Origin of the sequence: Streptomyces sp. NPDC096105 (assembly GCF_044763335.1) — a bacterium.
Lineage (GTDB): Bacteria > Actinomycetota > Actinomycetes > Streptomycetales > Streptomycetaceae > Streptomyces.
The window spans coordinates 169469-223627 of record NZ_JBIWGC010000011.1; the positions used below are offsets into that span (position 1 = coordinate 169469).

The following is a 54159-nucleotide window of genomic DNA, read 5'->3' on the forward strand; positions in this document are numbered from 1 at the left end:
TGTTCGAGAACTACCCGGTCGGCGACGCCACCGCCGGCGCGCACGGCGTGCGCGTGCACGGCCTCGACGCCCGCGAGGCGACCAACTACCCGCTCACGGTGGTGATCTCGCCCGGGGACGAGCTGACCGTGGAACTCGGCTACGACCCGCGGTACTTCGACGAGGCCACCGCCGACGCCCTGGCCGCCCGGCTCATGCACACCCTGACCGCGCTGGCCGCCTCAGGCGACGAGGCGCCGCTGGGGGCGGTGGACGTGCTGCCGCCGGCCGAACGCCGCCGGCTGCTGCACGGACCCACCCGCCCGCACCAGGCGCCACCGCCCCCGGCGACGCTGCCCGCGCTGATCGAGGCGGCCGTCGACCACTGGCCCGACCGACTCGCCCTCGAGAGTGCAGAGTCGAGGTTCACCTTCGCCGAGGCGGAGGTCCGCGCCAACCGGCTGGCGCACCGACTCATCGCCCGCGGGGCGGGGCCCGGCCACATCGTCGCGCTGGTCCTGCCGCGCTCGGCGGACATGATCCTCGCCCAGCTCGCCGTGGCCAAGGCGGGCGCCGCGTTCCTCCCGGTGGACCCGGGCTACCCGGCCGAGCGGGTGGAGTCGATGCTGCGCGACGCGCGGCCCGCCGTCACCCTGACCGCCGGGGAGGTCGCCGACCTGCTCACCGCACCGCCCGACGGCACGCCGGACCACCGGCCCGCCGACACCGACCGCGTCCGCCCGCTGCACCTCGACGACCCGGCGTACGTCATCTACACCTCCGGCTCCACCGGCACCCCCAAGGGCGTCGTCGTCACGCACCGGGGTCTGGCCGCGTTCGCCGCCGCCGAGGCCGCGCACTACCAGGTCGGTGCCGGGGACCGCGTGCTGGCCTTCGCCACGCCCAGCTTCGACGCCTCCGTGCTGGAGCTGTGCATGTCCCTGCCGCACGGCGCGGCCCTCGTCGTACCGCAACAGGGCCCGCTGCTCGGCGACGAACTCGCCGGCGTCCTGCGCGACGCGCGCATCACGCACACCCTGCTGCCGCCCGCCGCGCTCGCCACCCTCCCGCCGGACACCCCCGGCACCCTGCCCGACCTGCACACCCTGATCGTCGGCGCGGACGCCTGCCGGGCCGAACTGGTCGCCCGCTGGGCACCCCACCACCGCATGGTCAACTCCTACGGGCCCACCGAGGCCACCGTCGTCGCCACCTGGTCCGACCCGCTGGAACCGGACGGCGCCGCGCCGCCCATCGGCCGCGCCCTGCCCGTCACCGCCGCCTACGTCCTCGACGCCCGCCTGCGTCCCGTCCCCGACGGCGTGCCCGGCGAACTGTGGCTCGCCGGACCGGTCCTGGCCCGCGGTTATCTGGGCCGCCCCGGTCTGACGGCGACCCGCTTCACCGCCGACCCGTTCGGCCCGCCCGGCGCCCGCATGTACCGCACCGGCGACCTGGTCCGCCGCGACGCCCGCGGCGAACTGCACTACCTGGGCCGCACCGACCACCAGCTCAAGCTGCGCGGTCACCGCATCGAGGCCGGCGAGGTGGAGGCGACCCTGGTGCGCCACCCGGCGGTCCTGGACGCGGTGGTGAGCGTGCGGGAGGACGAGCCGGGGCTGCCGCGCCTGGTGGCCCACGTGCTCGTCGCCCCCGGTGCCGAGCCGCCCGCCGGCGCCGAGCTGCGGGCCCTCGCCGCCCGCACCCTGCCCGGCCCGATGGTGCCCTCGGCGTTCGTGGTCATGGACCGCTTCCCGCTGACGGAGAACGGCAAGACCGACCGGGCCGCGCTGCCCGCCCCCGCCCCGGAGACGCGGCAGCCCGACGCCGCGCACGTACCGCCCCGCACACCCACCGAGGAGGCCGTCGCCGCCCTGTGGGAGGAGGCCCTGGGGACCACCGTGGGCGCGGAGGACGACTTCTTCGCCCTGGGCGGCGACTCCCTGCGCGCCCTGCTCATCGCCTCCCGCGCCAACGACACCTTCGGCGTGCACCTCACGCCCCGCGACGTCCTGGTGGGCCGCACCGTCGCCGCCCTGGCGGACCTGGTGGAGGAACAGGTGCTGAGCGAACTCGAAGACGCCGCACGCGGCGACAGCGACCACGAAGAACGGTGAGGACCGGACGACCATGACGTCTTCGAAGCGAAACCGTGCCGAGGCCCTGCCGCAGGACCTCCAGGAAGCACTCCGCCGCCGGCTGGCCGGACGGGCCGCCCCGGGCGCCCCCGGCACCGCCCGGCAGGCCATCCCGCGCGCCGACCGCACCCGCCCGCTGCCGCTGTCCTTCGCCCAGCAGCGCCTGTGGTTCCTGGACCGGCTGCGCCCCGGCGACCCCCGCTACAACAGCGCCGTCGCGCTGCGCCTGACCGGCCCCCTCGACCACACCGCCCTGGCCGCCGCGCTGGAGCACGTGGTGGCGCGGCACGACGCGCTGCGCACCACGTTCCAGGAGCACGACGGCACCCCCGCGCAGACCGTGCACCCCGCCGGGCCGCTCCCGCTGCCCGTCCATGACCTCACGGGAGCGGCCGGCGCCGGCCTGGAGGCGGCCCTGCTGGCCGAGTACGAGCGGCCCTTCGACCTGGAGGCCGGGCCCCTGCTGCGCGCCCTGCTGCTGCGGGAGGCACCCGACACGCACGTCCTGCTGCTGACGGCCCACCACATCGTCACCGACGGCTGGTCGATGGGCGTCCTGCTCGACGAGCTGTGCACCGCCTACGACGCTCTCGCCCAGGGCGCGAGACCGGCCCTGGCGCCGGTGGCCACGCAGTACCCGGACTTCGCCGTCTGGCAGCGCGAGCAGCTGTCCGGCGCGCGGCTGGAACGCCACCTGGCGTACTGGAAGGAGCGACTGTCCGGGGCGGTCGCCCCCGAACTGCCGCTGGACCGGCCCCGCCGCGGCGAGGAGTCCGGCGCGGGCGCGGTGCACACCTTCACCGTCCCCGCCGCCACCACCGCCCGGCTGAAGCAGCTCGCGGCCGACCGGCACACCACCCTGTTCACCGCCCTGGTCGCCGCCTGCCAGGCCCTGCTGGCCCGCTGGTGCGGGCAGGACGACATCACCGTCGGCTCGCTCACCCCGGGGCGCGGCCGCACCGACCTGGAACGGGCCGTCGGCTTCTTCGTGAACACCGTCGCGCTGCGCACTCGCGTCGAGACCGGCGCCTCCTTCCGGGACCTGCTCACCGCCGCCGCGGACACCGTCAACGACGCCTTCGCGCACGGCGACACGCCGTTCGAGCGGCTGGTCGAGGCCGTCGGCGTGACCCGCGAGGCCGGCCGCAACCCCCTGTTCGACGTGATGGTCCTGCTGCATCCGGCGCCGCCCACCGCGCCCGACCCGCACGGCCTGGCCGCCTCCCCGGTCGCCGTGCCCCGGCGGGCCGCCACCTTCGACCTGAGCGTGGAGTTCGTACCCGACGGCGACGAGCTGACGGGCCTGCTGGAGTACCGCACCGATCTGTTCGACGCGGCCACCGCCGCACGCATGGCGGACCAGCTGCTGCGCACGCTGGACGGCGCCGCCGCCGACCCCGACCGGCCCCTCGGCGCCCTCCCCCTCCTCTCGCCCGAGCAGGAACGGCAGGTGACCCGGGACTGGAACGCCACCGCGCGCCCGGTCCCCGAGGAGACCCTGCCCGAGCTGTTCGCCCGGCAGGCGGCCCGCACCCCGGACGCCACCGCCCTCGTCGCCGGGGACGTCCGCCTCGACTACGCGACGCTCCACGCGCGCGCCGACCGCCTGGCCCGTCACCTCGTGTCGCGGGGAGCAGGCCCCGAGCGCCTGGTCGCCCTCCGACTCCCGCGCACCGCCGACATGATCGTGGCGATCCTCGCCGTCTGGAAGGCCGGCGCAGGCTACCTGCCCCTGGACCCGGCGCTGCCCGAGGACCGGGTGCGGTTCCTGCTGGACGACGCCCGGCCCGCCCTCGTCCTCGACGAGACCGCGCTGCGGGAGGCGGACGACGCTCAAGACGGCGCCGCCGACGCTCCGTCGGCGCCCCCCCACCCCGACACCACCGCCTACGTCATCTACACCTCCGGCTCCACCGGCCGCCCCAAGGGCGTGACCGTGACACACCGGTCCGCGGCGAACCTCCTCGCGGGCCACCGCGAGGGCTTCGTCGCCGAGACGGGCGGCGGGCCGCTGCGGGTGGCGCTCACGGCGTCGTTCTCCTTCGACACCTCCCTGGAGGGCTTGCTGCTGATGGCCGACGGCCACCCGCTGCACCTGGTCGACGAGACGACCCGGCTGGACGCCGCCGCCCTGGTCGAGTACGTCGTCGAGCACCGCATCGACTTCCTCGACCTCACCCCCACTTACCTGCGCCAGCTGCTGCCCGCCGGGCTGCTCACCGACCCCCGTCACCACCCGCGCGTCCTCATGCTCGGCGGCGAGGCCGTCGGACCCGCGCTGTGGCGGGAGCTGGCGGCGCGGCGGGACGTCGCCGCGTACAACTTCTACGGGCCCACCGAGTGCACCGTCGACGCGCTGGCCTGCCGGATAGCCGGCGACGGCCGGCCGACCGTGGGCCGGCCGCTGCCCAATGTGCGCGCCTACGTCCTCGACGACCGGCTCCGTCCCGTTCCGCCCGGCGTCGGCGGCGAGCTGTACCTGGCCGGAGTGCAACTGGCCCGCGGTTACAGCGGGCGGCCGGGACTGACGGCCGCCCGGTTCCTGCCCGACCCGTTCGGCCCGCCCGGCGCCCGCATGTACCGCACCGGCGACCTGGCTCGCTGGAGCGCCGACGGACGTCTGGACTACCTGGGGCGCGCCGACGACCAGGTCAAGGTGCGCGGCCACCGCATCGAGCCCGGCGAGGTCGAGGCGGCCCTGACCGACCTGCCCGGGGTCGCCGCCGCCGCGGTCGTCGCCGTTACCGACCCGCACGGCCACGCCCGGCTCGCCGCCCACCTCGTCCCCGCCGACCCCGCCGCCCCGCCCGCCCCGGGCGAGGTACGGGCCGCCCTGCGGCGGACGCTGCCCGACCACATGGTGCCGTCCTCCTTCACCGTGCTCGACGCCCTGCCGATGACCGTCAGCGGCAAGGTCGACCGGCGCGCCCTGCCCGCGCCCGACCTCGAAGGCGTCGGGGAGCGGGAGTTCGTCGCCCCGCGCACCCCCGAGGAGGAGACCCTCGCCCGCATCTGGGCCGAGGTGCTGGGCGCGCGCCGGGTCGGCGTCACGGACAATTTCTTCGAACTGGGCGGCGACTCCATCCTCAGCATCCAGGCCGTCTCCCGCGCCCGCGCGGCCGGGCTGCACCTGACCTCGCGGGACGTCTTCCGCCACCAGACCGTCGCCGACCTCGCCGCCGCCGCGTCCGTGCGCACCGCGCAGGTGCCCGCGCCCCGGCGTCCCGCCGAGGAGGGTCCGGCGCCGCTGACCCCCGTACAGGAGTGGTTCTTCGCCACCCACGGACCGCTGCGGCACTTCAGCATGTCGATGCTGCTGAACCTGCCGCACGACCTCGACAAGCCTGCGCTGGAGCGCGCCCTGGAGGCGCTGGCCGCCCACCACCCGGCGCTGCGCACCCGGTTCGCCCGCTCGGACGACACCTGGCGGCAGCACCCCGGCGAGGGCCCGGCCACCGGCCTGCTCACCCACCACGACCTCACCGGCGCCGCCGACCCGGCGGCGCAGCGCGAACGGGCCGCCACGGCCGCCCGCGCCGCCCTTGACCCCGAGACCGGCGCCCTGCTGCGCGCCGCCCTGTTCACGCGCGCCGGTGATCGTCCCCAACTCTTCGTAGCCGCTCATCACTTGGCGGTGGACAGCGTCTCCTGGCGGATCCTGCTCGCCGACCTCGCCGAGGCCTACCGGCAGACCGCCGGGGGAGAGGCGGTCCGGCTGGAGCCCGTCGCCACGCCGTTCACCGACTGGGCCGCGCACCTCGCGCGCCGGGTCCGCGACGGCGACCTCGACGCCGACCTGCCGCACTGGACGGCCGAGGCCGCCGAGCCCCGCACCCCGCTGCCCGTGGACCGCCCCGGCACCCCGCCGGCCGGCTCGGTCCGCACCCTCGACGCCCGCGTGGACCGCGCCACCACCGAGGCGCTGCTGCGCCGGGTGCCCGCCGTCTACCGCACCCAGGTCAACGACGTGCTGCTCGGCGCGCTGAGCCGGGTCCTCGCCGACTGGACGGGCGCGGAGCGGGTGACCGTCCTGCTGGAGGGCCACGGCCGCGAGGACGACACTCTGGACCTGTCCCGCACGGTGGGCTGGTTCACCGCCCAGTACCCCGTCACCCTCGCGCCCGCCGGGCCGCCCGGGGCACCCGACTGGGGCGCGACCCTCAAGGCGGTGAAGGAGCGGCTGCGGTCCGTGCCCCGGCACGGCCTGAGCTACGAGGCCCTCGCCCGCCTCGGCTCGCCCGACCCGGCCGCCCGCGCACTGAAGGACGTGCCGCTGCCGCAGATCAGCTTCAACTACCACGGCCAGTGGGAGGCCGCCGACGGTGGCGACTTCGCCCCGGCGGGCGAGACGCCCGGCCGCGACATCGCCCCGGACACCCCGCTCGACCACCTGCTGGACGTCTCCGCCGTGGTCACCGACGGCGAACTCCACCTCACCTGGCACTACAGCGACCAGGTCCACGACGAGGCCACCGTCCGAGCCCTCGCCGACGGCATGACCGGCGCGCTCGCCGCGATCACGGAGCACTGCGCCCTGCCCGGCGCGGGCGGCCGCACCCCGTCCGACTTCCCGCTGGCCCGCCTCGACCAGGACCGCCTGGACCGCCTCGTCGGCGACGGCCGCGACGTGGAGGACGTGCTGCCGCTCACCCCGCTCCAGGAGGGCATGCTCTTCCACCGGCTGGTCGGCGGCCCCGACGACGTCTACGTCGACCAGGCCGCCCTGCTCCTCGACGGCGTCGCCGACCCGCACGCCTTCGCCGTCGCCTGGCAGCGCGTCACCGACCGCACCCCGGCCCTGCGCACCTGCGTCGTCTGGGAGGACGTGCCCGTACCCCTCCAGGTCGTGCGCCGCGACGTCCGGGTGCCGGTCACCCACCTCGACTGGCGCGAGCTGGACGAGGTGGAACGCGCCGAGCGCCTGGCCCGGCTGCGCGCCGACGACCTGGCCCGGGGCATCGACCTCGCCGCGGCGCCGCTGATGCGGCTCACCCTGGTCCGGCTGCCCGACGCCCGGCTGCACCTGCTGTGGACGTCCCACCACATCGTCCTGGACGGCTGGAGCCTCGCCCAGGTGCTGACCGAGGTGTGCGAGGAGTACGCCGCGCTCACCGCGGGCACCGAGACCCGGCCGCCGCTGCGGCGCCCCTTCGGCGACTACGTGCGCTGGCTCGCCGAACAGGACCCCGGCGCCGCCCGCGCCCACTGGCAGAACGTCCTCGCCGGGTTCGCCGAACCCACCCCGCTGCCCGCCGACCGCCCCCTGCGCGAGGCCCACCGGGCCCGCTCCGCCGCACTGCACACGGCCGGCCTGGACGCGGAGGCGTCGGCCCGCCTCGCGCGCACCGCCCGCGAGGCCGGACTCACCCTCAACACGGTCGTCCAGGGCGCCTGGGCCCTGCTGCTGTCCCGCTACGCCGCCCAGGACGACGTGCTGTTCGGCACCACCGTCTCCGGGCGCCCCGACGACCTGCCCGGTGTCGAGTCGATGGTCGGCATGTTCATCAACACCGTGCCCACCCGCGTCCGCGTCGACCCCGCCCGCCCCGCCGGGGCCTGGCTGCGCGAACTCCAGGACGCCCAGGCCGAGTCGAGACGGTTCGCCGCCGCCTCGCTCGCCGAGCTGACCCAGCTGAGCGACGTGCCGTCCGGCAGCCCGCTCTTCCACAGCATGGTCGCCTTCGAGAACTATCCCTTCGACGAGGCCCGCACCGCCGGGTCCGGGATCCGCCTGGCCGACGTGTCCTCCCGCGACGCCACCAACTACCCCCTCGTCCTGCGCGCCTACCACGGGGAACGCCTCGGCTTCGACCTCGCCTACGACCCGGACCTGTTCGACGCGGCCACCGTCCGCGCTCTCGCCGACCGGCTCTGCCTGCTCCTGACCGGGCTCGCCGACGGCACCGGCCGGCCGCTGCGCGCCCTGGCCTGGACGACGGCCGGGGAACGGCACCGGATCCTCACCGACTGGAACGGCACCGCGTCCGGCCGCCCCGCCGAGACGCTGGTGGACCTGTTCGAGGCGCAGGCCGCCCGCACCCCCGGCGCCGTCGCCGTCACCTGCGGCACCGAGCACCTGGACTACGCGACCCTCGACGCCCGCGCCGGCCGCCTCGCCCACCGGCTCGCCGAACTGGGCGCCGGACCCGAGCGGTTCGTCGCCCTCGCGCTGCCCCGCTCCCTCGACCAGGTCGTCGCGGTCCTGGCCGTACTGAAGACCGGCGCCGCCTACCTGCCGATCGACCCCAACTCGCCCGCCGAACGCATCACCCACCTCCTCACCGACGCCACGCCCGTCACCCTGGTGACCACCACCGGCACCGCGGCCCGCCTCGACGGCACCGGTGTGCCCGTCGTCCTCCTCGACGCCCCGGACGAGGAGGCCGGCCTCACCCGGCGCCCGACCACCGGCCCCGCCCCGGCCCGCCGCCCCCTGCCGGAGAGCCCCGCCTACGCCATCTACACCTCCGGCTCCACCGGCCGCCCCAAGGGCGTGGTGATCCCGCACGCCAACGTGGTGCGGCTGTTCACCCGGACCCGCCCGTGGTTCGACTTCGGCCCGGACGACGTGTGGACGCTGTTCCACTCCTACGCGTTCGACTTCTCCGTGTGGGAGCTGTGGGGCCCGCTGCTGCACGGCGGCCGGCTCGTCGTCGTGCCCGACGAGACCGCCCGCTCCCCGGAGGACTTCCTGCGGCTCCTGGCCGACGAAGGGGTCACCGTCCTCAACCAGACGCCGTCCGCTTTCTACCCGCTGGTGCGCGCCGACGCCGAACACCCCGGCACCGGCGCCCGTCTCGCCCTGCGCACGGTGATCTTCGGCGGTGAGGCCCTCGACGTCGGCCGGCTCACCGACTGGTGGGCCCGCCACCCGGCCGACACCCCGCGCCTGGTCAACATGTACGGCATCACCGAGACCACCGTGCACGTCACCCACGCCCCGCTCGGCCCCGCCACCGCCGCGCACGGCCCCGCGAGCCCCATCGGCGTCGCGATACCCGACCTCAGGGTGTACGTGCTCGACGCGGGCCTGTCCCCTCTGCCGCCGGGCGCGACCGGCGAGCTGTACGTGGCTGGGGAGGGCCTGGCCCGCGGTTACCTGGGCCGCCCCGGCCTGACCGCCACCCGGTTCCTCGCCGACCCGTTCGGCCCGGCCGGCAGCCGTATGTACCGCACCGGCGACCGGGCGAAGTGGCGGCCGGACGGCACCCTGGAGTACCTGGGCCGCGCGGACGCCCAGGTGAAGATCCGCGGGTACCGCATCGAGCCCGGCGAGATCGAGGCCGCCCTGCACACCCACCCCGGGGTCGCCGACGCCGCCGTCGGCGTGTTCGAGGACGCCTCCGGCACCCGCCGCCTCGTGGCGCACGTCGTCGGCACCGGCGACGCGACCCCCGTGGCGGCCGAGCTGCGCGCCCATCTGGAACGGCTGCTGCCCGCCCACATGGTGCCCGCCGCCTACGTCCCGATGGACACCCTCCCGCTCACCGTCAACGGCAAGCTCGACCGGCGTGCCCTGCCCGCCCCGACGGCGGACGGCTATGCCGCCGACACCGACCGGACCGCACCGCGCACCCCCGCCGAACGGGCCGTCGCCGCCGCCTGGGCGGACGTCCTCGGCATCGAGGAGGTGCACGCCGGGGACGACTTCTTCGCGCTCGGCGGCGACTCCATCCTCGCCGTCCGCGTCACCGCCCGGCTGCGCGCCGCGTTCGGCCCCGACGTGTCCCCGCGCGTGCTGTTCACCCACAGCACCGTGTCCGCGCTCGCCGCCGAACTCGGCGACCCGGTGGGCGACACCTCCGCCGCCCCCGTCGACGCGATCACGGCGACCGCCCCCGAGACCCCGGCGCCGCTGTCGTACGCCCAGCAACGCCTCTGGTTCCTCGACCGGTTCGAGCCCGGCAGCACCGAGTACACGACGCTGTCCGTGCTGCGCCTGCGCGGCCCGCTCGACGAGCCGGCCCTGCGCACCGCCCTGGACGGCCTCGTCGCCCGCCACGAATCCCTGCGCACCACCTTCACCGAACAGGACGGACAGCCCCGGCAGGTGGTGCACCCGCCGCATCCGGCCGCCCTGGCCGTGGACGACCTCACCGCCGCCCCCGACTCGCGGGCCGCGCTGGAGGAACTGCTGGACCGCGAGGCCGCCACGCCGTTCGACCTGGCGACCGGGCCGCTGCTGCGCGCCCGCCTCGCCCGCACCGCGGCCGACGAGCACGTGCTGGCCCTCGCCGTCCACCACATCGTCACCGACGGCTGGTCGCTCGGCGTCCTCGGCCGGGACCTCGGCGAGCTCTACGCGGCTGCCCACGAGGGCCGCCGGCCCGAACTCCCGGACCTGCCCGTGCGCTACGCCGACCACGCCGCCTGGCAGCGCGCCCGCACCGACCAGGCCGAGCGGCAACTCGCCCACTGGCGCGAACAGCTGGCCGGCGTACCGCCGCTGGAGCTGCCGACCGACCGACCGCGTCCCGCCGTCCGTTCCCGCGACGGCGCGCTCGTGACCTTCACGCTGCCCGCCGAGCTGACCGACCGGCTGCGCGAACGGGGGCGTGAGGCCGACGCCACCCTCTACATGACCCTGCTCGCCGGCTGCACGGTCCTGCTGTCCCGCTGGGCGGACCAGGACGACTTCGCCGTCGGCACCGTCACCGCCGGCCGCGAGCGCCCCGAACTGCACGACGTCGTCGGCATGTTCGTCAACACCCTGGTGCTGCGCAACGGGGTCCGGCCCGGAACGTCGTTCCGCGCTCTGCTCGAACAGGTGCGCGGAACCGTCCTGGACGCCTTCGCCCACCAGGACGTGCCCTTCGAACGGCTGGTGGACGCCCTCCAGCCCGAACGCGACACCAGCCGCACCCCCCTGTTCCAGGTCATGGTCGCCCTGCACAACCTGGGCGCCGAGGCACCCGAGCTGCCCGGCCTGGACACCGAGCCGCTCCTGCCGCCGGTCCGGCACGCCACCTTCGACCTGGCCTTCGACTTCGTCGAGGGCGACGGCGGCGTCACCGGCCACCTGGAGTACGACACCGGCCTGTTCGACGAGGACACCGTCCGCGGCCTGGCCGCCCGCCTGCGCCTGCTGCTGGAGGCGGCGGTGCGGGAACCGGACCGTGAGGTACGGGCGCTGGAGCTGATGACCGCCGACGAACGGCGGCGGGTGCTGCACGACGGCCAGGGAGCCCACCTGACCGTCCCGGACACCACCTTCCCCGCCCTGTTCGAGGCCCAGGCCGCCCGCACCCCGCACGCCACCGCGCTGGTCGCCCGCGACGCCACCCTCGACTTCGCCGTCCTGAACGACCGCGCGAACCGGCTCGCCCACCACCTGCTGGCCCTGGGCGCCGGACCCGAACGGGTGGTGGCCGTCCGGCTGCCGCGCACCTCCGAGCTGGTGGTCGCGGTGCTCGCCGTCGCCAAGTCCGGCGCCACCCTGCTCCACCTCGACCCCGACCTGCCCGCCGAACGCGCCGCCGGGCTCCTTGAGGACGCCGCCCCGCACACGGTGCTCACCGCCGACACGCTGCGCGCCACCCCGTGGGACCGGCTGCCCGCCCACGACCCCACCGACCGCGAGCGCCCGGCCCCGCTGCTCCCGCAGCACGCCGCGTACATGATCTACACCTCCGGCTCCACCGGCCGCCCCAAGGGCGTCGTCGTGGAACACCGGCACCTGGTCAACCTCTGCCACGACCACCGCGAAGGGCTCGTCGCCCCGCACACCGCGGACGGGCGGCGGCTGCGCGCCGCGCTCAGCGCCTCGTTCTCCTTCGACACCTCCTGGGAGGGCCCGCTGCTGCTCGCCCTCGGCCAGGAGGTCCACCTCATCGACGAGGACGTGCGCCTGGACCCCGAGGCGTTCTGCGCGCAGATCGCCGAACGGAACCTGGACCTGGTCAACGTCACCCCGTCCTTCCTGCGCGAACTCCTCGCCGCGGGCCTGCTCGCCCCCGGCCGCCACCACCCCCGCGTCCTGCTCGTCGGCGGCGAGGCGACCGGCCCCGGCACCTGGCGCGACCTGTGCGCCGCCGCCGAACTCGGCGTCACCGCCTACAACATGTACGGCCCCACCGAGTGCACGGTCGACGCCACCTACGGCCGCGTCACCGACCGCCCCGACCGGCCGGTCATCGGACGGCCCGGCGCCAACCTGCGCGCCTACGTCCTCGACGGCGCCCTGCGCCCGGTGCCGCCCGGCACGCCCGGCGAGCTGTACCTCGCCGGCGCCCAGGTCGCCCGCGGCTACCTGAACCGCCCCGGCCTGACCGCCGCGCGGTTCCTCGCCGACCCGTTCGGCGCGCCGGGGGAGCGGATGTACCGCACCGGCGACCGCGCCCGCCGCGACGCACGGGGAGTGCTGGAGTTCCTGGGCCGCGCCGACGAACAGATCAAGATCCGCGGCTTCCGCATCGAACCCGGCGAGATCGAAGCCGCGCTGCTCGCCCGCCCGGACGTCGCCGACGCCGTCGTCACGGCACGCGACCACGCCGGCCGCCAGATGCTCGTGGCCTACCTGGTGCCCGCCGGGGACACCGCCCCGGCCGCCGACGAACTGCGCCTCGCGCTGCGCCGCACCCTGCCGGACCACATGGTGCCCGCGGCGTTCGTGCCGCTGACCCGGATTCCGCGCACCACCAGCGGCAAGACCGACCGCCGCGCCCTGCCTGCTCCGCCCGCCCAACCCGACACCACGGAAACCTACGTGGCGCCCCGCCCCGGCACCGAGCAGACCCTCGCGACGATCTGGGCGGACGTCCTGCGCGTCGAACGGATCGGCGCGCGCGACAACTTCTTCGCGCTCGGCGGCGACTCGATCCTCAGCATCCAGATCGTCTCCCGGGCCCGCCAGGCCGGTCTCGCGCTGACCACCAAGGACGTCTTCCGCCACCAGACCGTCGCCGAACTCGCCCTGCACGTCACCGAGTCGACGCCGGTCACCACCGACACGACCGCGCCCGCCGAGGCGCCGCTCACCCCCATCCAGCGCTGGTACCTCGACGGCCGCAGCCCTGGCGACCCGCTGCGCTTCACCATGTCGCAGCGCCTCGAACTCGCCCCCGGCACCGACCTGTCCGCCCTGCGCACCGCCGCCGATGCCCTCGTACGGCACCACCCCGCCCTGCGCACCCGCTTCCGCCGCACCGAGGACGGCTGGCGTCAGGAGGTCCTGCCCGGCGTCCCGGACGGCACCGTCACCCTGCACGACGTGACCGGCCTCGACGGCCCCGCTCTGGAATCCGAGGCGGCCCGCCTCGCGGACGAGGCACGCGCCGCACTCGACCCCACCGAGGGCCGGACGGCGCGCGTCCTCGTCCTCGACCGCGGCCCGGACGCGCCCTGCCAACTGCTGTTCGTCGTACACCACTTGGTTGTCGACGGCGTCTCCTGGCGGATCCTGCTGGCCGACCTGGAGACCGCCCACCGGCAGGCCGCCGCCGGACACCCCGTCGAACTGCCCCCGGCCACCACCGCCTACGGCCACTGGGCGGCGCGGCTGGAGGCCCACACCCGCTCCGGCGCCCTGGACGGCGACCTCGACCACTGGCGGCGTACCGCCGAGGCCCCCGCCGAGCTGCCCGCGGGCCGCCCCGGTCCCAACACCCACGGCACCGCCGCCACGGTCACCGTGGAACTGGAACCGGAGACCACCGAGGCCCTGCTCCGCCAGGTCCCGGAGGTCTACCGCACCCAGGTCAACGACGTCCTGCTCAGTGCCCTCGGCCGCACCCTGGCCCGCTGGTGCGGGCGTGACAGCGTGCTGGTCGGCGTGGAGGGCCACGGCCGCGAGGACCTCTTCGACGACCTGGACCTGTCCCGGACGGTCGGCTGGTTCACCGCCGAGTTCCCGCTCGCGCTGACCGTCGCCCCCGACGCCGGCTGGCACGACACCCTCCGCTCGGTCAAGGAGCAGCTGCGCGCGGTGCCCCTGCACGGCCTGAGCCACGGCGCGCTGCGCCACCTGCTGCCCGACAGCCCGCTGGCCGGCGCCCCGGCACCGCGGGTCGGCTTCAACTACCACGGCCAGTGGGACGCCGACGCGGGCGGCAGCGGCCTGTACGGCGCCGCCCTGCCCCCGGCCGGGTCCGACACCGACCCCGACGCCCCCCGGCCCTACCTGCTGGACATCACCGGCGTGGTGCAGGACGGCCGGCTCGAACTCGGCTGGACCTACCCGCCGGCCGTCTACGACGGGTCCACCGTCCGGGCGCTCGCCGAGGAGATGTGCGCGGCGCTGCGCGAGATCGCGGCCCACTGCGCCTCCCCGGACGCGGGCGGCCGCACCCCGTCCGACTTCCCGCTGGCCGGGCTCGGCCAGCGGGAGCTGGACCGCCTGGTGGGCGACGGCCGGCACGTCGCCGACGTCCTGCCGCTGACACCGCTGCAGGCCGGCATGCTCTTCCACGGCCTGGTGGACACGTCGGGCGCCTACTCGGACCGCGTGGCCGTCCGCCTGGCCGGGGTGAGCGACGCGCGGCGCTTCGCCGCGGCCTGGCAGCAGGTCGCCGACCGCACCGAGGCCCTGCGCACCAGCGTCCACTGGCAGGGCCTGCCGCACCCCGTGCAGGTCGTGCACCGGCGCGTGGAGCTGCCCGTCACCCACCTGGACTGGCGACACCTCACGCCCGAGGAGCGCGCGGCGGCCACCGGGGACCTGCTGGCCGCCGACCGCGCGGCGGGCATGGACCTGACCACCGCACCGCTCACCCGCATCACCCTGGCCGCACTGCCCGGCGACGAGGTACTGCTGCTGTGGTCCTCCCACCACCTCATCCTGGACGGCTGGAGCACCGGGCAGCTCCTCACCGAGGTGTGCGAGCGCTACGCCGCCCTCACCGGCGGCCGATCGGCCCCCGCACCGGTCCGGCGTCCGTTCGCCGACTTCCTGCGCTGGCTGCACGACCAGGACGAGGCCGCCGCCGAGGCGCACTGGGCCGAGACCCTCGCCGGGTTCCCCGTCCGCACCCCGCTGCCCTACGACCGCACGCCCACCGAGGAGCACCGCGCCCGCGCCGCCGCCCTCACCAGCCGGCGACTGGACGAGCACCTCTCCGCGCGGCTCCGGCAGGGCGCCGCCCGCGCCGGGCTCACGGTGAACACCGTCATCGAGGGCGCCTGGGCGCTGCTCCTGGCCCGCCACAGCGGCCGCGACGACGTCGTGTTCGGCACCACCGTCTCCGGGCGCCCGGCCGAACTGCCCGGCGTGGAGTCGATGATCGGCATGTTCATCAACACCGTGCCCACCCGCGTCCGGGTCGAGGGCGGGGGAGCGGCGTCCTGGCTGCGCGCGGTGCAGGAGCACCAGAGCGACACCCGGCGCTTCGACTTCCTCGCCCTGCCCCGCATCCAGGCGCTGAGCGAGGTCCCGGCCGGTGAGGCGCTGTTCGACAGCATGGTGGTGTTCGAGAACTATCCCGTCGACGAATCCGCCACCGCTCGCACGGGCGTACAGGTCGAGGAGGTGCGCGCCGAGGACGCGCCCACCTTCCCGCTGTGCCTGCGCGCCCACCTCGGCGACCGCCTCGGCCTCGACCTCGCCTACGACGACGGCCTGTTCGACACGGACACGGCCGAACGCCTCGCGGACCGCCTCACCGCCGTCCTGCGCGCCCTCGCCGACGCGCTGGAGACCGACGCGGACGTGACCGGCCTGGACGCGCTGACCGAGGACGACCGCGCCCTGCTCGGGCGGTGGAACACCACCGCCCGCCGGACCGAACCGAGCAGCCCCGTCGCCCTGTTCGCCGAGCAGGTCCGCCGCACGCCTGAAGCGCCCGCGCTGCGCGACGGCGACACCGAGCTGACGTACCGCCAGGTGGACGACTGGTCCGACGCCGTGGCCTCCCGGCTCCTCGCCGGCGGACTGCGGGCCGAGGACCGGGTGGCCCTGTTGACGGACCGCGGTGCCGAACTCGTCGTCGCCCAGCTCGCCGTCCTCAAGGCGGGCGGCGCCTATGTGCCCGTGGACGCCCGCGCCCCCGAGGACCGGCGCCGCACGCTGATCGAGCGCGCGGGAGCGACGGTCCTGTCCGCCGAGGACGTCACCGGCGCGCGGACTCCCCTGCCGGACGCGCCCGTCGCCGCACCGGCCGACCCCGACCGGCTCGCCTACGTGATGTTCACCTCCGGGTCGACCGGCGAACCGAAGGCCGTCGCCGTACGCCACCGCGACGTGGCCGCCCTCGCCACCGACAGCCGCTTCACCGGCGGTGTGTGCGACCGGGTGCTGCTGCACTCCCCGGTGGCCTTCGACGCCGCCACCTTCGAGGTGTGGGCGCCGCTGCTCACCGGCGGCTGCGTCGTCGTGGCCCCCTCACGGCCGCTGGACGCCGCGCTGTTGCGGCAGTTGGTGCGCGACACGGGTCTGAGCGCGTTGTGGCTGACCGCGGGCCTGTTCCGGCTGCTGGCGCAGGACGCGCCGGACTGCTTCGCCGGACTGCGCCAGGTGTGGACCGGCGGCGACGTCGTGCCGGCCGCTGCCGTACGCCGCGTCCTGGCCGCCTGCCCGGGCCTGACCGTCGTGGACGGCTACGGCCCCACCGAGACGACGACGTTCGCCACGTCGTCCGCCCTCACCGACGCGGCCACCGTCCCGGACACCGTGCCCATCGGCCACCCGCTCGACGACATGCGCGTGCACGTCCTCGACGGCCGGTTGCGGCCCGTGCCGCCCGGCTGCCCGGGCGAGCTGTACCTCGCCGGCGAGGGCGTGGCCCGCGGCTACCTGGGCCGCCCCGGTGACACCGCGGCCCGCTTCCTGGCCGACCCGGCCGGCCCGTCCGGCAGCCGCATGTACCGCACCGGCGACCTGGTCCGCCGCCGCCCCGACGGCACCGTCGAGTTCCTCGGCCGCGCCGACGACCAGGTGAAGATCCGTGGCTTCCGCGTCGAGCCGGGTGAGGTCGAGGCCGTCCTCGCGGGACACCCCGGCGTCACCGACGTGACCGTGCTCGCCCGCGAGGACCGGCCCGGCAGCCGCCGCCTGGTCGCCTACGTGGTCGGCACCGAAGATGTCACCCCCCTGCGGGAGTTCGCTCGGCGCTCCCTGCCGGACTACCTCGTGCCGTCGGCGTTCGTCGTCCTGCCCGCCCTGCCGCTCAGCCGCAACGGCAAGGTGGACAGGGCGGCCCTGCCCGCTCCGGAACCCGCGAGCGGGGTACAGGACACGTCGGCCGAGCCGCGCACCGACGCCGAGCGCCGCACGGTGGAGGTCTTCGCCGACGTCCTGTCCGTGCCGCGCCCCGGCGTGCGGGACGACTTCTTCCAGCTCGGCGGCGACTCCATCCTCAGCATCCGCCTCGCCGTCCGCCTCTCCGAGGCGTTCGGCACCGAACTGTCCCCGCGTGCGGTGTTCACCCACCCGACCCCCGAGGCCCTCGCCGCCCTGCTCACCGAGGAACACCCCGTCGGCACCGCCCCTGCCGCGATCGTCCCGGTCACCCGGGACACGCCCGCCCCGATGTCGTACGCCCAGCAACGCCTCTGGTTCCTGGAGGAGTTCGCGCCGGGCAGCGGCGAGTACGTCACCGCGCTGGCCCTGCGGCTGCGCGGCCGGCTCGAGGTGCCCGCCCTCACCGCGGCCCTGCGCGCCCTGGTCGAGCGGCACGAGGCGCTGCGCACCACCTTCGACGCGGTCGACGGCCACGGCGTGCAGATCGTCCACCCGGCCGGGGACGTGCCGCTGACCCTGCACGACGTGTCGCAGCTCACCGGAGGCGAACGCGACGCCCGGCTCGCGGACCTGCTGGACGCCGAACGCGCCCGCACGTTCGACCTGCGGCGCGGCCCGCTCCTGCACACGGGTCTGATCAGGCTCGCGGACGACGAGCACGTCCTGACGCTGACCCTGCACCACATCGTCACCGACGGCTGGTCCACCGGCGTGCTCACCGGCGACCTCGCCCACTTCTACCGCGCCGAACTCGGCGTGGAGACGGACGCGTTGCCACCGCTGCCGGTGCAGTACGCCGACTACGCGCACTGGCAGCGCGGGCGCGGCACGGACGACCACCTCGGGTACTGGAAGGAGCACCTGACAGGGCTGGAGACGCTGGGCCTGCCCACCGACCGGCCCCGTCCGGCGGTGCGCACCCACCACGGCGCCTCCGTACGGCTCTCCCTGCCCCGCGAGACGACCCGCCGCCTCGCCCGGGTGGGCCGCGACCGGCAGGCCACCCTGTTCACCACGCTGGTCGCCGCCGCCCAGGCCTACCTGGCCCGGCTGACCGGCGGTGAGGACATCACCGTCGGCACGGTCACCTCCGGCCGGGACCGCGCCGAGGTCCAGCACCTCGTCGGGTTCTTCGTCAACACGCTCGTGCTGCGCTCCCGCGTCACGCCCGGCCGGCCGTTCCCCGAGTTCCTCGACGAGGTCCGCGGCACCGTCCTGGACGCCTTCGCCCACCAGGAGGCGCCGTTCGAGCAGGTCGTGGACGAGGTCCAGCCGGTCCGCGACACCAGCCGCACCCCGCTGTTCCAGGTCATGGTCGTCCTCCAGAACGCCCCGGCCGCCGCCCTCGACCTGCCCGGCCTGGAGGTCACCGACGTCGACAGCGAGCTGCGGCACGCCGCGTTCGACCTCACCCTGGAGTTCGCCGAGACCGGCACCGGTGAACTGCACGGCGTCCTCACCTACAACACCGACCTGTTCGACACGGCTACCGCCGAACGCATGGCCGACCAGCTCGGCACCCTGCTGACCGCCGTCGCCGACGACCCCGACCGGCCCGTGGGCGCCCTGCCCCTCGCCACGGACGAGACGCTCAAGGCCGTGCTCGACCAGGGCCGCGCCACCGCCCGCCCGGTCCCGCCGGCCACCCTGCCCGAGCTGTTCGAACGCCAGGCCGCGCACACCCCCGACGCCCTCGCCCTGGCCGACGCCGACGGCCGGGAGCTGACGTACGCGCACGTCGAACGCGCCGCCAACCGGCTGGCGCACCGCCTCATCGCCCGGGGCGTGGGACCCGAGCGGATCGTGGCCCTGGCCCTGCCCCGCAGCACGGAGACGGTGGTGGCGCAGCTCGCCGTCACCAAGGCCGGCGGCGCCTTCCTGCCCGTCGACCCGGACTATCCGCAGCAGCGCCGGGAGTTCATGCTCCGCGACGCCGGCGCCTGGCTCGTCCTGGACGACCCGGCCGCCGTGTGGGACGCCGACGGACCGGACACCGCGCCCACGGACGTCGACCGCACCTCCCCGCTGACCGTCGACCACCCGGCGTACGTGATCTACACCTCCGGCTCCACCGGCACCCCGAAGGGCGTCACGGTGACGCACCGCGGCCTCGCCGCCTTCGCCGCGTCAGCCGCCGACCGCTACGACGCGGGTCCTGGCGACCGGGTCCTGCAGTTCGCCTCACCCAGCTTCGACGCCTCGGTGCTGGAGCTGTGCGTGTCGCTGCTCAGCGGCGCCACCCTGTTCACCGGGGAGGAGGGCCCCCTCGTCGGCGAGCGCCTCGCCGAGGTCCTCGCCGGGCGGCGCGTCAGCCACACCCTGATCCCGCCCGCCGCCCTCGCGACGGTCGACCCGGGCACCGCCGACGCCCTGCCGCACCTGCGCACCCTCATCGTCGGCGCCGAGGCCTGCCCCGCCCACCTCGTCGAACGGTGGGCCCCCGGCCGACGGATGATCAACTCGTACGGCCCCACCGAGGCCACCGTCGTCGCCACCTGGACCGGCCCGCTCACCCCGGCCGCCGGCGCCCCGCCCATCGGACGCCCGGCCGGCGCCACCCGCGTCCACGTCCTCGACGCCGCCCTGCGCCCCGTCCCGCCCGGCGTCACCGGCGACCTCTACGTCTCCGGACCCGGACTGGCCCGCGGCTACCTCCACCGGCCCGGCCTGACCGCCTCCCGCTTCGTCGCCGACCCGTTCGGCGCCCCCGGGGAGCGCATGTACCGCACCGGCGACCGCGCCCGCTGGGACGCGAGCGGCGACCTGCGCTTCGCCGGACGCGCCGACGCCCAGCTCAAACTGCGCGGCTTCCGCATCGAACCCGGCGAGATCGAGAGCGCGCTGCGCGGCAGCCCGCTGGTGCGCGACGCGGTGGTCACCGTCCGCGCCGGCGGCAGCGATCCGGACGGCCGATCCGACGCACGCCTGGTCGCCCACGTCGTACCCGCCGAGGGCACCTCCGAGGACCTGCCCGTATCCGAACTGCGCGACCACCTCGCCGGACTGCTCCCGGCGCACATGATCCCCTCGGCGTTCGTGCCGCTGGACCGGCTGCCGCTCACCCCGAACGGCAAGACCGACCGCAACGCGCTGCCCGAACCCGGGCCCGCGCACACCGCCACCGGGCCGCACACGCCGCCGCGCACCGACACCGAACGCCGTATCGCCCGCATCTGGGGCGACGTCCTCGGCGTCGCCGACGTCGGGGCGCACGACAATTTCTTCCACCTCGGCGGCGACTCCGTCCTCAGCATGCAGGTCGTCTCCCGGCTGCGACGCGACGGACTGCACGTGACCACCCGCGACCTGTTCACCCACCAGACCGTCGCCGAACTGGCCGGCGTCGTCACCACCGCCCCCCGGCACACCGGGGAGGAGGCGGTGAGCGGGGACGTGCCGCTCACCCCGATCCAGGAATGGTTCCTGACCGGACAGCGCGCCAGCCACGCCCACTTCAACCAGTCCCTGCTGGTGGAACTCGCCCCCGGCGTCGACGCCACCGCCCTGGAAACCGCCCTCAACGCCCTGCTCGACCACCACGACGCCCTGCGCATGCGCTTCACCGCCGGCCAGGACGGCTGGCGCCAGTACAACCCGCCCGCGGACGACACCGACCGCGACGGGCTCCTGACCCGCCACGACCTCGGCGGCCTCACCGCCACCGACGCCGACACGGCGATGGAGAAGGCCGCCGACGACCTGCACACCGGCTTCGACCTCGCACGCGGCCCGCTGCTGCGGGCGGCCCTGTTCACCGGTGCCGCCGACCGGCCCGACTTCCTCCTCCTGGTCGGCCACCACCTGGTCGTGGACGCCGTCTCCTGGCGCATCCTGCGCGACGACCTGGAGGCCGCCTACCGGCAGGCCGCCCAGGGCGGACCTGTCGCGCTGGGGGAGCGCACCACCTCCTTCCGCGACTGGGCCCGCGGCCTCGCCGCACACGTCGCCTCCGGCGCCTTCGACCACGAACTGCCCTACTGGGAACACGCCGTGGACACCGAGCCGCTCCCGTCCGAGACGCCGGACGGCCCCGACACCGGCGCCGTCGACACGCTCACCGTGGAACTGGACGAGGCGGACACCGAGGCGCTGCTGCGCGCCGCACCAACCGCGTACCGCACCCGCGTCAACGACGTCCTGCTCGCCGCCCTCGCCCTCGCCCTGGCCCGCTGGACCGGCCACGAGGACGTCCGCCTGGACCTGGAGGGACACGGCCGCGAGGACGTCCTCGACGACGTCGACCTGACCCGCACGGTCGGCTGGTTCACCACCGTCCACCCCGTCGCCCTCCAGGTCCCCGAACCCGTCGACCTGGGCCCCGACCGCGACTGGCGCACCCTGGTGAAGTCCGTACGCCGCCAGCTGCGCGCCGTGCCCGGCAACGGCCTCGGCTTCGGCGCGCTGCGCACCTTCGGCCCGCCCGAGGTGCGCGAACGCCTGGGACGCGCCGCCCACGGACAGGTCGTCTTCAACTACCTCGGACAGTGGGACGCCCGCCCGGAGAACCCCGGTCACGGCCTGATACGCGCCGAACACGGCTCGTTCGGCCGCCACCACGACCCGCGCGACAGCGGCTCCCACCCGCTGGAGATCGTCGGCGCCGTCCAGCGCGGGCGGCTGTCCTTCATCTGGCACCACCGGCCCGCCCTGCACGCCACCGCCACCGTGCGCGCTGTCGCCGAGGACTTCGCCCGGGCCTTGCGCCACATCGCCCACCACGCCCGCGGCCGCCGGTGACGCCCCGCCTCGCGGCCCGCGCCCCACCGCCGCAGACGGAATCCCGTCCCAGCCCCCTTTCACCAACCGATCACCACCCGATCACCGACCGAGAGAGCGAGACAGCCGGACATGGACGAGAACACCCGCTACCAGGTGCTGCGCAACGACGAGGAGCAGTACTCGCTGTGGCCCGTCGACATCGAGGTGCCCGCCGGCTGGCAGCCCGTCGGCAAGGAGGGCACGGAGGCGGAGTGCTCCGCCTACGTCGACGAGGTCTGGACCGACATGCGTCCCCGCAGCCTGCGGGAGCGCATGGAGAACGCCGAAGCCTGACGCACTCGCGCGGAGGCACGAAGGACCGGGCCGGGGTGCGTCCCACTGCCGCCTGCCCCGGCCCGGTTCCGCCGTCCTCCCCGCATGTCCCGAGGAGCCCTGATGACCACACCGGTCCTGCACACCGAACGACTCACGTTCCGCCCCTACCGCCCCGAGGACGAGAACGCCTTCGTGGAGCTGCTGCGCGACGAGGAGGTCTGCCGCTGGATGGGCCAGGAACGCGTGCCCGAGGCGGACATCCGCACGCTGTTCCGCACCATCCTCACCGACGTCTACCCGCAACGCCTGTTCGACGTATGGGGGGTGTGGCAGGGGGAGACCTTCGTCGGACACGCGGAGGTGAAGAAGACAGGCAATGTCGACGGACATGAGCTGATCGCTGCCCTCGCGCCCCCGTACTGGGGCCGGGGCCTGGGCACCGAAGTGGTCCGCGGCCTGCTGCGCCACGCCGCCGACGACCTGGGCCTGAAGGAGGCCTACGGCATGGTCGGCGCGGACAACACCCCCAGCCTGGCCATGTGCCGCCGCCTGGGCTTCCGGCACGTACGGGACGTGACCGGCGACGACGGCACCGTCACGAAGCTGCTGGTGATCTCGACGACGGACGCGTACGCCCAAGACGGTCAGACGTCCGGAAGACACCTCGAGGTGCCGTCGCACGGTTCAGATCAGCACCCGGAATGACAACCTGCCGCCGCGCTGACGGTCCGGGCCGCTTCGCTTCGGTGGAAACGGCCCGGGCCCTGCGAGTGATGCGACTCTTCCACGGACCCCCTTCCATCGGAGGTGATACGTGGCGACTACCCCTGCCCGTGGGACTCACACATCCCGGAGGAGATCCGAGCGGTGGACGGGCGGTTCAGGACCATCGGCCACCCGCGTGGGGCGCGGGTCAGCCGCCCGAGGGTCCGGTCCAGCCCTCCCGCACATGGCCGAGCCGCACTCGCTGCGGGTGGTCGCCGACCGGGACGGACGCGGTCTTCTCACCGGTCGCGAAGTCGATCGCCGTGACCCGGTCGGCGCCGCTCTCGGAGACCACGCAGGACTCCCCGTCGCCGCTGACGGTCGCCCAGTACGGCTTGGAGACGGTGACCAGCGGGCCGTGCTCGAAGGTGTCGCGGTCGACCACGGTCGCGTAGTCGTCCATGGTGCCCGCCACGCACAGCTTGGCGCCGTCGGGCTTCATGGTGATGCCGTGGTGACGGGAGTCGTTGACCCAGGTGGTGCGGTCCTCGCTGGTGTCCGGGTTCTTCGGCAGGGTCTTGACACGGGTGATCCGGTCGGCGGCGACGTCGTACTCGAAGAAGCCGTGGAAGAACGACACCTGGAAGTACAGCTTCGACTCGTCGGGGGAGAAGGCGGCGGGGCGGACCGCGTCCGAGTACTCCTTGAAACCCGCCGCGTCCAGCCGCTCCCGCATGTCGATGACCCGGACCTGCTCGAACGTCCGGGCGTCGGCGACCGTGATCTTGCGGTCGCCCTTCGTCCAGTCCAGCCAGGGCGCGTCCAGGTCGGTGTTCACCTCGCCGATGGACATGTTCCAGATGTAGCGGCCGTCCCGGCTGAAGACGTTCTCGTGCGGCTTGTCGCCGGTCTTGAACTTTCCCACCTCCTCGCCGGTCTCGATGTCCAGCACGTGCACCGTGTTGGACGTCGAGGCGGAGACGGCGACGCGCGTGCCGTCGGGCGACACGGCCATGTGGTCGGAGCGGTAACCGGACACCGGGAAGCGCCAGTTGACGCGTCCGGTGGCCAGGTCGAGGGAGACGACGTCCGCGAAGCTGGGCCGGGAGACGACCACCGAGGTGCCGTCCGGGGTGGAGTACATGTCGTCGACGAACTGGTCGTGGCCCTCGCCGACGGTGTTGCGGATCGCCATGAAGTAGATCCAGCGGATCGGGTTGGCGTTGATCTCCGCCATCCGCTGGTTCTTGTCGGGGATCACGTTGATCCGGCCGATCCGGCCGAGGTCACCGCCGGACTCGATGACGTCGGCGGTGCCGTCCCAGTTGTTGCCCACGAACAGCACCTCCCGCAGCCCGTCGGAGGGCGCGGCCGGGCCGGCGGCGCTCGCGACGGCTCCGGGGGCGGTGAGGGTCAGGGCGACGGCGGCGGCGAGGGTGCACAGATGCCTGCTGCGGATCGGCACGGCGGGTCTCCTCTGCGGGTGGGGGGTCATGATCTGGACATGTCAAACGGAGGGGGGGGAATCTGAACAGGCGCGCTTTCAGATTGAACTTACTGAAAAGTAGGGACGGTCAGGGGTTCTCCACAAGACCGCGGACACGACAACATTGCCGGGCGCGGGGAGAGGAGACCGGGTGGCGGACAGACTGAGCGCACCGAGCGGCCGGTACGCCGGGAAGTCCGCCGAGGAGCGGAGGGCCGAGCGGCGCCGCCGCTTCCTCGACGCGGCCCTCGAACTCTTCGGCGGCGGGCCCGGCTACCGGAACACCACCGTCGCCGCCCTCAGCGAGGCCGCCGGACTGTCCACCCGCCAGTTCTACGAGGAGTTCCGCACCCTGGAGGACGTCCTCGCCGCACTGCACCTCCAGGTCAACGACTGGGCCGAGGCGGCCGTCCTCGCCGCGGCGGCCGGGACGGCGGACGCCCCGCTCGCCGAGCGCGCCGCCGCCATTTTCCGCGCCTACGCGGCCGACGCCACCCGCGACCCGCGCCGCATCCGCATCGCCTTCGCCGAGATCATCGGGGTGAGCCCGCGCCTGGAGGAACAGCGGCTGGCCCGCCGCGCCCGCTGGGTCGACCTGATCTGTGCCGAAGCGGCCGCCGCCGTCGCCCGCGGCGAGGCCGCACCCCGCGACCACCGCCTCGCCGCGACCGGCTTCATCGGCAGCGTCAACGGACTGCTGCACGACTGGAACGCGGGATGGGTCGAGGCCACCCTCGACGAGGTCGTCGACGAACTGGTCCGCCAGCTCCTGGCGATTCTCCGTCCGCCGGAGATGCCGGAGATGCCGGAGATGCCGGAGACGCCGGAGACACCGGGGACGCCGGAGACACCGGGGAGGCCGGAGACACCGGGGAGGCCGGAGACACCGGAGGCGGAAACGCCGCGGACGCCGACTGCGGTGGGCGCGCCGAACCCGCCGAACCCCCCGGGCGCACCGGCGCGGACAGGTCGGCGAAGCGTCGACCCGTCGGCGTGAGGTCCCCCGCGAAGACGATCATCTGGTCGATCAGCCCCCGCCGCAGGTGGACGACGTCGGTCCCGGCGAGCCGGGGGCCATCGGGTCGAGCCCCTGCGGAAGCAGGGTGACGAACCCGGTCTTGAGCAGCACGTACGGGGCGTGTCCGCCGTCGGCGACGATGCCGGTGATCACCTTGCCGGGGCAGAGAACCTGGTCACCGCGGACGCAGTGGTCGCAGTGACCGCACGAGTCGTACAGGAACTGCCCGCCCACGGCCGTCCCGGCCTCCGCGAAGGTGACGCCGGGGCCGGTGGCCGCGACCACGCCGGTGATCTCGTGGCCCGGCACGACCGGGAAGCGGGCGAACGGACAGTGGCCGCGCAGCAGGTTCAGGCCGGTGAAGCAGACCCCGCACGCGGTGACCTTCACGAGCACCTCACCCGGGCCCGGCTCGGGGACCTCCGGTCCTGGAGGGCGAGCGGGGCGTCGGCCCCGACGGCGACGGCGGCGCGCATCATGACGAACACTCCGGAAGAGGGGGAGAGGCGGGCGGAGGATCGACGCCGCCCGCGGTACGTAACCAGCGTGACCTGGGGTTTCCCGGAGGTCCAATGCTTCCTTCGGCGCCTACGATGACGTCAGTGCGTCGGTGCAGGCAGCAGGGAAGAGGGCGGCATGGACGGCGGGCGGACGGATCCGGACCTGCGCCGGCTGCGCTCCTTCGTCGCCGTCGCCGAGCGCCTGCACTTCGGGCAGGCCGCGGCCGCCCTGCACGTCACCCGGCCCGCCCTGTCCCGGCAGATCCAGCAGCTGGAGCACGACCTCGGCGTGACCCTGTTCCGCCGCGACAGCCGCGAGGCCGCCCTCACGCCCGCGGGCGAGCAGTTCCTCCAGGACTCCCGGAACCTGCTGGCCGCCGCCCGCGCCGCGCGGACCCGGGTCCGGCGGATCGCGGCGGGGGAGGGCGTGCTCAAGGTCGGCTTCATGCTGAGCTCCGGCATCACCGCGCCGCTGCACGCCTTCTCCGCGCGGGAGCCGCAGGTGCGCGTCGAACTGGTCCGGCTGCGCTGATGGAGCCGGTCCGCCGCCCTGCTCGACGGCACCGCCGACGTCGGCTTCGTCCGCCTGCCGGTCGACGCGGAGCGGCTGCGCGTGCTGCCGCTGTACCGGGAGGGGATCTGCGCGGTGCTGCCCGTCCGGCACCCCCTGGCCGGCGAGGACGCGGTCGGGCTGCGCGCCCTCGCCGACGAACCTCTGCTGCGGTACGCGGGCGCCTCCCCGGCGTGGTCCGCCGTGCGGAACGCCGACCCCGCCCCGACGGCGCCCCCTGGCGGCACGGCCCGGACGTCCACGACTGGAGGAGATCCTGGCGTACGTCCGGGCCGGCAGCGGGACGGTGCTGGTGCCCGAGTCGGCCGCGGCGGTGTTCCCGCGCCCCGACATCGCTTACCTGCCGGTCACCGACGTGGCGCCCGGCACGGTCGCGCTCGCCTGGGACGGCAACCGCCCGTCCCCGCTCGTCGACACCTTCGTGGACGCGACGCGGGCGACGGCCTCCGGTGTCACTCGTCCCACGCCTGGATCAACACCTGCCCCGTGATCTTGCCGTCGCGCAACGTCAGCATCGACTCCGAGAGCACCCGCACACCGTCCGGGTAACGGCAGCTCTCGCAGTAGGCGGCGTGATCGCCCTGCACGACGCACGCTTCCAGCGCGTGCGTCATGTCGCGGCTGTAGACGTCGTCCAGCATCGCGGCGATCTCGTCCTTGCCGTGCAGCACCTTCGGGCGGCTCGGCCCGCTGACGTGGTCCACGACGCGCAGCTCGGCGTCGTCCGCGTACAGCGACTTCAGCATGTCCGGCGTGTCCGCCTCGATGCCCCGGCGCAGGGTGTCGGCACCGAACACGGGCTGTGCCCGGGTCGTCATGATGACCCACCTCCTCGGGAGGCCCCGGCCCGGATCAGGCCCCGTGGGCCTCACCTACGAGCGTCCTCCCCGAGACGGGCCGGGGCAAGCGCGACGCTTGGCCGGCGGGGGCGTGACGGGCTCGTTGTCAGTACCGGGCGGAATGCTCTGCCGCCATGAACAGACAGCAGTTCCGGCAGCTCGTCGAGGCGGCCCGCGACCAGGCTCCCGACCCGGACGACGCCGGGGACGTCGCCCGCCGGGCGAGCGCGCGGCCGGCGACACGACCGGCCGCGGAGACCGTCGCTGCCCAGCAGGTGCTGTGGGACCTGATGGCGGACTCCTGCACGAACCCCCTGTGGGCCGCCGCCTGCGTGATCGACGGTGGATGCTCCGACGACGGCTTCGACTGCTTCCGTGGCTGGTTGATCGCCCAGGGGCGGGAGGTCTTCGGGCGCGCGGTCGTCCGCCCCGACGCCCTGGCGGACCTGCCCGTCGTGCGCGCCTCGGCGGCCGACGGGCACTGCCTCGAGTGCGAGGAGGTGCTGAGCATCGTCTGGAACGCCCGCATCCGGGCGACCGGCCGGCGACTCGCCGGCGATGCGTTCACCATTCGCTATCCGGAGCTGGATCCCACCTGGGACTTCGACTTCGACGACCACGCCGAGACGACACGCCGACTGCCGCGCCCGGCAGCCCTCCACCTGGAGTGAGCGGAGACGCGCGCTCGCTGAGCGACGGGGCGGAGGTTCCCGGCGAGGAGGCGCCGACCGGCGGCCGCGCACGGACCCCGGGCCCGGGGGCGCCTGCCCGCGGAGGGCGTCCTCGGGGCAGGCGGGGGACCAGCCCCGCGTCCCCGGCCCGTTTCACCCCGCCGTGGCCAAGAACTGCGTAGCGGCCAGCTCCCCGTACAACGGGTCCGAGGCGACCAGCTCCCGGTGGGTGCCGACCGCCCGCACGCGTCCCGCGTCCATCACCACGATGCGGTCGGCCGCCGTCACCGTGGACAGGCGGTGGGCGACCACCAGGACCGTCGTCGTACGCGCGACGTCCGCCACGGTGTCCCGCAGCGCCGCCTCGTTGACCGCGTCGAGCTGGGAGGTCGCCTCGTCGAGCAGCAGCAGGCGGGGGCGGCGGAGCAGGGCGCGGGCGATGGCGACCCGCTGCCGCTCGCCGCCGGACAGCTTGGTGCCGCGGTGGCCGACGAGGGTGCCGAGCCCGTCCGGCAGCCGGGCGACCAACCCGTCCAGCCGGGTCGTGGCGAGCACACGGGTCAGCGTCTCCTCGTCCGCGCCGGGGTTGCCCAGCAGCAGGTTGTCCCGCAGGGAACCCGACAGCACCGGCGCGTCCTGCTCGACGTACCCGATCGCCGCCCGCAGCTCCGGCAGGTCCCAGTCGGTGAGGTCCCGGCCGTCGACGGTGATCACGCCGGACTCGGGGTCGTAGAACCGCTCGATGAGGGAGAACACCGTCGTCTTGCCCGCGCCCGACGGGCCGACGAACGCGGTCAGGCCCCGCGCGGGCACGGTGAACGTCACCCCGTGGTGGACGTACGGCAGGTCGTCGGCGTAGCGGAACCGCACCTCCTCGAAGGCGACGGCCGCCGGGGCGGCGCCGGGCGACGGCAACGCGGCGGGCGGCGCGGCCGGTTCGGCGGGCAGCCGCAGCGCCTCCTGGATCCGGGCGAGCGCCGCGCTGCCCGCCTGGTACTGCGTGACCGCGCCGACGACCTGCGAGATCGGCGCCATGAGGTAGAACACGAACAGCAGGAACGCCACCAGCGTCCCGATGTCGATGGCGCCGGTCGCCACCCGCGCGCCGCCCACCGCCAGCACCGTGATGAACGCGAGCTGCATCGCGAGTCCCGCCGTGTTGCCCGCCGCGGCCGACCACTTGGCGGCCCGCACGCTCATCCGCCACGACGCGCGCGCCGCGTCGTGCAGCGTCCGCTCCTCCCGGGGCTCGGCGCCGGACGCCTTCACCGTGCGCAGCGCGCCCAGCACCCGCTCCAGCGAGGCCCCCATCACGCCCACCGCGTCCTGCGCCTGCCGGGACGCCCGCCGGATCCGCGGCACGATCACCCCGAGCATCGCCCCCGCCAGCGCGATCACCCCCAGCGTGACCGCCAGCAGCACCGGCTCCACGTAGCCCATCAGCACCACGGTGGCGATCAGGGTGAGGCCGCCCGTGCCCAGCCCGATCAGCGAGTCGGTGGTCACCTCCCGCAGCAGCGTGGTGTCGGAGGTGACGCGGGCCATCAGATCACCCGGCTCGGCCCGGTCCACGGCGGCGATCCGCAGCCGCAGCAGGTACGACGACAGCGTGCGCCGCGCCCCGAGCACCACCGACTCCGCCGTGCGCCGCAGCACGTACGACCCCACCGCGCCCAGCACCGCGTTGGCGGTCACCAGCGCCGACATCAGCAGCAGCGCCCCGGTGACGGCCCGGTCCGCCGCGAGGTCGTCGATCAGTTCCCGGGCCACCAGCGGCAGCGCCAGCCCCGTCGCGCCGGTCACCAGCGACAGCACGGCGCCGCCCAGCAGCGCCCACCGGTGCGGCCGTACGTACGACAGCAGCAGCCGCCAGGCCGGCGGTCCTGACCGGTCCCCGGCAATGCTCACGAGCCCCCCTCGGCGTCGGACGGATGTTCAGGCTACGTCGCCCGGGCAGGCGCACCGCACGGTGGGCGGCACAGCCGATCATTCCCGCGTAGGGTCGGGGGAGACGGACCCGGCCGATGAAGGAGTCAGCACCATGGCCCAGGAAGTACGCGGCGTGATCGCACCCGGCAAGGACGAGCCGGTACGGATCGAGACGGTCGTCGTACCCGACCCGGGACCCGGCGAGGCGGTCGTGCGCGTCCAGGCATGCGGGGTGTGCCACACGGACCTGCACTACAAACAGGGCGGCATCAACGACGACTTCCCCTTCCTCCTCGGCCACGAGGCCGCGGGTGTCGTCGAGTCGGTGGGCGACGACGTCACCGACGTGCGGCCCGGCGACTTCGTGATCCTCAACTGGCGGGCCGTGTGCGGAAGTTGCCGTGCCTGCCTGCGCGGACGCCCCTGGTACTGCTTCGACACGCACAACGCGCGGCAGAAGATGACGCTGACCGACGGCACCGAGCTCACCCCGGCGCTGGGCATCGGCGCCTTCGCCGAGAAGACCCTGGTCGCCGCCGGACAGTGCACCAAGGTCGACCCGGCCGTCGCGCCGCAGGTCGCCGGGCTGCTCGGCTGCGGCGTGATGGCCGGCATCGGCGCCGCGATCAACACCGGCGACGTGGGCCGCGGCGACTCGGTCGCCGTCATCGGCTGCGGCGGCGTCGGCGACGCGGCCATCGCCGGCTCCCGGCTGGCCGGCGCGGCGAAGATCATCGCCGTCGACATCGACGACCGCAAGCTGGACAAGGCGCGCTCCATGGGCGCCACCCACACGGTCAACTCGCGGCAGAAGGACCCCGTCGAGGCGATCCGCGAGCTCACCGGCGGTTTCGGCGCCGACGTCGTCATCGAGGCCGTCGGCCGCCCCGAGACCTACCGGCAGGCCTTCTACGCCCGCGACCTGGCGGGCACGGTCGTCCTGGTCGGCGTGCCCACCCCGGAGATGAAGATCGAACTGCCCCTGGCGGACGTCTTCGGCCGTGGCGGCTCCCTCAAGTCCTCCTGGTACGGCGACTGTCTGCCGTCCCGGGACTTCCCGATGCTGATCGACCTGCACCTCCAGGGCCGCCTGGACCTGGGCGCGTTCGTCACCGAGACCATCGCCCTGGACGAGGTGGAAAAGGCGTTCGAGCGGATGCACCACGGCGACGTGCTGCGCTCGGTGGTGGTGCTGTGATGGCCGCCCGCATCGAACGACTCGTCACCTCCGGCCAGTTCCGCCTCGACGGCGGCACCTGGGACGTCGACAACAACGTGTGGATCGTGGGCGACGACCACGAGGCCGTCGTCATCGACGCGGCCCACGACGCCGACGCCATCGCCGAGGCGGTGGGCGACCGGCGCCTGACCGCCATCGTGTGCACCCACGCCCACAACGACCACATCGACGCCGCGCCCGCCCTCGCCGAGCGCACCGGAGCCACGATCTGGCTGCACCCCGACGACCTGCAGCTGTGGAAGCAGACCCACCCGGACCGCGACCCCGACGCCTGGCTGGCCGACGGACAGGTCATCGAGGCCGGCGGCGCCGACCTCACCGTGCTGCACACCCCGGGCCACGCGCCGGGCGCGGTCTGCCTCCACGACCCGGGGCTGGCGACCGTGTTCACGGGCGACACCCTCTTCCAGGGCGGCCCCGGCGCCACCGGCCGTTCCTTCTCGCACTTCCCGACGATCATCGACTCCATCCGGGACCGGCTGCTCACCCTGCCGCCGGAGACCAAGGTCCTCACCGGGCACGGCGATCCGACCACCATCGGCGCCGAGGCCCCGCACCTGGACGAGTGGATCGCCCGGGGCCACTGAGCGGGACGGCACGCGCCCGGACGCCGCCGCGTCCGGGCGCGTGCGGGTGAACCCGCCGAAGACGCGGGTGACCCCGCGGAAAAACCGACAGAGGATGTCCGGCTTACCCGTCACGCTTCTCGTCGACAGACGGACACGAGTGCAGGAGGCTGTACATGACGGAGCGGTTGAGGGACAAGGTCGCGCTGGTGGCCGGGGCGACCCGGGGAGCCGGACGGGGCATCGCCGTGGAACTCGGCGCGGCGGGCGCCACGGTGTACGTCACGGGCCGCACCACCCGCGCCCGCCGCTCCGAGTACGACCGGCCCGAGACGATCGAGGACACCGCCGACCTGGTCACCGAGGCGGGCGGCCGGGGCATCGCCGTCCCCACCGACCACCTCGAACCGGCACAGGTGAAGGCGCTCGTCGACCGGATCGCCGCCGAACAGGGCCGTCTCGACGTCCTCGTCAACGACATCTGGGGCGGCGAGACGCTCTTCGACTGGGACGCCCCCGTCTGGGAGCACGACCTCGACAAGGGACTGCGGCTGCTGCGCCTCGCGGTGGAGACCCACGCGATCACCAGTCACCACGCCCTGCCGCTGCTGCTGCGCCGCCCCGGCGGCCTGGTCGTCGAGGTCACCGACGGCACCGCCGCGTACAACCGCGACCACTACCGGGTCTCCTTCTTCTACGACCTCGCCAAGTCCTCGGTGCTGCGCATGGCGTTCGCCCTGGGCCACGAACTCGGCCCGCGCGGTGCCACCGCCGTCGCCCTCACCCCCGGCTGGCTGCGCTCCGAGATCATGCTCGACCACTTCGGGGTGCGGGAGGACGACTGGCGCGACGCGCTCGACAAGGTGCCGCACTTCGCCATCTCCGAGACACCGCGCTACGTGGGCCGCGCCGTCGCCGCGCTCGCCGCCGACCCCGACGTCTCCCGCTTCAACGGCGCCTCCCTGTCCAGCGGCGGTCTCGCCCAGGAGTACGGCTTCACCGACCTCGACGGCAGCCGCCCCGACGCCTGGCGCTACCTGGTCGAGGTGCAGGACGCGGGCAGGCCGGCCGACGTGACCGGCTACCGCTGACCCTCCCGGCGCCGGCAGGTCGGAAAAGGACTTGCGGCGGTGATCGTCCGAGCGGCTACCGTCCCTCCATGACGACGGACACAGGGCGCTTCGCGGGGTACGGGGTTCTCATCACCGGGGCGGCACGCGGCATCGGCGCCGCCACCGCGACACGGTTCGCCGAGGAGGGCGCGCGCGTCCTGATCGCGGACGCCGACCCGGAGGCGGGGGAGCGCACGGCGGCGGAGCTGCGCGACCGCGGACTCACGGTCCGGGCCGTCGCCTGCGACGTGACCGGCCAGGCGTCGGTCGAGGCGGCGGTGGCCCACGCCGTACGCGCCTTCGGCTCGCTCGACGTACTGGTGAACAACGCCGCGCACTGCACCCCGGACGCGCACCGCTTCGAGGACGAGCCGGAGGAGGAGTGGGCCGCGGACCTGGACGTCACCCTCACCGGCGCCTACCGCTGCTGCCGCGCCGCCCTGGAGCACCTGGAGGCCTCCGGCCGGGGCGCGATCGTCACCATCGGCTCGGTCAACGGGCTCCAGGACTTCGGCAACCACGCCTACAGCGCCGCCAAGGCGGGTCTGATCTCCCTCACCCGGACCCTCGCCGGCCACGCGGGACCCCGCGGCGTCCGGGTCAACCTCGTGGCGCCCGGCACGGTCCGCACCCGCGCCTGGGCCGGCCGGTCCGACGACCTGGCGGCGATCTCGGAGCTCTACCCCCTGGGCCGCGTCGGCGAGCCGGAGGACATCGCGGCGGCCGTCGCCTTCCTCGCCTCCCGCGACGCCTCCTGGATCACCGGCACCACCCTGGTCGTCGACGGCGGCATCACGGCCGTCAACCACGGCTTCCACCGGGCGGCGGACCACACCGGAAGACGACGGACCCCGCACCCCGGGGACCCCGCGTGACCCGGTTCACGCCGAGGCACCCGGCGTGACGGACACAACGGTCCGGTCGCGGGTACAACCGAATGCCCCCCTCCGCCGTCTACCTGGCAGAGTGCGCGAGCCGGCGCACGTTTCCTCGGGAAAGGCAGAACAGCTCATGGGGGAGATGCGCAGACGGGGTGTCGTCGCCCTGGGGGTCACCGCTCTGGTGGCTCCGCTCACCCTCGCGCTCGGTGCGACGCCGGCCCAGGCCGCCAGTTGCACCAAGTCGGCGGGGCCGTACCAGAAGAAGGTGGAGAAGTTCCTCGGCCGCCCGGTCGACGGCAAGCAGTCCGCCGCCGACTGCAAGGCCGTCCGGGCTTTCCAGAACAAGCACGGCATCAGGCCCAACATCGGGTACGCCGGCCCCGTGACCTGGGGCGTGATGAACCTGATGAACAAGCAGAAGGCCGTCGGGAAGAACCCGAACAAGGCAGGCGCGTGCCCCACCAACAAGGGGCGCATCGCCTGCGTCAACCTCACCCTCCAGCTGAGCTGGATCCAGGACGGCAAGAAGCTCGTGTACGGCCCGGTCCCGGTCCGCACCGGGCGTGACGGCCACGAGACCCGTACCGGTCTGAAGAAGGTCTACTGGCGGAACAAGAACCACGTCTCGACCATCTACGACGTGCCCATGCCCTACAGCCAGTTCTTCGACGGCGGGCAGGCCTTCCACTCCGCCGGCGTCAGCATGTGGAACCCGCCCGGTTCCCACGGGTGCGTCAACATGACCACGACCACGGCCAAGAAGTACTGGTCGCTGCTGAAGAAGGGCGACGACGTCTACGTGTACGGCCGCAAGCCGGGCACCTGACGCCCCTCGGCGCCCGGCCCGCGGGCCGGGCGCTCCCGCGTCCTGCCGGTGTGAACTCGCCCACCTTGCACGGGAGATGGACGTGATCAGCGACACTGTCCGAATTGTCCGATAAGTGTGCGATCACTCACGGCGTCTTCACCTCGGGGGACGTATGCTTCACGGTATGTCCACCACTGTTGAACCTACCTCCGAGCGATCGGCTGCCGAGGTCAACGAGGAGATCCGGGCCCTGTGGCTCCGGTCGGGCGGGACACTCAGCGTCGAACAGCGCGAGGAGTACCAGCGCCTGGTCCAGGAGTGGGCCTCGGCCCTTCCTCCGGCGGCCAAGGCCGCCTGACCGGCCTCGGCATCACGATCGGGCACCCGTGGGCGCACGGGTGCCCTTCACGCTCACCCCCAGGTCGCCGAGTACTGCCGCCGGTACGCCTTGCGGTCCTGCTCGGCCCTGATCCACCGCGACGCCACCAGCGCCACCAGGCTTCCGCCCGTCACCAGCAGCCCCGGGCCCACGTTCCGCGGGTCGGCCAGCCGCGACACCAGCGTCGACGGGTCCGGCAGGATGCCCCGCACCGGCGCCGACGACCCCGGTCCGGCCGCGTCCGGCGCCGCCACGCCCTGCGACGGCGCCGGGCCCTCGCCGTCCGCCCCGGGCACCACGATCAGCTTCAGGTCCAGGTCCGCCAGCGCCTTCGTCACCGGCTGGAAGTACGTCGTGCCGCCCGAGCGGCAGTCGCCGCTGCCTCCGGAGGTGACGCCGAGCGCGATCCCCTCGGAGAACATCGGCCCGCCGCTGTCCCCGGGTTCCGCGCACACGTCCGACTCGATCAGCCCGCCGACCGTCCCCTCCGGGTAGTTCACCGTCACGTCGAGCGCGGTCACCTCCCCGTCGCGCAGCCCGCTGGTGCTGCCGCTGCGGAAGATCCGCTGCCCCACCGCAGGGTCGGCCACCCCGGTGATCCGCACGCCCTTGCCGCCGCCCACCGCGACCACCCCGGCGTTCCCACCCGCCCGGCCGCCCTCGTACGCGATCAGCGAGTAGTCGTCGCCCGGGAAGCTGCCGCCGACGGTGGTGCCGACCTTCTGCCGGTCCCCGTCGCCGGAGAACCACACCGACCCCTGTGGCCCGCAGTGCCCGGCCGTGAGGATGAACTCCCGCTCCCCGTCGGTGACGTTGAACCCGGCCGAGCAGCGGCCGGCCGTCGACAGCACGGGCAGCCCTCCGTTGAGGCGGGTGGTGAAGGCGCCCCCGACCCGCTCCGTGCGGACGAAGTCGCCGATGCCGTCGGCCACGTCGGTCAGCGCCGACCAGTCGTCCGCGGACACCGTGCTGTCCCCGCGCACCACCACCTGGTTCGACCGGTAGTCCTTCAGCCACGCCGTGCCGGGCACCCGCGGCGCCGAACCCAGCGTCTTGGTCGCGGAGTCGAAGTCGTCCATGCTGTGCCGCACCAGCTTCGGCTCGGCGCCCGCCGCCCGCACCTCGGCCGCCGCCTCCGCGTCGGTCACCGCGACCACCGTCCGGCCGTCGGAACCCACCCAGGTGCCCGCCGTGCGGGACGTGCCGAGACGCCGGACCAGGGCGGCGCCCGGCCCCGCCGGGGCCTTGTCCGCGGGGGAGGCGGTGGAGAACGGGACGGCACCGGGCGTGCCGGGCTCACTCGCCACGGCGTGCGTGACCATCGTGCCGCCCAGCAGGAGTCCGCCGACGGCCGCCAGCCGTGTCACTCGCCGGACCACCCGTCGTCGTGCGTGCCTCATGTGCATGGCTCCAGAACCTCGACAGCGCGGTGCGCGCACCGCGGGGGCCTCCCTCGAGCCGGGCGCCCCTTGTCCATACGGCCCCGGAGCCCGCCGTGTTCAGCGCGGGCGCGACCGTGTTCGCCTCAGCCGCCCGTCCGCGCCGCGGAGCCGGGCACGGGCAGGCCCAGTGCGGCCGCGGTGCGGGCGTCGCCCCAGACGGACGCCGGGTCGGCGTAGGGACGCAGCAGCGCGGTGAGCCCCGGGTCGCCGTCCCCGCGCAGCGCGTCACCGGCCGCCTTGCGGGCGATCCCGGCGAGGAAGTCCGCCAGTTGCACCCGCGGGTCGTCCCGCGCGACGACCAGCCGCACCTCCGCCAGGGCGACGCCGGACCGCCGGGCGGTCTCCTCGATCCACGCGAGGCGCCCGGGCGTCAGCAGGTTCTGCCGGTCGTGCACCAGCCGCACCGGCCGGCGCCCGCGCCCGCACCAGTACGCGGCCGTGGCGACGATCGCCGGGAGCAGCGGGTTGAGCACCGGGATGCGCACCGCCGGGCCGTCGAGCAGCCCCGCCCGGTACGCCTCGGCCCGCCGGCGCCCCGCCACCAGCCGTTCCAGCACCGGGCCCGCGTCCGTACCGGCGTACATCCGGCACAGCTCGTCCAGGGTCTCGAAGAACAGCGGCACCGAGGACCCCGGCTCCGCCCCGTTGCGGGTGCGCAGCAGCCGGTTCGCCACGGACAGGAACCGCTGCCAGTCCTCCGCCCCCAGCGCCTCCCGGCCCGTGCGGTACAGCTCCGCCGCCGCTCCCGGGTCGCCGAGGAGCACGGAGGCCAATCGGTCCACCACGAAGAACGACTTCTCGGTGAGGTGCACGCGCGCCGCGCCGTGCAGCGGCCCGCCCGGCGCGAGGAACCACTCCAGCACCGCCCGGTGCTTCTCCCGCAGCAGATGGGTCGCCTTGTACTCGGAGGCCGGGGAGCGGATCCGGTCGCGGATCTCCCGCAGGGCGCCGGCCGCGGCCGGCACGGGGACGCGCACCCCGGCGTGCGCGAACACGTCGGTGTTCCCGCCGGTCAGGTTCTCGCCGTCCGACCCCGACTCGTCGCAGGCGATCTCCAGGACCGTCCCGTCACCGTCGCCGGGCGGCGCCGCGACATCCTGATGTGGGTCCACACCACGCCCCCTATCGTGTGTTGCATGACCAGGATCCCGCACGGCACGTCCGGTGAACCGAATCCCCTCGAGGCCCTTTCCCTGGATCAGCTGCGCCGCCGCACCAGCATGAAGTGGCGGACCCACCCCGACGACGTCCTCCCCGTGTGGGTGGCCGAGATGGACGTGGCGCTCGCGGAACCGGTCGTGCGCGCGGTCACCGACGCGATGGCGACCGGTGACACCGGGTACCCGGCCGGGACCGCGTACGCCGAGGCGCTGGCCGCCTTCGCCGGCAAGCGGTGGAACTGGCCCGGGCTCGCCGTGGAGCGCACCGCGATCGTGCCGGACGTGATGCTGGGCGTGGTCGAGATGCTCCGGCTGGTCACCGGGCCCGGCGACCCGGTCGTGGTGAACCCGCCGGTCTACCCGCCCTTCTACGACTTCGTGCGGCACGCGGACCGCCGGGTCGTCGAGGCGCCGCTCGGCGCGGACGCGCGGCTCGACCCGGACGTCCTGGAGCGTGCCTTCCGGGAGGCGACGGCCGGCGGCGGGCGGGCCGCGTACCTGCTGTGCAGCCCGCACAACCCCACCGGCACCGTGCACACCGCCGACGAGCTGACGGCGGTGGCGGCGCTCGCCGAGCGGTACGGCGTGCGGGTCGTCGCCGACGAGATCCACGCGCCGCTGGTGCTCGGCGGCGCACGGTTCGTGCCGTACCTGAGCGTGCCCGGCGGCGAGCGCGGCCTGTCGCTGATGTCGGCGTCCAAGGCGTGGAACCTGGCCGGGCTGAAGGCGGCCCTCGCCGTCGCCGGGCCCGGGGCGGGCGACGACCTGGCCCGGATGCCGGAGGTGGTCGGCCACGGTCCGAGCCACGTCGGCATCCTCGCCCACACGGCCGCCCTGCGCGACGCCACCAGCTGGCTGGATGCCCTGCTCGAGGGCCTGGACGCCAACCGCCGGCTGCTCACCGAGCTGCTCGCCGAGCACCTGCCGGCCGTCCGGTACCGTCCGGGCGACGCCACCTACCTCGCCTGGCTCGACTGCCGCGGCCTCGGCCTGGGCGACGACCCCGCCGAGGCGTTCCTCGACCACGGCCGGGTGGCGCTGACCGGCGGGCTGCCGTTCGGCGCGGGCGGCGCGGGCCACGCCCGGCTGAACCTCGCGACCTCGCCCGAGGTGCTCACCGAGGCGGTGCGCCGGATGGCGGCCGCCGTGCGCGCGGCGGGCGGCACCCGTGTCTGACGCCTCCTTCGCCCACCCGCGGCTCGCCGCCCTCTACGACCCGCTCGACCCCGACCGCGGCGACCTCGACGCCTATCTGCGCATGGCGCGGGAGTTCGGCGCCCGTACGGTGCTGGACATCGGCTGCGGCACGGGCGTGTTCGCGCTGCTCCTCGCGGACGAGGGCATCGACGTCGTGGGCGTCGACCCCGCCGGCGCCTCCCTCGACGTCGCCCGCGCCAAGCCGGGCGCCGATCGGGTCCGCTGGATCGAGGGGGACGCCACGGAACTGCCCCCGCTCGCGGCCGACCTGGCCACGATGACGGCGAACGCCGCCCAGGAGATCACGGACCCCGGCGCCTGGCACGCCACCCTGCGCGGCGCCCGCGCGGCCCTGCGTCCCGGCGGACGCCTGGTTTTCGAGACCCGCGACCCGGCCCGGCGCGCGTGGGAGACCTGGACCCGCGAGCAGTCGTACGTCAGCGCCGACGTGCCGGGCGTCGGCCGGGTGGAGAGCTGGCACGAAGTGACCCGTGTGGACGGCCCGTCGGTGACGTTCCGTACGACGTACGTGTTCACGTCGGACGGGGAGACGCTGGTCTCGGACTCGACCCTGCGGTTCCGGGAGCGGAAGGAGGTCGAGGCGGACCTCGCGGACCACGGCTACGTGCTGGAGGAGGCGCGGGACGCACCCGACCGCCCCGGCCGGGAGCTCGTGTTCGTCGCCCGCCGCCCGTAGCAGGGCCGGACGGCTCCCGGCGGGACATGCCGGAGCCGGCCTAGACTCGGGGCATGGACGACGCGTTGCGGGACCGGCTCGGAGCAGGGAAGTACCTGCTGCTCACCAGCTACCGGAGGAACGGCACGCCCGTCGCCACCCCGGTGTGGGTGGTGCGCGACGGCGACGCGCTGGGCGTGTGGACCGCGGCCGGCTCGTGGAAGGTCAAGCGGATCCGCGCCCGGAAGGACGTCCTCGTGGGACCGTGCGACCTGCGCGGCAACCCGACCGGCGACCAGGTCCCGGCCACCGCGGAGATCTGCGACGCGGCCACGACCGCCCGCTACCGGCAGTTGATCGCCCGCAAGTACGGGCTGACGGGCCGCCTCACCCTGCTGGGCAGCCGGCTGCGCCGGGGCCTGGACGGCACGGTGGGCATCCGCGTCACCCTGTGAACCCACGTCCCGCGTACGGCCGTCGGCGCCGGAGCTGTCAGGTCCAGGCTCGCAGCGGCTCGTCCACCAGTTGGAACACCGGCTCACCGCGCACCGGGTCCTCGGCCGTCGACAGCCGCACCCGGTCACCGCTGTGGATGCCGATGGGCGGGCCCATGACCCGGCCCCGCACCACGAACCCCTCGGCCATCTCTATCAGCGACACGTTGCGCGCGGCGGGGGTGTTGCGGTGCAGCACCGTCGAGTGGCGCACCGTGCCGAAACCCGCGCTGCGCTCCGTCCGCAGGTCGCTGCCCTGACAGACCGGGCACAGCAGCCGGTGGTACATCGCCGTGCGGCACCAGGTGCAGCGCTGGAAGAGCATGGCCTCCTGGTCGCCGCCCCGCGACTCGGGGCCCTGCGGTTCGAGCAGGCGCGTCGTGGAGCCGGCTGCCCGCTGAGCGACGCTTCCTGAGAAGTGGTACACGCTGGTCAACTCCCTGCACTCGGCCGGACTTCCACGTGCACGGTCCCGCCCGGGCACGCGCCTGCCCGGTGGCCGTGCCACCGCGCACGGCCACAGGTTATGGCACTGAGTGTCACGAGTAAAGGCACTCAGTACCCTCTTTCTTCGGGGCGAGGGCCGCTTCCGGGGAGCCCCGGCGCCTGACGGGAACGTGACGGGTCTGAGTCCACGAGAGCCGGGCATACGGGCAACACCTCTACGGAAGGAGCTCGTTCATGCTCGGCATAGTCGCGGCGGTGCTGTTCTTCATCGCCTTCCTGATCAACGCGGCGGAGATCGGGACCAATGAGGTGTTCTCCTCGGTGAACGTGATGCTGCTGGGGCTGACCGCCCTGGCCCTGCACGTCGCCGGCATCGGGGCGGGCCGGCCCGGCAGACGCTGACCCCTCCCCGGCCGGGGGCCCGGCGCACACGCGTCGCCGGGCCCCCGTTCGTCAGCCGCAGGCGCGGGGGCTGGTCCACAGCTGACGGAACTGCTCGACGTACCGGTCGGTGACCCAGCCGCCGACGACACGGAGCATCGCGTCGCCGGCGCGGGTCGCGGAGTTCTCGGTCGGGTCGTACGAGCCGACGAACACGGCCTTGCGCCACTGGCCGGCGTACTTCGCGTCGCACACGATCAGCTTGTTGTGGCTGTGGCCGTCGCAGTGGACGTCGGACGAGGCGATGCCCCGGCCGCCGAGGCGCTGGCGGTCGCGTCGATCCCGCCCCTGATCCTGGAGACGAGTTGCGCGGGTACGCCAGTCGGAGACCACCGGCTGATGACAGGAGGGGTGCCGCTCCGCGGTGTGGTGTCTTCGGCAGGTCCGCGGACCGCGGGGATGCCGTGCCGGTGACCGCGCGGCTGTGCGTCGGTTCCGGAACCGTCCCTAAGATCGACGCACGCCGCCCCGAGGAGTCCCCATGCGCGCCACCCGCCCCCGCGTCCTGTACGTCACCGACCTGGCCTACCCGGCCCGGGGGCGGCGGTACTGCGACGAGGACATCTTTCTCACCTCCCGGCTGCGCGAGGAGTTCGATCTCGCCCTGTGCCATCCGCGGGACGCCGTCGCCCTGATGGGCGGGTTCGACGGGGTCGTGGTGCGGAACAGCGGGCCGGTGCTGGGGTATCCCGACGCCTACCGGGAGTTCCGCACGCGGGCCCTCGCGACCGGCACGCCGGTGTACAACCCGCTCACCGGGCGCGGGGACATGGCCGGCAAGCAGTACCTGCTGGACCTGACCGACGCCGGGCTGCCGGTGATCCCCACCGTCGGCCGGACCGAGGACCTGCACCGGCTGCCCCGCGCGGAGCGGTACGTCGTCAAGCCGCGGCTCGGCGCCGACTCGCACGGGCTGCGGATCGTCCCGGCCGCCGAGGCGTCCGCCCCCGCCGACGGCGACGTCCTCGTGCAGCCGTACATCGACTTCGCCTACGAGGTGTCGTTCTACTTCGTCGACCAGGACTTCCAGTACGCCCTTCACGCCCCGGACCCCGCCGCGCGCTGGCGGCTGGAGCCCTACCGGCCCACCCCCGGCGACCTCGGCTTCGCCCGGCGGTTCATCGAGTGGAACACCCTCGGCCACGGCATCCAGCGGGTCGACGCCTGCCGGGCGCCGGACGGCGAACTCCTGCTCGTCGAGCTGGAGGACCTCAACCCCTACCTGTCGCTCGACGCCCTCGACGACGCGACCCGGAACGCGTTCGTCGCCGCGATGACGGCGTCCCTGCACCGCTTCCTGCGCGAGGCCGAGGGCGCCCGGGGCTGAACCGGCCGGCCCCGGTCACGTGTCTCGCCCGCCGCGGGCGGCTCGCCTCCCCCGTGCGGTCACTCCCGCGGCACGCGAATGTCCAGCACGCACACGTCGTCCCGCCGCTCGTCCTCCAGCATCACGTCCAGGAGGGTGCCCAGGGAACCCGGGGTGTCCTCGGGGTGGGCGGCCGCGGCGTCGGCGAGGCGGGTGAGGCCGGTGTCGATGTTCTCCGGGGGGCGCTCGACCAGGCCGTCGGTGTACAGGAGCAGGCGGTCGCCCGGTTCGAGGCGGTGCTCGGTCTCCTCGAAGTACGGGGCGGAGGTGGCGCCCAGCAGCATGCCTCTGGGCCGGTGCAGATACGTCGCCTCGCCGCCGCGCAGCAGCAGCGGCGGCGGGTGACCGGCCTGCGCCCACACCAGCCGGCGGCCCGCCGCGTGGTAGCGGGCGATGACCATCGTCGCGGTGCCGTGGGCGTCCCGGGAGTGCAGCAGCAGCGAGTTGAGCCGGGACAGCGCGCCCTTCAGCGACGAGCCCGTGCTCACCATGCCCTTCGCCGTGAAGCGGAGCTGCGCCATCGTGGCGACCGCGTCCACGCCGTGGCCGGCCACGTCCCCGACGACGAACAGGGCGTCCCCGTCGGGAAGTTCCACGGCGCTGAACCAGTCGCCTCCGACGTGTATGCCGGCCTGCGCGGGCAGATAGGCGACCTCGACGCGCAGCCCGGACAGGTCCACGACCTTGTCGGGCAGCGGCAGCAGCGCGTTCTGCAGCCGGGCGACCAGGACCCGCTCCGACTGGAGCACGTCGTGCTGGGTGAGGTTCACCCGCTCGCTCTCCACCAGCGCCAGTTCCGCCCGCCGCCGCGCGGTCAGGTCCTGCACGACCCCGTGCACCTCGACCGGGGTGCCGTGCGTGTCCGCCACCACCTCGGCGACCAGCCGCAGATGCCGTACGCCGTGTCCGCCGCGGACCCGGAACAGCGCGTCGAACGGCTGCCCCTCGCGCAGCAGGGCCTCGACGGCGGCCCCCAGCGCCGGCCGGTCCTCGGGCAGCGCCAGACCGGGGACGTCGGCGAGCCGGGCCGGTCCGTCCGCCGGGTCCCGGTCGAGGATCGTGAAGACCTGCGCCGACCAGGACGCCTCCTCCCGCGCCAGGTTCCAGTTGGCCCAGCCGATGTTGCCGAGCCGCTGCAGCTCCGCCAGCCGCTGCTCCTGCCGGTCCGAGGAGGCGTGCCGCAGCCAGGTGACGACCAGCGCGTCCTCCAGCCGCGTCACCCGCACCGAGTAGGTGGCCAGCTCGGTGACCCCGTCCACGGTCTCCTGGTGCGCGAACGGCTCGCTCTCGTACGGCCCGCCGCCCTCCAGGGTGTCCAGGCAGCCCTGCCACATCGGGACATCCGTGAGGTCGGGCCGCACCTCGCGCAGCCGCCGGCCGGCCGGGTCGCCCGAGGATCCGCCGAGGAGGTCGGCCGCCTGGGCGGTGGCCGCTTCGACGCGGAAGTCCTCCACGTCGCCGGAGGCCCCGGTGACGGGCGTCAGCAGCATCGCGGGAACCGGCAGCGCCGCGAACAGCGACCGGACGGCGTCCGTCCCGGCGTCGCGGGCCGACGTCGCCGGCGAGGTGAAGGTACGCACGCGTCCCGCGCACAGCCGGACGACGCCCTCCAGATGCGCGCGGTCGCGCGGGGTGAAGACGTCGGGGCGTCCGCGCAGCACGCCGATGCACACGTCGGAGCCGTCCCCGGCGCGCAGCGGCAGCCAGACCCGGGACTGCCACCGCTCGGGCGGCTCGCCGATCAGCAGGTAGCGCCTGCTGTCCTCGGAGTAGTTCTCCAGCCAGCGCGGTTCGCCCGTCAGCAGGGCGTCCGCCATGGCCATCCCGCTGGACGGGGGCACCTGACGCCAGCGGGCGGCGAGCCCGTCGTCGATGCCGGCGTGCCCGGCCAGCACCAGGCCGCCGCCGGAGCGGCGGACGTAGATCATCACCGAGTCGGCGTCCAGGTCCGGGGCGAGATGGTCCCGCAGGCACTCGGCGAGCGCCTGGTGCGTCTCCACGTGGACCAGGGCGCGGCCCAGGCGGCTCAGGGCGTCGGCGACGTCGTCGGACCCGGCGAAGGGCGCCGGGGCGTCCGCCGCGGACATGACGGCCGCCGCGTCCCCGGGTCCGCCCTCCGGGCGGGGAGCGGCCGCGTCCTCGCACGGCCGGGCGGGCGCCAGCTCACCCAGGGTGATCCAGCACTCCTCCAGCAGGGTGCGGCGGGCGGCCTTGGCGCGCTGGTACAGGATCTCCTCAGCGGCGTCCGCGGTGCAGCCGGACAGAGCCATCACGACGCCCTTGGCGCGCTCCACGGCCACCGTCGTCGCGGCCTGCTCGCGGAGCCGGTCCATCTCGGCGCGCTGCTGGGCGACGACCCTGGCCAGTTCGACCACGTCCGGGACCGTGCCGGGCCCGACCTGGACAAAGCGATCGCTCTTCACGCACCGAGCATTGCACACCCGCCCGTGTTCGTTGACCGGCTTGTCACCAGGGACTGCCGGTCCTGGCCGGTCCGTGGCGGCCCGGACGCGACCGCGCGGGGGCGGGGCGGCCCGTACGGGCGCGGGACCGGGCCGCCGGGCCGTGCACGGTCAGCGGGCGCTCTCGTCCAGGGCCCGGGCGACCGCCCGGACGCTCCGCGCGATGTGCTGGAGCTGCGTCAGCTCGGCCGCGTACAGCTTGATCGTGTGCTCGATCACCCCCTCGTGCAGGCCCAGCCGGGGCAGGTCCGCGCGGGCGGTCTGCAGCGCGGTGCGCGCCACCCGTATCTCGTGCTCGACCTGGATCCGGGCATGCCGGGCCAGCAGCACGGGGTGCCGGACGAACGCCGGGTAGCTCGCGTAGCGCGCCGGGACCAGCTCGCGCAGCCACCTGGCCGCCGAGCGTTCCCAGTCGTAGCTCCCGGGGGTCTTGACCTGGCGGGGCCAGTCGGGTCCGAGGCGCGTGGACGTCACAGGCATGATCTTCGCTTCCGGGTGTGCGGCGCCGCCGGCGCGGGCGACGGGGTGGGGCGGCCCCGGTCCAGGGCACGACCGGGGCCGCCACGGGTGGCCGGGCAGGGGAGGCCCGGCCGGACACCCCGGCCGCCGGCACGGGTGGGAGCCGGCGGCCGCGGGCGTTCGTGCGGGTGCCCGGAGGAGGCCGGTGCGGGCGGCCGCGGCGACGGGTGCGTGCAGCGCATGGCGGACCCTCGGCCTTCCGGGCGGGCGGGTGAGGTGGACGGAACGCGGTCCGGAGCGGCCGGGCCGCGATCCGTGAGCAGTATTTATATATGCCGTCCGCTTGGCAAGACGCATGAAAACATTCATGCCTGATCGCACCGGGTGACGCGCCGGAGGCGGCCCCGGACCGGGCCGGTCCCGCAGTGAGCGAGGGTTCAGTCCCGAAGGAAGAACCGGTGCTCGTCGGCGACCTGCTCGTAGTCCTCGAGCCGGGCCTGCGTCCGCTCCGGGTCGGCGTCCGTCATGGCCTGCAGCAGCGCCGCGCACATCACGCCCGGGGCCGCGTACGAGTCGAAGACCAGGCGGGAGCCGGTGCCGGTGGCGAAGGTGACGTCCGCCTCGTCCGCGAGCGGCCCCAGCGCCAGGTCGGTGATGAGCGCGACCTTCAGCCCGGCGCTGCGCGCGACCCGCACCGCCGTCAGGGTCTCCTGCGCGTGCCGCGGCATGGAGAACGCCAGCACCCATGTCCCGCCCGCTTCCCGCGACTGCAGCAGGGCGTCGTAGGCCACGCTGCCGCCGAGCGTCACCAGCCGCACGTCCGGGTGGATACGGCGGGCGGCGTACGCGAAGTACTCGGCCAGCGAGACGGAGATGCGCAGGCCCAGGACGGTCAGCGGGGTGGAGGCGGACAGGGCGCGGCCCGCCTCGATGACGCGGTCGGTGTCGGCGAGGTCCCGCCGCAGGTTCTCGAGGTTCTCGATCTCGGCGTCGACGGCCGCCTGCAGTTCGTTGCCGCGGTGCTCCTCGGTCTGGCCGGCGCCGGCGGGCCGGGTGCCGAGGGTGATCGACTGGAGCTTCTCCCGCAGTGCCGGGTAGCCGCTGAAACCGACCGCCGAGGCGAACCGGGTCACCGAGGGCTGACTCACCCCGGCGCGGTCCGCGAGATCGGTGATCGACAGGAACGCCGCCTCGGTGATGTGCTCGATCAGGTACTGCGCGATACGCCGCTGGCCGGGGGAGAGCCGGGGCCGGTCGAAGAGGGCGCGGAGCTGGGCCGTCGGGGACGGCTCCGTCTCCGGACCCGCCTTGGCCGAGGTGATCGCGTACGCCTGTGCGCGTGCCTGCTGCGGCGATGGCACCGGTACGCCTCCCTTGTCTCCCACGAGGGTTCAACATAGCCCACCCCCTCGCACCACCAGCGCCGTCGCCGACGGGGACCGGCCACGGCGCGGGGCCGGCCATGTCCGGGGGGAGACCGCTCCGGCTTCGCGGGGGATATCCCCGCCCGCTCAGGGAACCCGCCGACTCAGCGCTGCACCGCGGCACCGCGGCACCGCGACACAGCGACATCGCAACCCCCTGCAAGACGAGGAGCACTGCGGACATGACCGTCCCCGAGGAGAACCGGCCGAAGACGCACGACACCGACGAGGTCCTCGAGCAGCACCGCGAGGATGACGCGCAGGCGCAGGGCGGCACCGGCCGGACCATGCGCGAGGCGCTGGAGGAGGCCGAGATCCGGCCCGACGACTACGAGGAGCGGTAGGGCATGCCGCTCGGATCAGGCCGCGGGCGCCGGGACCGGCCGGCCCCGCCCTGCGGCCTGGTCCGAACGCCATGACCGCCGTTCCACCCGCCCCCGTCCCGACGCGACCGAGTTTCGGCAGGTGACAGTATGAGCGCCCTGAGCGCGCTGGAAACGGCACTGGAGAACCGATGGGAGGCCCTGTGGGCGCGGATGTTCGGGCGTGATCCGCTCGAACTCGTCGACGCCCTGCGGCGCGAGTGCGACAGCAACGCCGTGGTGTGCCGTGCGGGGCGGGTGATGGTCCCCAACGCCTACGACGTCGAGCTCGCCGAGCCGGTGCACGAGCGGCTGTCCCGACGCGGCGACAGCGTGGGCCAGGTGCTCACCGACCGGCTGGCCCGGCATGCCGCCCGCAACGGCTACGAGTGGGCGGGCCCGCTCACCGTGCACGTGCGCCGTTCCGCCGAGGTGCCCAACGGCCGCTACCGCGTGGCGAGCACGGTCATGCAGCACGTGAGCGCGGTCGGCTTCCAGCGGGCGGCCCAGCCGGGCGAGGGCTGAGGACGCCGAGGACCCGGGGGCACGCGAACGCGCACACCGCCGGCCCGCATTCCGGCGTCGGCACGATCACCGGCAGGCGGGCCCGGAACACCGGCCGCCAGGGACCGTTGCCCGACTCGTACCGCGGCCGCCGCCCCGACGCGGTCCGGCCACCGTCGAATCCCGGCTCCGGACGCGGCCCGGCGGCCGCCGCCCTCGCCACGGCCGCCCGCCCCGGCGACAGCACCACCGGAACGGGCACCGGCCACCGCCCCCACACCGCCGCGCGACGCCTCATGCGCCCCGCTCCCACACCGGCGCATGTCCGGCCGGCGTGGTCCCGTCGCGTGGGCCAGGAGCGGTGCCGGCCTCTCCGGTCACGGACGCGAGCCCGCCGGCCCGGACGGCCGGCGGCCGGACGCGGCCCGACGTCACGTCAGTTCCTCCACCGGCACCACCACGTCCGCCCGGTCCCGTGTCGCCTCCACCAGCTCCGCGTTGCGCTCGTCGGAGCGCTCCACCCAGGCGACCGCCTCCTCGTGCGACTTCCCGAACCGCTCGTGACGGGCGATCAGCCGGCCCACCCGCCGCTCCTCGTCCGCCGCGCAGAACCACACCTCGTCCAGCAGCGGACGCACCCGCGCCCACGCCCCGGTGCCGAGCAGCAGGTAGTTGCCCTCCGTGACCACCAGGCGCGCGGCCGGCGGCACCGGGACCGCCCCGGCCAGCGGCTGCTCCAGCTCCCGTTCGAAGCAGGGGGCGTACACCACCTCGCCGGCCTCGTCGTTCTCGTCGGCCTCGCGCAGCCGCCGCAACAGGGCCGCGTACCCGGCCGCGTCGAAGGTGTCGGGGGCGCCCTTGCGGTCCCGGCGGCCCAGCCGCTCCAGCTCCGCGTCGGCGAGGTGGAAGCCGTCCATGGGGACGTACGCCACCCACGGCTCGCCGGAGCCGTTCAACTCGCCGACCAGGCGCTGCGCGAGCGTGGACTTGCCCGCGCCGGGACTGCCGGCGATGCCGAGGATCGCGCGCCGCCCGCCCCGGGGGAGGGCGCGGGCGCGGCGGAGGAGGTCGTCGAAGGTCAGCGCCACACAGCAGAGTGTGTCACCCGGGACGCCGGGCCCCGCCACCCGTGTGGCCCGCGCCACTCACTGTTCCGCGCCGTCCGGGGAACGGTGACGGTATGACGGATCTGGGTCTGCCCGAAGACATCGAGGCGTGCCTCTTCGACCTCGACGGCGTCGTCACCAGGACGGCCGTGGTGCACGCCGCCGCGTGGAAGGAGATGTTCGACGCCTTCCTGCGCGAGCGGGACGGCGAGGGCTTCGCCCCCTTCACCGCCGCCGACTACGACGCCTACGTGGACGGCAGGCCGCGCGCCGACGGCGTGCGCACCTTCCTCGCCTCCCGGGGCGTCCGGCTGCCCGAGGGCGGCCCCGGCGACCCGCCGGCCGCCGCCACCGTGCACGGGCTGGGCAACCGCAAGAACGAGCTGCTGCTCGCGAAGATCCGCACCGACGGCGTGGAGCCCTACGACAGCACCCTGACGTATCTGCACGCCGTCCGCGCGCGGGGCCTGCGCACCGCGGTCGTCTCGTCCAGCGCCAACTGCCTGGACGTGCTGCGCTCCGTCCACGCCGAGCACCTCTTCGACGTGCGGATCGACGGGGTGGTCGCCGTCGAGCGGCGCCTGCCGGGGAAGCCGGCGCCCGACACCTTCCTCGCCGCCGCCCGCGACCTGGGCGTGGAGCCCGCGCGGGCCGCGGTGTTCGAGGACGCGCTGGCCGGCATGGACGCCGGACGCGCCGGACGGTTCGGCCTCGTCGTCGGCGTGGACCGCGTCGGACAGGCCGCCGCCCTGTACGCGCACGGCGCCGACCGGGTCGTCACCGACCTGTCCGAGCTCGGGGGTGACGCGTGACCCGCACCCGCCGCTGGTACGACATCGACCCCTGGACCGTGCGGGAACGCGGCCTGGACCTGGAGCGGCTGCCGCAGAGCGAGTCGGTGTTCGCGCTGTCCAACGGCCACGTCGGCTGGCGCGGCAACCTCGACGAGGGCGAACCCCACGGCATGCCCGGCTCCTACCTCAACGGCGTCCACGAACTGCACCCCCTGCCCTACGCCGAGGCCGGCTACGGCTATCCCGAGTCCGGGCAGACGGTCATCGACGTCACCAACGGCAAGGTGCTCCGGCTCCTCGTCGACGACGAGCCGTTCGACCTGCGCTACGGCCGGCTCGTCCACCACGAACGCACCCTCGACCTGCGCCGCGGCGTCCTGACCCGGGCCTGCGAGTGGACCTCGCCCGCCGGTTCCACCGTCCGGGTGCGCTCCACCCGGCTGGTGTCCCTCACCCAGCGGGCCGTCGCCGTCGTCGCCTACGAGGTGGAACCCGTCGACAGCCGCACCCGGGTGGTGGTGCAGTCCGAGCTCGTCGCCAACGAGTCCCTGCCCGGCCCGGACGGCGACCCGCGCGCCGCCCGCGCGCTGCGGTCCCCGCTGGAGCACGAGGAGGACTTCGCCAAGGGCGGCCGGCTGCGGCTGGTGCATCGCACCCGGCGCAGCGGTCTGCGGGTCGCCGTGGCCGCCGACCACGTCGTCGACGGTCCCGAACGGACCACCACCGACTGCGAGAGCGACATCGACATGGCCCGGCTGACGGTCACCTCCGTCCTGGAGCCGGGACAGCGGCTGCGGGTGGAGAAGTTCGTCGCCCACGGCTGGTCCGGCGTCCGCTCCCGGCCCGCGATGAGCGACCAGGTGGAGGCGGCGCTGGCGGCCGCCGCGCACAGCGGCTGGCAGGGCCTCCTCGACGAACAGCGCGACTACCTCGACGCGTTCTGGAGCCGCGCCGACGTGGAGGTCGACGGCGACGAGGAGATCCAACAGGCCGTGCGCTTCGCCCTGTTCCACGTGCTGCAGGCGGGCGCCCGCGCCGAGCGGCGCGCGATACCCGCCAAGGGACTCACCGGCTCCGGCTACGACGGGCACGCCTTCTGGGACACCGAGGTGTTCGTGCTGCCGCTGCTGATCTGCACGGTGCCGCAGGCCGCCGCCGAGGCGCTGCGCTGGCGGCAGAGCACCCTGCCCGTCGCCCGGGAGCGCGCCGCCCAGCTGGGCCTGCGCGGCGCCGCGTTCCCCTGGCGCACCATCGAGGGACCGGAGGGCTCCGCGTACTGGCCGGCCGGCACCGCCGCCTTCCACGTCAACGCGGGCATCGCCGACGCCGTCGTGCGCTACGTCCAGGCCACCGGCGACGAGCGCTTCGAACGCGACACGGGCGTGGAGCTGCTGGTGGAGACCGCCCGGCTGTGGCGCTCCCTGGGCCACCACGACGACCGGGGCGTCTTCCACATCGACGGGGTCACCGGACCGGACGAGTACAGCGCCGTCGCCGACGACAACACGTACACCAACCTCATGGCCCGCGCGAACCTGCTGGCCGCCGCCGACGTGTGCAAACGCCACCCCGACCGGGCGGCCGAGCTGGACGTCGACGAGGAGGAGAGCGCGAGCTGGCGGGACGCCGCCGAGGCGGTCCACCTGCCGTACAACGACGAACTCGGCGTGCACGAGCAGCACGCGGGCTTCACCCGCCACCAGCGGTGGGACTTCGCCGGCACCCGCGCCGACCAGTACCCGCTGATGCTGCACTTTCCGTACTTCGACCTCTACCGCAAACAGGTGATCAAACAGGCCGACCTGGTGCTCGCGATGCACACCCGCGCCGACTGGTTCGAGGAGCGTCACGACGAGGAGCAGATCGCCCGCAACTTCGCCTACTACGAGCCGCTGACCGTCCGCGACTCCTCCCTGTCCGCCTGCGTCCAGGCCGTGATGGCCGCCCGCACCGGCCACCTGGACCTGGCGTACGAGTACACCGCCGAGGCCGCGCTGATGGACCTCGCGGACCTGGAGCACAACACGCGCGACGGACTCCACATCGCTTCCATGGCCGGGGCGTGGACCGCGCTGGTCGCCGGGTTCGGCGGCATGCGCTGGGACGACGACGGCCTCCGCTTCACGCCCCGGCTGCCGCCCGGACTGCGCCGGCTCGCCTTCACCCTCGGCCACCGCGACCGGTGTCTGCGCGTGGAGATCACCGCCGACCGCGCCACGTACCGCCTGCGCTCCGGACCCCCGCTGACCCTCCGTCACCACGGCACGGGGCTGACCGTGGGCGTGGACGCCCCCGCCGAGGGCCCGGTCCCGGTGCCCGCCCCGCGGCGGTCGCCCGAACAGCCCGCGCACCGCCGGCCCCGTCCGCGGTGACCGGGGCGCTCAGGGGGTCCTCGGCCGTTCTCCGCCTGCGCCGCCGACCGGTCCGGGTTAGCTTTGGCCGTGATTCCCCTCCATCCGTCCTCCTCACGTTCCTCACGGCAAGGGGCCTCCGCGGCCCGAGGGAGACGGCACTCAGGACCGGCGGCAGCGAAGGACGGACGATGACCCACGGCGCCGGAGCCCCGCCGACCGTGACCCGGCGGAACGAGAAGCGGTCACGGCCGGCCGGCCCGTGGACCGTCCACGACGCACGGCCGCTCGCGGTGCTCGCCGCCGTCTTCACCCTGGCCCAACTCGTCCTCGTGCGACCGACGCTGGGCCTCGGGTGGGACGAGATCGTCTACACCAGCCAGGTCACCGCCCACCACCCGGCCGCCTTCTTCAGCGCCCCCCGTTCCCGGGGCGTCTCCCTGCTGGTCGCGCCCGTCGCGTCCTGGTCCGACTCCACCGTGCTGCTGCGGATCTACCTCGCGCTGCTCTCCGGACTCGGGCTGTACCTCGCCCTGCGCGCCTGGCGCGGCCTGTTCCCCACCCGCGTCCTGGTCACCGCCGGCGCCTTCTTCGCCTTCCTGTGGGTGACCCTCTTCTACGGCCCCCAGGCCATGCCCAACTACTGGGTGGCCGTCGGCGCGCTCGTCGCCGTCGGGTCGTTCCTGCGCCACCGCCAGGACCCCGCTGCCAGGGGCGCCCTGTGGGCCGTCGTGGCGGGCGCCGCGCTGATGGCGTGGATGCGGCCCACCGACGCCGTCTACGTCTCGATCCCGCTGCTCGTCCTCGCGGCGGCGGGCCGCAGCCCGCGCCTCCTGGCGGCGCTCGTCGGCGGTCTGCTGGCCGGCGGGGTGCCGTGGGTGATCGAGGCGTACGCGTCGTTCGGCGGCCTCGGCGAACGGCTGGCCGAGGCGTCCCGCATCCAGGGCGGACTCGGCCTGCACATGGCCGTCGACGACCAGCTCCGCAGCCTCGGCGGACGCACCCTGTGCCGCCCCTGCACCGGGTCGATGCCCCACCCGGTGATCACCCTGTGGTGGTTCGTGCTGCCGCTGCTCGCCGTGCTCGGCCTCGTCGTCGCCGTGCGCGCCCGCCGCGCCCTGCGCACCGTGGTGCCGCTGGCCTGCGCCGCCACCGCCGCGCTGCCGTACCTGTTCACCATCGAGTACGCGGCGCCGCGCTTCCTCCAGCCCGCCTACGCGCTGCTCGCCCTCCCCGTCGCCGACGCCCTGTGGTACCTGGTCACGGCGGTGCGCGGGCGCTGGCGGCCGGCCGTCCGGGCGGTGGTCGCGCTGGGCCTCGCGGGCCACCTGGTGGTGCAGCTGACCGTGCTGGTGCACACGGCGAACCGCTCCGCCGCCGGCCGCGAGGAGTGGGCCCGCACCGCGGAGGGACTGCACCGGCTCGGCGTCAGCCCGCCCTGTCTGGTCACCGGCCACGAGTCCATCCCCATCGGCTACTACACGGGCTGCTCCTCCGGCGCGACGGCCGGGAACAACGAGAACATGACGGCCGCGGACATCCGGCGCACCGCCGGGCGCGTCCCGGTCGCCGAGATCACCCGCGCCGGCAGCAGGCCCCACGCCTACGCGCGGACCTGGCCCGTCCACCGGATCGAGGACTACGACATCCGCGTCGCGCCGGGTCCGGACGCGCCACGGGAGTGAGATTCACCGGTTTCCCGCAGGTGGGGCGGCTCACGGGGTTAGAGACCGGCTGACGGGAAACGCGGATCTGACATCCGAGACGGCACGAGCCGACGCAGCGCGACAGGGAGGACGCCATGGGCTCCGAACCGATGGGGGACGACGTCTACCAGCCCACCGGGACCAACGAGCAGCAGGAGGATGGCGCCCCGCTCGACATGCAGGACGCCCTCGACGAGCGGGACTACGACGACATGCTCGACGAGGGCTACTCACCGCCGGAGAAGGCGATGGGCGTCAACAAGCACGGCATCACGGCCGCCGAGCAGCACGACGGGGAGAGCCTGGACCAACGGCTGGCCCAGGAGGTGCCGGACGCCTCCGCGCCGGCCGGCGACGGCGTGGGCGACCTGCCGGGCGGCGAGGGCGAACCGGTCGACCCGGAGGCGGGCGCCGAGCGCGCGGGACGCCTGGTCGCGCCGGATGAGGGCGCGCACCCCGACACCACCAAGGAGTCCGTCGCCGACGACGTCGGCATCGACGGCGGCGCGGCGGGCGCGGAGGAGGCCGCCATGCACGTCGTGGAGGACGAGACCGAGCTGCCCGAGGACCGCTAGGCGGCGACGAGGGCCGTACGACGCCGTCGGGGCCCGTGCACGCCCGGGTCCACCGGGCCGACCGCCTGCCGCAGGCGAGGGAGCGGGGCGAAAGGGGCCGGGTGACTAAGGAAGGATATTAAAAAAAGCGGCGGGACCCACATCAGGCAGCGTACGCCTGGCCCC

Annotated in this window: 35 protein-coding genes and 4 pseudogenes (1 of these 39 running past the window's edge); 26 read left to right on the top strand and 13 right to left on the bottom strand. The window is 74.6% G+C overall.

Features of this window, described 5'->3' with window-relative positions; translation table 11 throughout:
- The 4 genes from ACIQ8B_RS19630 to ACIQ8B_RS19645 all read left to right on the top strand — a co-directional run.
- A protein-coding gene (locus ACIQ8B_RS19630) for a non-ribosomal peptide synthase/polyketide synthase (protein ID WP_403548292.1) crosses the window boundary here: on the top strand, positions 1-2096 show its end. 16543 nt of this gene lie to the left of the window's left edge; 2096 of the gene's 18639 nt are visible here — the last part of the coding sequence; the start codon falls outside the window, past its left edge; its stop codon occupies positions 2094-2096.
- Positions 2097-2109: 13 nt separating this feature from the next.
- Positions 2110-22026, top strand: coding sequence for a non-ribosomal peptide synthase/polyketide synthase (locus ACIQ8B_RS19635; RefSeq protein WP_403548294.1), 19917 nt, complete (start codon positions 2110-2112; stop codon positions 22024-22026).
- A gap of 111 nt (positions 22027-22137) precedes the next feature.
- Complete coding sequence (locus ACIQ8B_RS19640) at positions 22138-22341, top strand: MbtH family NRPS accessory protein (protein WP_043505857.1); 204 nt, start codon at positions 22138-22140, stop codon at positions 22339-22341.
- A 102-nt stretch (positions 22342-22443) separates the two neighbouring features.
- The gene (locus ACIQ8B_RS19645) at positions 22444-23028 is read left to right on the top strand and encodes a GNAT family N-acetyltransferase (protein ID WP_403548296.1); all 585 of its coding nucleotides are present in this window, start codon (positions 22444-22446) and stop codon (positions 23026-23028) included.
- 208 nt (positions 23029-23236) lie between these two features.
- Here the strand turns inward: ACIQ8B_RS19645 and ACIQ8B_RS19650 are convergent, their stop codons facing one another.
- Positions 23237-24493, bottom strand: a complete 1257-nt coding sequence (locus tag ACIQ8B_RS19650) for a YncE family protein (RefSeq protein ID WP_403548298.1) — start codon at positions 24491-24493, stop codon at positions 23237-23239.
- A gap of 172 nt (positions 24494-24665) precedes the next feature.
- On the opposite strand from ACIQ8B_RS19650, the pseudogene ACIQ8B_RS19655 reads away from it, so the two are divergent.
- Positions 24666-25304, top strand: a pseudogene (locus ACIQ8B_RS19655) (TetR/AcrR family transcriptional regulator); the annotation flags it as partial.
- A gap of 196 nt (positions 25305-25500) precedes the next feature.
- Here the strand turns inward: ACIQ8B_RS19655 and ACIQ8B_RS19660 are convergent.
- Positions 25501-25596 (bottom strand): annotated as a pseudogene (locus tag ACIQ8B_RS19660) (nuclear transport factor 2 family protein); the annotation flags it as partial.
- 71 nt (positions 25597-25667) lie between these two features.
- Positions 25668-25928, bottom strand: a pseudogene (locus ACIQ8B_RS19665) (alcohol dehydrogenase catalytic domain-containing protein); the annotation flags it as partial.
- Positions 25929-26168: 240 nt separating this feature from the next.
- Between ACIQ8B_RS19665 and ACIQ8B_RS19670 the strand changes: the two are divergent.
- From ACIQ8B_RS19670 to ACIQ8B_RS19680, 3 genes and pseudogenes are all read left to right on the top strand, one after another.
- The gene (locus tag ACIQ8B_RS19670; RefSeq protein WP_403548300.1) at positions 26169-26564 is read left to right on the top strand and encodes a LysR family transcriptional regulator; all 396 of its coding nucleotides are present in this window, start codon (positions 26169-26171) and stop codon (positions 26562-26564) included.
- Between the two features lie 54 nt (positions 26565-26618).
- Positions 26619-26762 (top strand): annotated as a pseudogene (locus ACIQ8B_RS19675) (LysR substrate-binding domain-containing protein); the annotation flags it as partial.
- Positions 26763-26895: 133 nt separating this feature from the next.
- Positions 26896-27093 (top strand): hypothetical protein, encoded by a 198-nt coding sequence (locus tag ACIQ8B_RS19680; protein WP_403548302.1) that lies wholly within the window; start codon positions 26896-26898, stop codon positions 27091-27093.
- Here ACIQ8B_RS19680 and ACIQ8B_RS19685 read toward each other — a convergent pair.
- The gene (locus ACIQ8B_RS19685; protein ID WP_290003250.1) at positions 27056-27421 is read right to left on the bottom strand and encodes a nuclear transport factor 2 family protein; all 366 of its coding nucleotides are present in this window, start codon (positions 27419-27421) and stop codon (positions 27056-27058) included. The genes ACIQ8B_RS19680 and ACIQ8B_RS19685 overlap by 38 nt on opposite strands.
- A gap of 155 nt (positions 27422-27576) precedes the next feature.
- On the opposite strand from ACIQ8B_RS19685, the gene ACIQ8B_RS19690 reads away from it, so the two are divergent.
- Positions 27577-28113 carry a DUF4240 domain-containing protein gene (locus ACIQ8B_RS19690; RefSeq protein WP_403548304.1) on the top strand — a complete coding sequence of 179 codons (537 nt, stop codon included), beginning with the start codon at positions 27577-27579 and terminating at the stop codon, positions 28111-28113.
- A gap of 153 nt (positions 28114-28266) precedes the next feature.
- On the opposite strand, the gene ACIQ8B_RS19695 is transcribed toward ACIQ8B_RS19690, so the two are convergent.
- A complete protein-coding gene (locus tag ACIQ8B_RS19695; protein WP_403548306.1) occupies positions 28267-30021 on the bottom strand; it encodes an ABC transporter ATP-binding protein in 1755 nt (584 codons plus the stop codon).
- A 133-nt stretch (positions 30022-30154) separates the two neighbouring features.
- On the opposite strand from ACIQ8B_RS19695, the gene ACIQ8B_RS19700 reads away from it, so the two are divergent.
- The 6 genes from ACIQ8B_RS19700 to ACIQ8B_RS19725 all read left to right on the top strand — a co-directional run bounded on the left by ACIQ8B_RS19700 (position 30155) and on the right by ACIQ8B_RS19725 (position 35007).
- Complete coding sequence (locus ACIQ8B_RS19700) at positions 30155-31240, top strand: S-(hydroxymethyl)mycothiol dehydrogenase (protein ID WP_290003255.1); 1086 nt, start codon at positions 30155-30157, stop codon at positions 31238-31240.
- The gene (locus tag ACIQ8B_RS19705) at positions 31240-31869 is read left to right on the top strand and encodes an MBL fold metallo-hydrolase (RefSeq protein WP_290003256.1); all 630 of its coding nucleotides are present in this window, start codon (positions 31240-31242) and stop codon (positions 31867-31869) included. The genes ACIQ8B_RS19700 and ACIQ8B_RS19705 overlap by 1 nt, the downstream gene beginning before the upstream one ends.
- Before the next feature lie 155 nt (positions 31870-32024).
- Positions 32025-32939 carry an SDR family oxidoreductase gene (locus tag ACIQ8B_RS19710; protein ID WP_290003259.1) on the top strand — a complete coding sequence of 305 codons (915 nt, stop codon included), beginning with the start codon at positions 32025-32027 and terminating at the stop codon, positions 32937-32939.
- A gap of 68 nt (positions 32940-33007) precedes the next feature.
- Positions 33008-33835: an SDR family NAD(P)-dependent oxidoreductase gene (locus ACIQ8B_RS19715; protein ID WP_403548309.1), complete on the top strand. Its 828-nt coding sequence runs from the start codon at positions 33008-33010 to the stop codon at positions 33833-33835.
- Positions 33836-33971: 136 nt separating this feature from the next.
- Positions 33972-34667 carry a L,D-transpeptidase family protein gene (locus ACIQ8B_RS19720; RefSeq protein ID WP_290003263.1) on the top strand — a complete coding sequence of 232 codons (696 nt, stop codon included), beginning with the start codon at positions 33972-33974 and terminating at the stop codon, positions 34665-34667.
- Between the two features lie 154 nt (positions 34668-34821).
- Complete coding sequence (locus ACIQ8B_RS19725; protein ID WP_106411074.1) at positions 34822-35007, top strand: hypothetical protein; 186 nt, start codon at positions 34822-34824, stop codon at positions 35005-35007.
- Positions 35008-35060: 53 nt separating this feature from the next.
- Here the strand turns inward: ACIQ8B_RS19725 and ACIQ8B_RS19730 are convergent, their stop codons facing one another.
- Positions 35061-36428, bottom strand: coding sequence for a S1 family peptidase (locus ACIQ8B_RS19730; RefSeq protein ID WP_403548312.1), 1368 nt, complete (start codon positions 36426-36428; stop codon positions 35061-35063).
- A gap of 125 nt (positions 36429-36553) precedes the next feature.
- Positions 36554-37582, bottom strand: coding sequence for a hypothetical protein (locus tag ACIQ8B_RS19735; protein ID WP_403548314.1), 1029 nt, complete (start codon positions 37580-37582; stop codon positions 36554-36556).
- Positions 37583-37606: 24 nt separating this feature from the next.
- Between ACIQ8B_RS19735 and ACIQ8B_RS19740 the strand changes: the two genes are divergently transcribed.
- Genes ACIQ8B_RS19740 through ACIQ8B_RS19750 form a run of 3 tightly spaced genes read left to right on the top strand, consistent with a single transcriptional unit; the run spans position 37607 to position 39958 of the window.
- Complete coding sequence (locus tag ACIQ8B_RS19740) at positions 37607-38806, top strand: MalY/PatB family protein (protein WP_403548316.1); 1200 nt, start codon at positions 37607-37609, stop codon at positions 38804-38806.
- A complete protein-coding gene (locus ACIQ8B_RS19745; protein ID WP_403548318.1) occupies positions 38799-39524 on the top strand; it encodes a class I SAM-dependent methyltransferase in 726 nt (241 codons plus the stop codon). The genes ACIQ8B_RS19740 and ACIQ8B_RS19745 overlap by 8 nt, the downstream gene beginning before the upstream one ends.
- Positions 39525-39577: 53 nt before the next feature.
- The gene (locus ACIQ8B_RS19750) at positions 39578-39958 is read left to right on the top strand and encodes a PPOX class F420-dependent oxidoreductase (protein WP_403548320.1); all 381 of its coding nucleotides are present in this window, start codon (positions 39578-39580) and stop codon (positions 39956-39958) included.
- A gap of 37 nt (positions 39959-39995) precedes the next feature.
- On the opposite strand, the gene ACIQ8B_RS19755 is transcribed toward ACIQ8B_RS19750, so the two are convergent.
- The gene (locus tag ACIQ8B_RS19755; protein ID WP_290003272.1) at positions 39996-40424 is read right to left on the bottom strand and encodes a Zn-ribbon domain-containing OB-fold protein; all 429 of its coding nucleotides are present in this window, start codon (positions 40422-40424) and stop codon (positions 39996-39998) included.
- A gap of 254 nt (positions 40425-40678) precedes the next feature.
- On the opposite strand from ACIQ8B_RS19755, the gene ACIQ8B_RS19760 reads away from it, so the two are divergent.
- Entirely contained in the window at positions 40679-40846 is a 168-nt protein-coding gene (locus ACIQ8B_RS19760; RefSeq protein ID WP_290003274.1) for a hypothetical protein, read from the top strand.
- 51 nt (positions 40847-40897) lie between these two features.
- Here ACIQ8B_RS19760 and ACIQ8B_RS19765 read toward each other — a convergent pair whose 3' ends face one another.
- Positions 40898-41218 (bottom strand): hypothetical protein, encoded by a 321-nt coding sequence (locus ACIQ8B_RS19765; RefSeq protein ID WP_403548322.1) that lies wholly within the window; start codon positions 41216-41218, stop codon positions 40898-40900.
- Positions 41219-41366: 148 nt separating this feature from the next.
- Between ACIQ8B_RS19765 and ACIQ8B_RS19770 the strand changes: the two genes are divergently transcribed.
- The gene (locus ACIQ8B_RS19770; protein WP_403548324.1) at positions 41367-42212 is read left to right on the top strand and encodes a hypothetical protein; all 846 of its coding nucleotides are present in this window, start codon (positions 41367-41369) and stop codon (positions 42210-42212) included.
- A gap of 59 nt (positions 42213-42271) precedes the next feature.
- Here the strand turns inward: ACIQ8B_RS19770 and ACIQ8B_RS19775 are convergent, their stop codons facing one another.
- The 3 genes from ACIQ8B_RS19775 to ACIQ8B_RS19785 form a co-directional block, all read right to left on the bottom strand.
- Positions 42272-44584 (bottom strand): SpoIIE family protein phosphatase, encoded by a 2313-nt coding sequence (locus tag ACIQ8B_RS19775; RefSeq protein ID WP_403548337.1) that lies wholly within the window; start codon positions 44582-44584, stop codon positions 42272-42274.
- Positions 44585-44824: 240 nt separating this feature from the next.
- A complete protein-coding gene (locus tag ACIQ8B_RS19780; RefSeq protein WP_290003279.1) occupies positions 44825-45193 on the bottom strand; it encodes a hypothetical protein in 369 nt (122 codons plus the stop codon).
- Positions 45194-45609: 416 nt separating this feature from the next.
- A complete protein-coding gene (locus tag ACIQ8B_RS19785; protein ID WP_403548326.1) occupies positions 45610-46533 on the bottom strand; it encodes a MurR/RpiR family transcriptional regulator in 924 nt (307 codons plus the stop codon).
- Positions 46534-46778: 245 nt separating this feature from the next.
- Between ACIQ8B_RS19785 and ACIQ8B_RS19790 the strand changes: the two genes are divergently transcribed.
- On the top strand, positions 46779-46940 hold the full coding sequence (locus ACIQ8B_RS19790; RefSeq protein ID WP_198602381.1) for a hypothetical protein: 162 nt from the start codon (positions 46779-46781) through the stop codon (positions 46938-46940).
- 129 nt (positions 46941-47069) lie between these two features.
- Positions 47070-47483 carry a DUF3662 domain-containing protein gene (locus ACIQ8B_RS19795; RefSeq protein ID WP_290003285.1) on the top strand — a complete coding sequence of 138 codons (414 nt, stop codon included), beginning with the start codon at positions 47070-47072 and terminating at the stop codon, positions 47481-47483.
- Between the two features lie 410 nt (positions 47484-47893).
- On the opposite strand, the gene ACIQ8B_RS19800 is transcribed toward ACIQ8B_RS19795, so the two are convergent.
- Positions 47894-48550: a nucleoside/nucleotide kinase family protein gene (locus ACIQ8B_RS19800; RefSeq protein ID WP_106411063.1), complete on the bottom strand. Its 657-nt coding sequence runs from the start codon at positions 48548-48550 to the stop codon at positions 47894-47896.
- Positions 48551-48642: 92 nt separating this feature from the next.
- On the opposite strand from ACIQ8B_RS19800, the gene ACIQ8B_RS19805 reads away from it, so the two are divergent.
- The 4 genes from ACIQ8B_RS19805 (at position 48643) to ACIQ8B_RS19820 (ending at position 53994) form a co-directional block, all read left to right on the top strand.
- A complete protein-coding gene (locus ACIQ8B_RS19805; RefSeq protein WP_403548329.1) occupies positions 48643-49380 on the top strand; it encodes an HAD family hydrolase in 738 nt (245 codons plus the stop codon).
- Entirely contained in the window at positions 49377-51734 is a 2358-nt protein-coding gene (locus ACIQ8B_RS19810) for a glycoside hydrolase family 65 protein (RefSeq protein WP_403548331.1), read from the top strand. Before ACIQ8B_RS19805 ends, ACIQ8B_RS19810 begins: the two co-directional genes overlap by 4 nt.
- 170 nt (positions 51735-51904) lie before the next feature.
- The gene (locus tag ACIQ8B_RS19815) at positions 51905-53398 is read left to right on the top strand and encodes a hypothetical protein (RefSeq protein WP_290003291.1); all 1494 of its coding nucleotides are present in this window, start codon (positions 51905-51907) and stop codon (positions 53396-53398) included.
- 116 nt (positions 53399-53514) lie between these two features.
- Positions 53515-53994, top strand: coding sequence for a DUF5709 domain-containing protein (locus ACIQ8B_RS19820; protein ID WP_106411059.1), 480 nt, complete (start codon positions 53515-53517; stop codon positions 53992-53994).
- Positions 53995-54159 lie beyond the last annotated feature (165 nt).

What these genes read in the sequence shown, in the direction of transcription:
- ACIQ8B_RS19635 (WP_403548294.1), top strand. Translation starts at nt 2,110, where the DNA reads ATGACGTCTTCGAAGCGAAACCGTGCCGAGGCCCTGCCGCAGGACCTC.
- ACIQ8B_RS19640 (WP_043505857.1), top strand. Translation starts at nt 22,138, where the DNA reads ATGGACGAGAACACCCGCTACCAGGTGCTGCGCAACGACGAGGAGCAG.
- ACIQ8B_RS19645 (WP_403548296.1), top strand. Translation starts at nt 22,444, where the DNA reads ATGACCACACCGGTCCTGCACACCGAACGACTCACGTTCCGCCCCTAC.
- ACIQ8B_RS19670 (WP_403548300.1), top strand. Translation starts at nt 26,169, where the DNA reads ATGGACGGCGGGCGGACGGATCCGGACCTGCGCCGGCTGCGCTCCTTC.
- ACIQ8B_RS19685 (WP_290003250.1), bottom strand. Translation starts at nt 27,421, where the DNA reads ATGACGACCCGGGCACAGCCCGTGTTCGGTGCCGACACCCTGCGCCGG.
- ACIQ8B_RS19690 (WP_403548304.1), top strand. Translation starts at nt 27,577, where the DNA reads ATGAACAGACAGCAGTTCCGGCAGCTCGTCGAGGCGGCCCGCGACCAG.
- ACIQ8B_RS19700 (WP_290003255.1), top strand. Translation starts at nt 30,155, where the DNA reads ATGGCCCAGGAAGTACGCGGCGTGATCGCACCCGGCAAGGACGAGCCG.
- ACIQ8B_RS19705 (WP_290003256.1), top strand. Translation starts at nt 31,240, where the DNA reads ATGGCCGCCCGCATCGAACGACTCGTCACCTCCGGCCAGTTCCGCCTC.
- ACIQ8B_RS19710 (WP_290003259.1), top strand. Translation starts at nt 32,025, where the DNA reads ATGACGGAGCGGTTGAGGGACAAGGTCGCGCTGGTGGCCGGGGCGACC.
- ACIQ8B_RS19715 (WP_403548309.1), top strand. Translation starts at nt 33,008, where the DNA reads ATGACGACGGACACAGGGCGCTTCGCGGGGTACGGGGTTCTCATCACC.
- ACIQ8B_RS19720 (WP_290003263.1), top strand. Translation starts at nt 33,972, where the DNA reads ATGGGGGAGATGCGCAGACGGGGTGTCGTCGCCCTGGGGGTCACCGCT.
- ACIQ8B_RS19725 (WP_106411074.1), top strand. Translation starts at nt 34,822, where the DNA reads ATGCTTCACGGTATGTCCACCACTGTTGAACCTACCTCCGAGCGATCG.
- ACIQ8B_RS19730 (WP_403548312.1), bottom strand. Translation starts at nt 36,428, where the DNA reads ATGAGGCACGCACGACGACGGGTGGTCCGGCGAGTGACACGGCTGGCG.
- ACIQ8B_RS19740 (WP_403548316.1), top strand. Translation starts at nt 37,607, where the DNA reads ATGACCAGGATCCCGCACGGCACGTCCGGTGAACCGAATCCCCTCGAG.
- ACIQ8B_RS19750 (WP_403548320.1), top strand. Translation starts at nt 39,578, where the DNA reads ATGGACGACGCGTTGCGGGACCGGCTCGGAGCAGGGAAGTACCTGCTG.
- ACIQ8B_RS19760 (WP_290003274.1), top strand. Translation starts at nt 40,679, where the DNA reads ATGCTCGGCATAGTCGCGGCGGTGCTGTTCTTCATCGCCTTCCTGATC.
- ACIQ8B_RS19770 (WP_403548324.1), top strand. Translation starts at nt 41,367, where the DNA reads ATGCGCGCCACCCGCCCCCGCGTCCTGTACGTCACCGACCTGGCCTAC.
- ACIQ8B_RS19775 (WP_403548337.1), bottom strand. Translation starts at nt 44,584, where the DNA reads ATGGACCGGCTCCGCGAGCAGGCCGCGACGACGGTGGCCGTGGAGCGC.
- ACIQ8B_RS19780 (WP_290003279.1), bottom strand. Translation starts at nt 45,193, where the DNA reads ATGCCTGTGACGTCCACGCGCCTCGGACCCGACTGGCCCCGCCAGGTC.
- ACIQ8B_RS19790 (WP_198602381.1), top strand. Translation starts at nt 46,779, where the DNA reads ATGACCGTCCCCGAGGAGAACCGGCCGAAGACGCACGACACCGACGAG.
- ACIQ8B_RS19795 (WP_290003285.1), top strand. Translation starts at nt 47,070, where the DNA reads ATGAGCGCCCTGAGCGCGCTGGAAACGGCACTGGAGAACCGATGGGAG.
- ACIQ8B_RS19805 (WP_403548329.1), top strand. Translation starts at nt 48,643, where the DNA reads ATGACGGATCTGGGTCTGCCCGAAGACATCGAGGCGTGCCTCTTCGAC.
- ACIQ8B_RS19815 (WP_290003291.1), top strand. Translation starts at nt 51,905, where the DNA reads ATGACCCACGGCGCCGGAGCCCCGCCGACCGTGACCCGGCGGAACGAG.
- ACIQ8B_RS19820 (WP_106411059.1), top strand. Translation starts at nt 53,515, where the DNA reads ATGGGCTCCGAACCGATGGGGGACGACGTCTACCAGCCCACCGGGACC.